The 51,516-nt window shown below is 47.3% G+C and carries 44 protein-coding genes and 2 tRNA genes (1 of these 46 only partly in view); 17 read left to right on the top strand and 29 right to left on the bottom strand.

The features are described from left to right. The 3 genes from BUB73_RS17205 to BUB73_RS05945 all read left to right on the top strand — a co-directional run. On the top strand, nucleotides 1–246 hold a 246-nt coding region (locus BUB73_RS17205; protein WP_175552193.1), incomplete at its 5' end, for a hypothetical protein. A 160-nt stretch (nucleotides 247–406) separates the two neighbouring features. Beyond that, nucleotides 407–1,369 carry a sugar phosphate nucleotidyltransferase gene (locus BUB73_RS05950; RefSeq protein WP_073284353.1) on the top strand — a complete coding sequence of 321 codons (963 nt, stop codon included), beginning with the start codon at nucleotides 407–409 and terminating at the stop codon, nucleotides 1,367–1,369. Between the two features lie 502 nt (nucleotides 1,370–1,871). Then, on the top strand, nucleotides 1,872–2,846 hold the full coding sequence (locus BUB73_RS05945; protein ID WP_170932354.1) for a CotH kinase family protein: 975 nt from the start codon (nucleotides 1,872–1,874) through the stop codon (nucleotides 2,844–2,846). A 30-nt stretch (nucleotides 2,847–2,876) separates the two neighbouring features. Here BUB73_RS05945 and BUB73_RS05940 read toward each other — a convergent pair whose 3' ends face one another. From BUB73_RS05940 to BUB73_RS05870, 15 genes are all read right to left on the bottom strand, one after another. Next, nucleotides 2,877–3,629: a WecB/TagA/CpsF family glycosyltransferase gene (locus BUB73_RS05940; protein ID WP_073237597.1), complete on the bottom strand. Its 753-nt coding sequence runs from the start codon at nucleotides 3,627–3,629 to the stop codon at nucleotides 2,877–2,879. A 7-nt stretch (nucleotides 3,630–3,636) separates the two neighbouring features. Beyond that, on the bottom strand, nucleotides 3,637–4,686 hold the full coding sequence (locus tag BUB73_RS05935; RefSeq protein WP_073284376.1) for a glycosyltransferase family 4 protein: 1,050 nt from the start codon (nucleotides 4,684–4,686) through the stop codon (nucleotides 3,637–3,639). A 5-nt stretch (nucleotides 4,687–4,691) separates the two neighbouring features. Then, on the bottom strand, nucleotides 4,692–5,852 hold the full coding sequence (locus BUB73_RS05930) for a glycoside hydrolase family 26 protein (protein WP_073237594.1): 1,161 nt from the start codon (nucleotides 5,850–5,852) through the stop codon (nucleotides 4,692–4,694). Next, nucleotides 5,849–7,009: a polysaccharide pyruvyl transferase family protein gene (locus BUB73_RS05925; RefSeq protein ID WP_073284347.1), complete on the bottom strand. Its 1,161-nt coding sequence runs from the start codon at nucleotides 7,007–7,009 to the stop codon at nucleotides 5,849–5,851. Before BUB73_RS05925 ends, BUB73_RS05930 begins: the two co-directional genes overlap by 4 nt. Further along, nucleotides 7,009–8,277, bottom strand: coding sequence for a Coenzyme F420 hydrogenase/dehydrogenase, beta subunit C-terminal domain (locus BUB73_RS05920; RefSeq protein WP_073237589.1), 1,269 nt, complete (start codon nucleotides 8,275–8,277; stop codon nucleotides 7,009–7,011). The genes BUB73_RS05925 and BUB73_RS05920 overlap by 1 nt, the downstream gene beginning before the upstream one ends. Then, complete coding sequence (locus BUB73_RS05915) at nucleotides 8,278–9,180, bottom strand: beta-1,6-N-acetylglucosaminyltransferase (RefSeq protein WP_073284345.1); 903 nt, start codon at nucleotides 9,178–9,180, stop codon at nucleotides 8,278–8,280. It abuts the gene before it with no gap. After that, nucleotides 9,177–10,064 (bottom strand): glycosyltransferase family 2 protein, encoded by an 888-nt coding sequence (locus tag BUB73_RS05910; RefSeq protein ID WP_073237584.1) that lies wholly within the window; start codon nucleotides 10,062–10,064, stop codon nucleotides 9,177–9,179. The genes BUB73_RS05915 and BUB73_RS05910 overlap by 4 nt, the downstream gene beginning before the upstream one ends. Nucleotide 10,065: 1 nt before the next feature. Then, nucleotides 10,066–11,154 carry an EpsG family protein gene (locus BUB73_RS05905; protein ID WP_073237582.1) on the bottom strand — a complete coding sequence of 363 codons (1,089 nt, stop codon included), beginning with the start codon at nucleotides 11,152–11,154 and terminating at the stop codon, nucleotides 10,066–10,068. Next, nucleotides 11,155–12,420, bottom strand: coding sequence for a CDP-glycerol glycerophosphotransferase family protein (locus BUB73_RS05900; protein ID WP_073237580.1), 1,266 nt, complete (start codon nucleotides 12,418–12,420; stop codon nucleotides 11,155–11,157). It abuts the gene before it with no gap. After that, a complete protein-coding gene (locus BUB73_RS05895) occupies nucleotides 12,413–13,867 on the bottom strand; it encodes a lipopolysaccharide biosynthesis protein (RefSeq protein ID WP_073237577.1) in 1,455 nt (484 codons plus the stop codon). The genes BUB73_RS05900 and BUB73_RS05895 overlap by 8 nt, the downstream gene beginning before the upstream one ends. Nucleotides 13,868–13,870: 3 nt before the next feature. Next, on the bottom strand, nucleotides 13,871–14,647 hold the full coding sequence (locus BUB73_RS05890; RefSeq protein WP_170932356.1) for an acyltransferase: 777 nt from the start codon (nucleotides 14,645–14,647) through the stop codon (nucleotides 13,871–13,873). A gap of 35 nt (nucleotides 14,648–14,682) precedes the next feature. Continuing rightward, nucleotides 14,683–15,756 (bottom strand): pyridoxal-phosphate-dependent aminotransferase family protein, encoded by a 1,074-nt coding sequence (locus BUB73_RS05885; RefSeq protein WP_073237571.1) that lies wholly within the window; start codon nucleotides 15,754–15,756, stop codon nucleotides 14,683–14,685. Nucleotides 15,757–15,770: 14 nt separating this feature from the next. Continuing rightward, a complete protein-coding gene (locus BUB73_RS05880) occupies nucleotides 15,771–17,114 on the bottom strand; it encodes a Gfo/Idh/MocA family oxidoreductase (protein WP_073237568.1) in 1,344 nt (447 codons plus the stop codon). A gap of 10 nt (nucleotides 17,115–17,124) precedes the next feature. Beyond that, on the bottom strand, nucleotides 17,125–18,486 hold the full coding sequence (locus tag BUB73_RS05875) for a UDP-glucose dehydrogenase family protein (RefSeq protein WP_073284342.1): 1,362 nt from the start codon (nucleotides 18,484–18,486) through the stop codon (nucleotides 17,125–17,127). Between the two features lie 662 nt (nucleotides 18,487–19,148). Beyond that, nucleotides 19,149–19,742: a ribonuclease H1 domain-containing protein gene (locus BUB73_RS05870; RefSeq protein ID WP_073159227.1), complete on the bottom strand. Its 594-nt coding sequence runs from the start codon at nucleotides 19,740–19,742 to the stop codon at nucleotides 19,149–19,151. A gap of 46 nt (nucleotides 19,743–19,788) precedes the next feature. Between BUB73_RS05870 and BUB73_RS05865 the strand changes: the two genes are divergently transcribed. The 10 genes from BUB73_RS05865 to BUB73_RS05820 all read left to right on the top strand — a co-directional run bounded on the left by BUB73_RS05865 (nucleotide 19,789) and on the right by BUB73_RS05820 (nucleotide 30,586). Next, entirely contained in the window at nucleotides 19,789–20,337 is a 549-nt protein-coding gene (locus tag BUB73_RS05865) for a hypothetical protein (protein ID WP_073284340.1), read from the top strand. After that, nucleotides 20,337–21,209, top strand: coding sequence for a PHP domain-containing protein (locus tag BUB73_RS05860; RefSeq protein ID WP_073159231.1), 873 nt, complete (start codon nucleotides 20,337–20,339; stop codon nucleotides 21,207–21,209). The genes BUB73_RS05865 and BUB73_RS05860 overlap by 1 nt, the downstream gene beginning before the upstream one ends. Continuing rightward, nucleotides 21,200–23,233, top strand: coding sequence for a hypothetical protein (locus tag BUB73_RS05855; RefSeq protein ID WP_249269465.1), 2,034 nt, complete (start codon nucleotides 21,200–21,202; stop codon nucleotides 23,231–23,233). Before BUB73_RS05860 ends, BUB73_RS05855 begins: the two co-directional genes overlap by 10 nt. 12 nt (nucleotides 23,234–23,245) lie before the next feature. Then, a complete protein-coding gene (locus BUB73_RS05850) occupies nucleotides 23,246–24,010 on the top strand; it encodes a glutaminyl-peptide cyclotransferase (RefSeq protein ID WP_083538276.1) in 765 nt (254 codons plus the stop codon). An 18-nt stretch (nucleotides 24,011–24,028) separates the two neighbouring features. After that, on the top strand, nucleotides 24,029–24,616 hold the full coding sequence (locus BUB73_RS05845; RefSeq protein WP_073284338.1) for a DUF4416 family protein: 588 nt from the start codon (nucleotides 24,029–24,031) through the stop codon (nucleotides 24,614–24,616). A 23-nt stretch (nucleotides 24,617–24,639) separates the two neighbouring features. Further along, the gene (locus tag BUB73_RS05840) at nucleotides 24,640–25,011 is read left to right on the top strand and encodes a DMT family protein (RefSeq protein ID WP_073159235.1); all 372 of its coding nucleotides are present in this window, start codon (nucleotides 24,640–24,642) and stop codon (nucleotides 25,009–25,011) included. Between the two features lie 10 nt (nucleotides 25,012–25,021). Then, the gene (locus BUB73_RS05835) at nucleotides 25,022–26,113 is read left to right on the top strand and encodes a peptidoglycan DD-metalloendopeptidase family protein (protein WP_073284335.1); all 1,092 of its coding nucleotides are present in this window, start codon (nucleotides 25,022–25,024) and stop codon (nucleotides 26,111–26,113) included. Nucleotides 26,114–26,387: 274 nt separating this feature from the next. After that, nucleotides 26,388–29,957, top strand: coding sequence for a pyruvate:ferredoxin (flavodoxin) oxidoreductase (gene nifJ / locus BUB73_RS05830; protein ID WP_073284333.1), 3,570 nt, complete (start codon nucleotides 26,388–26,390; stop codon nucleotides 29,955–29,957). 288 nt (nucleotides 29,958–30,245) lie between these two features. Then, nucleotides 30,246–30,321, top strand: a tRNA-Asp gene (locus BUB73_RS05825). A 189-nt stretch (nucleotides 30,322–30,510) separates the two neighbouring features. Beyond that, nucleotides 30,511–30,586: transfer RNA gene (locus tag BUB73_RS05820), tRNA-Asp, on the top strand. A 91-nt stretch (nucleotides 30,587–30,677) separates the two neighbouring features. Here BUB73_RS05820 and BUB73_RS05815 read toward each other — a convergent pair. The 4 genes from BUB73_RS05815 to BUB73_RS05795 all read right to left on the bottom strand — a co-directional run bounded on the left by BUB73_RS05815 (nucleotide 30,678) and on the right by BUB73_RS05795 (nucleotide 34,806). Next, nucleotides 30,678–32,186: a sensor domain-containing diguanylate cyclase gene (locus BUB73_RS05815; protein ID WP_073284330.1), complete on the bottom strand. Its 1,509-nt coding sequence runs from the start codon at nucleotides 32,184–32,186 to the stop codon at nucleotides 30,678–30,680. A 146-nt stretch (nucleotides 32,187–32,332) separates the two neighbouring features. Further along, nucleotides 32,333–32,707, bottom strand: coding sequence for a PAS domain-containing protein (locus BUB73_RS05810; protein ID WP_073159242.1), 375 nt, complete (start codon nucleotides 32,705–32,707; stop codon nucleotides 32,333–32,335). Then, complete coding sequence (locus tag BUB73_RS05805; protein ID WP_073284327.1) at nucleotides 32,704–32,982, bottom strand: hypothetical protein; 279 nt, start codon at nucleotides 32,980–32,982, stop codon at nucleotides 32,704–32,706. The genes BUB73_RS05810 and BUB73_RS05805 overlap by 4 nt, the downstream gene beginning before the upstream one ends. Nucleotides 32,983–33,393: 411 nt before the next feature. Then, nucleotides 33,394–34,806: a glycine--tRNA ligase gene (locus tag BUB73_RS05795; protein ID WP_073284325.1), complete on the bottom strand. Its 1,413-nt coding sequence runs from the start codon at nucleotides 34,804–34,806 to the stop codon at nucleotides 33,394–33,396. A 258-nt stretch (nucleotides 34,807–35,064) separates the two neighbouring features. On the opposite strand from BUB73_RS05795, the gene BUB73_RS05790 reads away from it, so the two are divergent. The 3 genes from BUB73_RS05790 to BUB73_RS16860 all read left to right on the top strand — a co-directional run bounded on the left by BUB73_RS05790 (nucleotide 35,065) and on the right by BUB73_RS16860 (nucleotide 37,776). Further along, on the top strand, nucleotides 35,065–36,150 hold the full coding sequence (locus BUB73_RS05790; protein WP_073284322.1) for a peptidoglycan DD-metalloendopeptidase family protein: 1,086 nt from the start codon (nucleotides 35,065–35,067) through the stop codon (nucleotides 36,148–36,150). Between the two features lie 34 nt (nucleotides 36,151–36,184). Next, nucleotides 36,185–37,309: a tRNA-dihydrouridine synthase family protein gene (locus tag BUB73_RS05785; protein WP_175552192.1), complete on the top strand. Its 1,125-nt coding sequence runs from the start codon at nucleotides 36,185–36,187 to the stop codon at nucleotides 37,307–37,309. A gap of 290 nt (nucleotides 37,310–37,599) precedes the next feature. Then, nucleotides 37,600–37,776 carry a hypothetical protein gene (locus BUB73_RS16860; protein WP_175552191.1) on the top strand — a complete coding sequence of 59 codons (177 nt, stop codon included), beginning with the start codon at nucleotides 37,600–37,602 and terminating at the stop codon, nucleotides 37,774–37,776. 48 nt (nucleotides 37,777–37,824) lie between these two features. Here the strand turns inward: BUB73_RS16860 and BUB73_RS05780 are convergent, their stop codons facing one another. From BUB73_RS05780 to BUB73_RS05740, 9 genes are all read right to left on the bottom strand, one after another. Continuing rightward, the gene (locus tag BUB73_RS05780; RefSeq protein WP_083538274.1) at nucleotides 37,825–39,621 is read right to left on the bottom strand and encodes a chloride channel protein; all 1,797 of its coding nucleotides are present in this window, start codon (nucleotides 39,619–39,621) and stop codon (nucleotides 37,825–37,827) included. Nucleotides 39,622–39,845: 224 nt separating this feature from the next. Further along, complete coding sequence (locus BUB73_RS05775) at nucleotides 39,846–40,304, bottom strand: V-type ATP synthase subunit K (protein ID WP_073159250.1); 459 nt, start codon at nucleotides 40,302–40,304, stop codon at nucleotides 39,846–39,848. Nucleotides 40,305–40,440: 136 nt separating this feature from the next. After that, nucleotides 40,441–40,902: a V-type ATP synthase subunit K gene (locus BUB73_RS05770; protein ID WP_233488164.1), complete on the bottom strand. Its 462-nt coding sequence runs from the start codon at nucleotides 40,900–40,902 to the stop codon at nucleotides 40,441–40,443. Nucleotides 40,903–40,926: 24 nt separating this feature from the next. After that, nucleotides 40,927–42,771, bottom strand: coding sequence for a V-type ATP synthase subunit I (locus tag BUB73_RS05765; protein ID WP_254795008.1), 1,845 nt, complete (start codon nucleotides 42,769–42,771; stop codon nucleotides 40,927–40,929). 8 nt (nucleotides 42,772–42,779) lie between these two features. Further along, entirely contained in the window at nucleotides 42,780–43,421 is a 642-nt protein-coding gene (locus BUB73_RS05760) for a V-type ATP synthase subunit D (RefSeq protein ID WP_073284316.1), read from the bottom strand. A gap of 3 nt (nucleotides 43,422–43,424) precedes the next feature. Next, nucleotides 43,425–44,726, bottom strand: coding sequence for a V-type ATP synthase subunit B (locus tag BUB73_RS05755; protein WP_073284313.1), 1,302 nt, complete (start codon nucleotides 44,724–44,726; stop codon nucleotides 43,425–43,427). Further along, nucleotides 44,719–46,476: a V-type ATP synthase subunit A gene (locus BUB73_RS05750; protein ID WP_073284310.1), complete on the bottom strand. Its 1,758-nt coding sequence runs from the start codon at nucleotides 46,474–46,476 to the stop codon at nucleotides 44,719–44,721. The genes BUB73_RS05755 and BUB73_RS05750 overlap by 8 nt, the downstream gene beginning before the upstream one ends. Before the next feature lie 17 nt (nucleotides 46,477–46,493). Beyond that, a complete protein-coding gene (locus tag BUB73_RS05745) occupies nucleotides 46,494–47,030 on the bottom strand; it encodes a DUF2764 family protein (protein ID WP_073159258.1) in 537 nt (178 codons plus the stop codon). Nucleotides 47,031–47,043: 13 nt separating this feature from the next. Further along, nucleotides 47,044–47,646 carry an ATPase gene (locus tag BUB73_RS05740; RefSeq protein ID WP_073159260.1) on the bottom strand — a complete coding sequence of 201 codons (603 nt, stop codon included), beginning with the start codon at nucleotides 47,644–47,646 and terminating at the stop codon, nucleotides 47,044–47,046. Between the two features lie 400 nt (nucleotides 47,647–48,046). Here BUB73_RS05740 and aspS point away from each other — a divergent pair, with 400 nt between their 5' ends. Further along, nucleotides 48,047–49,831 (top strand): aspartate--tRNA ligase, encoded by a 1,785-nt coding sequence (gene aspS / locus BUB73_RS05735; protein ID WP_073159262.1) that lies wholly within the window; start codon nucleotides 48,047–48,049, stop codon nucleotides 49,829–49,831. Between the two features lie 90 nt (nucleotides 49,832–49,921). Here the strand turns inward: aspS and BUB73_RS05730 are convergent, their stop codons facing one another. Further along, nucleotides 49,922–51,516, bottom strand: partial view of an OmpA family protein gene (locus BUB73_RS05730; protein WP_073284308.1) — the 3' portion only. The gene runs 523 nt beyond the window's last position; the window shows 1,595 of its 2,118 coding nt (coding positions 524–2,118); its start codon lies beyond the right edge, outside the window; its stop codon occupies nucleotides 49,922–49,924.

Raw genomic sequence — 51,516 nt, 5'->3', positions numbered from 1 at the left:
TCTCAACTCAGTGAAAAGAAAAGACAAGATGAATACAATACCCGCCTTGCCAGCGCAGTACTTAAAGCGGAAGCTGCTGCAAAAGAAGCAGCAAAAGAAGCTGCAAAAGAGGCTACTAAGAATAAAACTCTTGAAATTGCAATGACTATGCTAAAACGGAAATACGGCATTAATGAAATCATTTCGATTTGCAGTCTCTCATCCAAGGAAGTCCTTAAACTGAAAGCCTCCTTAGAAAAGGGTTAAAGCAGAACAACAAGCGCGAACTATATGAAAAACTGATGGTCTAAAACCATCAGTTTTTTATCATTGAATTTAAGGGGGAGGATGTTGAATTGTTATCTTTACCCCACAAATTTCTTAAAATCTAGTTGGGTTAAAGATACTTGAATCTAAAGGAGAAAACGTGAAAGTCATTTTGCCAGTTGCCGGAAAGGGGGAACGCATGCGACCGTACACAAACGAGTTGCCAAAGTGTTTGCTTCCCGTAGGCGGAAAAACTATTATTGACTGGATCGTAGAAGACGCTTTAAAGCTCAATCCCTCCGAAACAATCTTCATTACCGGCTATAAAGCCGAGAAAATGGATCAGTATCTGGAAAGCAAACCAAACTGGGGCAAAACACGCGCCATTCTCCAGAGCGACCCCCAGGGGCTAGGTCAAGCCATCAGCTTAGCCCTCCCCTATGTCAACGATGAGCCCCTACTCATCATCCTAGGCGACACCCTCTTTGACGCCGACCTTAGCATACTCAATCCTGTACGTCATTCTGAGCGAAGCGAAGAATCCAGTAACATTCTATTCACCTACAAAGTCGCCGACCCCCGCCGATTTGGCGTAGCAGTCACCGACACCAACGGTAACATCCAACGTCTTGTAGAGAAACCCCAAGAATTCGTAAGTAACGAAGCCATAGTCGGCATCTACTACATCAAAGATGTAAAGGCGCTAAAAACAGCCTTGCAACACCTCATGGATAATGATATCCGAACCAAAGGCGAACTGCAACTGACAGATGCATTGCAGATGATGATTGAAGAGGGCTGCAAATTCCGTACGGCCCCTGTAAAAGAATGGCTAGACTGCGGTTTACCGGAAACCCTGATTGAAACGAACACTTGGTTACTGAACAATCGTCTATCAGGTACTATTGATCAAAACACTGCGGAATTGAATAATCACAACGCAATCATACCTCCCTGCCATATTGGCAAGAATTGCCGTATCGAAAATTCTACTATAGGTCCCAATGTAACCATCGGAGACAATTGCATTCTTAAGGATGCAATAATAAAAGATTGCGTGGTGTGGAACAATGTAGAACGTAACAGCATTAACTGTGAAAACCAGATTATAGCGAACGTATAAAATGAGGTTTTCCTATCTACTGATTGCTTTCTTTTTCTTGATTTTAAACGGGTGTTCAGACTTTTCATCCGACTCAAATGAATTTGAGCTCAGCGGGAAATTTTACGCTTGCGATGGCGATCGCTACGGCGAAATCATTGATGATTCAAAACTCGGCAAGAAACAATACTGTAATGGGTATCGATGGATAGACCTAGTTCCAGAAGATTCTATCGTCACAATTCGCCCAGAATCAAAAGATTCCACCGTCGGAGATTTGTCAGAATCGAAAGATTCTTCACAAATCATGTATGAATGTAACAATGGATCCATTGTTATAAACAAAAATCTCTGTTCTAAAAATCCAAAAGAATATCTCCCCCTAGATGACTCTGAATATCCATACGCAGGAATTCCTAGGATTGTCATTGAAACTGAAAATTTCCGAGCAATCAAAGATCGCGAAACAGAGATTCCAGCAAAGTTTCAAATCTGGGGCGAAAACGCACCAGAAAGTGAAATCATGGAACTGACGATTAAAGGCCGCGGCAACACAACCTGGACCTACGTCAAGAAGCCCTACGCCATAAAATTCAACGAAAAAACGTCACTGTTCGGCATGCCCAAGGCAAAAAAGTGGGTACTGCTGGCAAACTATCGCGACCGCACCCTCATCAGAAACGCACTGGCCTTAGAAATCGCCAGATTCACAGAAATCGGATGGACGCCATCAGGCCGTTTCGTTGAAGTCTACCTCAACAGGAAATTCCTGGGCAACTACTACCTCTGTGAAAAAATCGAACTTTCGAAAAATCGACTCGGTCTAAGAAATAACGCCTACCTGCTGGAATTCGACAAGAACAACAAGGAAAACATCTTCAAAACAAAATACCGAAATATTCCCGCAACGATCAAAGATCCCGATCTCGAAGACCTCTCCGCAGAACAACAGGAGTACATACAAAATTACGTAAACACCCTCGAGACCGCCCTTTACGATAACGAATCCCTGCTGAATCCGGAAGACTACATCGACCTAAAAAGCATGGCGCTGTATTGGATTATCTACGAAGTCGCGACAAACACAGAGCCCAAGCACCCCAAAAGCTTCTACATGCACAAGGACGCAACGACCAAGCTAACCGCTGGCCCCGTCTGGGACTTCGACTGGGAAACATTCTCCTCCACCATCAGCGGAATAAAGCTCGAAAAGGCCATGTGGAACAAAGCCCTGCTCAAGAAGACCCGCTACAAGGAAGTAGTCATCGAGCAGTGGAACAAGTACAAGGAAAAGTTCGGCCAGATGGACAGCTTTATCGATTCGCTTCATACATACATCAGCAAATCGAACGAACGCAACAACAAAATGTGGCCCATAAAAATCAACGACGGCATTATCGGAGACGAAAGCAAATCATTCGACGAAGCCATACTCATGCTAAAGCAAAGCTACAGGAACAGAATCCAGGAACTGGACGAACTGTTTAATAAGCTGTAGCAACTTTTTGTCAAAGGGTACGAAAAATCCTTACGTTTTGAACGGATTTTTGTACACACCCAAAATTTGTTTCAAGAAAAGCCAAAAAAATTTCAAATCATCCAAAAAATATCTACGAAACATTCTTTTGGGTTCTTTAAAGAATCTATAAAGCCATTCCATTGCGCATTTCTGCATAAAAATAGGAGCTCTAGAAATATTCCCCGCTTCAAAGTCAATGGTAGCTCCAAGAGCCATCCAAATATCAACCCCAGGCATGCGATCCTTGTACTTCATTATAAACTTTTCCTGTTTCGGAGCGCCCACTCCAACAAGAACTACATTAGCTCCACTTTCATTAACAATCTGTATGATATTTTCAATCTCATCAAGTTTTCTTTCAAAGCCAAAACTTGGGGAGTGTGCTCCTACAATAATTTCACGTCCAACGGCAGCATTGATTTTTGCTTTCGCTTTTTCAGCAACACCATCCATCGCACCAAGTAAGAAAATTTTGCAATTTTCATCGGCAGCATGATATCTGTAAAATTCTGTGAAAAAACTTGAACCAGGAACAACATCTGGCAACTTGTTTTTCAAGAATTTTGAACAAAAATAGAGAACCATGCTATCACAAACAATCCATTCTGCTTGTTGATACGCCTCATAAAAATCACGATCTTTTTGAAGTTTTACTAAATGATCCAAATTTGGAGTAAAAAGTACACCTTTCTTCAAATCCCGAAGAAGGTCCTCTTGAGTTATCGCCAAAATATCGGTATTTAAAAAACGAATAAACTTCACATTGCTCCTAAAGATTTCTGAAAATCTCTTTTAATTTAATAATATTTGAATCAATAGAAAAGTTATTTTTTATCAAATTATAAGATTTTTCACTGAAATCACTACGTAGCTTTTCATCAACTATCAAATGAAGCAATTTTTCCGTTAGAGCATCAACATCCCCCGGTTCAATAAGAAAGCCATTTTCCCCATCCATTATAACTTCGGGAATCGAAGCAATGTTCGTGGAAATATTCGGAATGCCAGCAGCCATGGTTTCCAGAATAGTCATTGGAAGACCTTCATTATAAGAAGGCAAACAGTTAATCATAGATTTACTAATGAAATCTTTTTTTTGAGCACCATCAATCCAGCCAACATGAGCAATCCTGTGTTCAACGCCAAGTTCTTTGACTTTAGCCCTCACCTCATTTTCACCCATGTCTCCACACAGATAGAACTTGACATCTTCAGGAATCTTGTCATCAAGCCGTTTGATAGCCTCAATCAAGTCAAATGTACCTTTGCGCACACCAAGACGACCCATAAATAGCACATTACGAGCTTCTAACGAATATGGATTTTTTTCATAGGAAGGAACTGCATTATAAAGAACTTCAACTCTAGCGGAAGGTTCTTTATCCTTTATCATGGAAATCAATCGTTCACTAAGAACAATATTCAAATCCGCTTCAGCAAGAGTTTTCCTTATTTTCTCTTTTTGCAGTTCAGAGCACTTTGCATAAAAATCTTCAAATTCAGCGGCATGATGATGCAAAATTACTTTTATTCCATGACGATGAAAAAATTTCATCAACATGGACTTTCTCCAAAAGCTACCACGTTCCGCAGTGTGCAGATGAGCGATATTGTACTTGCGTGTTTTTACTGCAAACAAAATTTTTGCAAATTGAATGGCAAAAAAAATCAAGAGCACCCACTTTTTTGTGTCAAAATGGGTTGGAATAAAATCAATCCTATAATCACCCCAATTTGAATAACTGAGGTAATTTTTCGTCACACTGACCATCCCACCCTTGGTGTTCAATGTGGAGCAGCACATGATAACATTCTGCATAAAAATCATTCACCCTTTCTTTTTATAATGATAGCATTATTACTCAGAAATTCAAGTCGGTCTACTCTCTGCGCCTCGTTTGAAATTTTACTTGTAGACCATAACTGAACCAAGCTCAACCGCACCCCATTCGTTTGCAACAATCTTTTCAATCGATACCTAAAAAATATATTCGTTGTAGAGGAATCTTTATTGTCTGTTTCAAAAAGAGCTGCAACTTTACCTTTTTTTTCAGCCTCACGCGACACAAACTGAGCTCTTTTAATCACATTCTGAAAATCAGTTTCATCCCTCCCGATAGAATAGTCATCAAAACCAATTATATCAACATATTCGTCACCAGGATACCATTTAAAGAAATCAGATTCTTTCCAATGTCGGTCTGGCCCATATCCCCAAAGAATCTGAGCCCGCTGAGCATACTGTTTTATACTTTTCTCTGTTAAAACAAAAAAAGCCTTATAATCCTTTGGAGATACACTGCTTCGGCCCCACCACATCCAATCATCCTCCATCTCATGCCATAGACGAATTATCATCGGTATTGGTTTGCCATCATCATCGACCAATTCATTTAGTATTGAAGCAACCTCTTTTATTCTTGCATCAAACCACTTCGCTGGAGTTTCGTAAACATTAGCGAAGTCATCCTTTGAGCGAAATCTGCCATAGCCACATGTATCACCAGTTCCTTCCAAAATTTCTCGAATCACATATCTATGTTTTGCAGGATAATCGGGAACCTGAGAACTTTTCCTGTATCGACATCCCATATAATTATCAAAATCAGACGGTACATACGGGTTTTCCAAATGCCACGAAAAAGAAGGAATCGCACCATTATCCTTCCACATTTTTCTTACGATTTCAATAATTCTCTTTCGATTATCGGCTTTATAGGTTGAATCAAAGTACGTGCCAGTGGCGTAATAGAAATCCAAACCATAAACAAAAAGGTCCTCGCCAGTAGCCTCTTTATATCCCGAAGAAAAATGGTTCCGCTCACTTCTTGCATCATAAACATGAAACTGACTAAAGTAAGTTTTCCCTTCTTTCGCAGCCTTCAATAAATTTTTACGAACCGTTGAAGCATCACTCCAACTATTCCATTGCGCAAAAGTACAATGGAATAAAATCAGGAATAAAGCCAAGGTTCTCATAATCATGACAAAGATTCTCGCAGGAAACGAATACTTTCTTCCCTCAACGATCTTAACTTTTCATCAACGACATTCCAGTCAACAGCTTCATCAATTTTAAAGACATCCCCTTGATAAAGGCGATTACGATTGATTCCCAAAACGCTAAACAGCGAATCGATTCGAGAATTACGTCCCGTTGCTGCACCTTGAGCAAAACGATAGAACGTCATGAATTGCTTATGGAACTGAATGCTGAATACTGAACAATGAAATGAATCCGTGCAAACATAGGAGGCATTATGAATTAACCGTAGGAATCCATCGGGATCCACATCATAAGGAGCTTCATCACCAAAAGATTCATCTTCGGGAACATATTCGTCCATATGACGCAACGTTACAATCTTGAAACCGGTTTTTGCCTTCAATTCATTTGCAGCCTTGCGAGCCTCTTGATTGTTGCCCAGGAAATAGCAGAAAATATATGGTTCGCCAACTTGTTGAGGCTCAGCAAAAATTTCTTCGCGCCATTCTTCTGCATTCAAAAGCATTGTTGGATCGGCAACGACTTGAGCGACCTGATGGCTCAAAGAATCTACGATTTCCTTCCCCTTTTGCTCACGAACACCAATTTTATAGAAGCGATCGAGGTATTTGCCTGTGGCCTCTTTCTGGAAATTCGGAATTACACTAACTCCAAAACTAGAGGCATAAGCGACCTTGCGAACAGAATCGCTCACAAACAACAAGTTAAAGAATTTATTAGGCAAAGACATAGGAGTCCAAACCTGATCGCTGCCAACGACAACGGCATCATATTGTTTCGAGCCTTCGTGTAAAGCTGAATATCCTACAAAATCCCTAAAAAGAGGAATCAACTTTTTTTCTTTGTATGCCTCAACAATTGCAGTTCGTTCTTTAATTCCTGCTGCATAACGGGGATATTTTTTCATCACCCGTTTCGAAGTCAAGCGCTCTACAATGCACTTAAGCTCACCGCACAAAATCGCATTCAAAACAAAAGCAACTTTCTGTTTTACAGATAATCTCTTTACATAATTTATCACTTCTACCTGAAAACCAAGCTGCAGGATTTTCTTCAAAAGAGCATAGCCAACCAAGGCGGTACCGTAATTGGTATGCCCCTTGCGATAAGCGATTACACAGCCAATTTTTTTCATTAGTAAATCTTAACCTTAGCCTTTAAGAAGGGAATTAGAAACCAAAGCCTTTTATGACGACCGATAAACTGTTGAAGACGAATTTGAGCATAATTTAAAATAGTTTTCAAACCCACTCGGGCATCATACGCCGCCCCAAAATCAGGAGCAGTCTTTCCAAGTTTTTTTAGAAGCATTCCAAAAGAAACATTACGATTTTTTTTTACCTTAGACATAATTTGAGACTCAATCAATTTTGCAGAATCCAAATTTTCTAAAGTTAGTGCACCAGATTTTTTTGCATTTTCAAGCAATTCTCCCCATTTCGTAGTTCTGACAACAACAGAGTTAACACCAATTTTGTCTTCAGAATATGGAGCTATGTGAATGTCACCAAAAGAAACATCGCTCAATTCGCCAAAATGGTCAGCGCATAAAACACAACGTCTTGGGAAAAACATTGATCGTAATGGATGGCTATAGCTTTGATAATCCTCATAAAAGTCTATGTTTTCACCTTTTGCTACCAAGCCACCCAAACAACCATTATCTCGATAAGCAAGATAATTCAATTTATCCAAGTCAATATTTCGTTCCTTCAGCACATATTCTGTAAAATTAAAGGTTCGTGACCCAGAGCAATATACAGAAATCAAACCGCATACTTTTTCTTGCAGTTTTTTGTCAACCGTAAGCAATTTACGCATACCTTCAATTTGACAGGGTACACCAACAACAACAAAACGTTTTTTTTGTTCAGCCTTTAATTCAGCAACAATCCCATACAATGAGGTCGGTGCATATTTGGAGCTTTTAGCAGAAAGAATTTCCGCCTTAGTCTTTGCAATAAACGTTTTAACTTTTAAAAGGGACTCCTTTTCAAACCTTGTGACAACAGCACCATCAATTTTGTCATTTTCTAGTAACCAGATTAAAAATTGACTTAAAGTTCCCCCACTTGCGGCATGGTATCTCAAATCCTGATCATTACTGTGTCCCACATAACAATTCAAGAATCTGCCAATGTATTTATTTTCCTGAACACCATCATCAGTAAATATTTTACCAGCCTGCTCCTGCAAATTAATCCCAACACCAGGACATACATCAAAGCAACGATGGCATCCCTTTGTGTTATTGCATTTACTCAAATCTACTGATGGTCTAAATTCTCCATTGATTACAATCATGGAAATTGCACCAGAGAGACAGGCCCCCTGGCAAACACCACAACCCGTACAAATATTATTTTTGACCGTATATTCAATATTAGGAGTTTTATTTTCCATCTAGCCTTTCACTTTCTCTTCAAAATACTTTATCAACAACTCTGATTTTTTTGGATCAGTTTTTCTAGCAAACCAAAAACACCCTTTTTCAATTTCAGGAATTGCATCCTCGGTGAGTATTCGAGGAGGTTTGTCTTTTTTCGATAGCTTTCTCCAGTCTATATAGCGATGATTATTTTTTTCAATCACGCTAGCAAACGGACTGTTGAATACAATTGTATGAAAAAAGATTTCATCAATGCAAGACGTCCACTGGAATCTTTTTATGTATTTCGGATGATCCTTTAAGAAATCATCTACGTAGCAAATAACATCACGACTTAAAGACCACCACTGAGAGCCCTTATATACAGGCATTTTTAAATCACATCTTGGATAAACACCGATCTTTGAAAAAACTTTTTCCGCCATTTCAATGGAACGGCAAAGGATTGTTTTCAAATTATGGTTTCTTCGGTCAGCAAAGTCGTTAAAATGGAACAGTCTATATCTACTCGACAACTTCCGCAGTCCGCTCCAGTCCATCTCAACCAGGCCCACATAGCCTTTAATTGAATCATTTTCAACCATTCTATCCATTTCGGTTGCAGAAACCAAGGGAAGGTCGCATCCCGAAATCAAGTGGAAATAATCGTAATGGTCTTCAGAGTTCAAAGCCTTTCTAACCAAAGCCAATGTCGCAAGAACCTGAGTGAGTCCCCCCCAATTTACGGAAACCTCACTAAACACAGTGCAGTTTTTCTTTTCTTTTAAAAGGGTGATTGCAGAGTGCTCCAAAAGCAATTCGTTTTTTTTATCAATATGGACGATAAAAAAATGATTGGGAGCATCAAGCATCGAAACCATACGATTTAAATACTCAGGATTATTATGAGCCAAAATCATAAAAACGTGTTTCTTCATTTTCGCAGCTCCATTTTCTTTCGTTCAAGCCACACTCTAAACCAAGGAACTTCTGAAAAGAAATTCAGGCAAAGCCATTTTACAGAAAAGAAAATTCCACAATCTGATTTCACTTTTCCAAAGCCCTTATAAAAAGGGGGAATCGTATTCCAGGCACCCGCTTCAGCTCTCATATTTAGCAATTTTGCATTATGAGGAATCTCAGAAAGATAAGCATCCTTAGACCTTTTTTTCCCCGTTATCCCCCCTTCATTCCATAGCCAATAGTAGATTTTATTTTCAACAATTTCAAAACGATTCGTATTCATCGCAACGTAATGATGGAAGTACGCGTCGTTTCCCTTAGGGACTTCCTCAAATCGCGCGTTTATTCCAAGGACGTATTCTCTTCGGATCATGAAATTCCATGGTCCCTGGATAACATGCTTGACCATTTTTTGCCAATAAACGCTACTTCTATCTTTCAAATAATTAGCTATAGCCACGCTATATTTCTGAGGCCAGCGTTCCTTTTTCTGAACAGGATCCCACGCATAAAAAACATCGTAATATAGGATGTCTATTTCTGAATTGACGTAATTATCCAAAACATTCAAAAAGCCCTCTTCATAACAGTCATCACAATCAGCAAACAGCAACCACCTTCCATTCGCATGATCCAATCCGACATTGCGTGCTTTTCCAGCCCCCATCGAATCAGAAGACGAAAGTTTCAAAAATCTACAATCACTTCTTAATTCTACAGGCTTTTTCGCTTCATCACTATTATCATCGACAACGATGATTTCTACATCATCACGCAAAGGAATCGACGCAATCAATCGATTCAGCAATTCAGGGTTATTATGATGAGGAACAATGAAGGAATACTCAATACCAGACATATCACTCCTCAAACCTTGATTCAAAATAATATGGATTCACAAGACCATCATTCTTGACTCCATACCTATAGAAAAACAAAACAAGAGATACAACAACAATTACAATTCTAATCCATTTCAAACGTTTGTTGGTCTTGTCCAACATCAGCATAGGAAATAACACTGTGTTAAATATCAGGAAACTCTCTGCAACACGGGTCGCTACAACCGATATCGCGCTTAATACGTTGAATATAACAATTCCCGTAATATAGACAATAAATTCAAATTTATTGCGTTCATTATTATTATACAAAAAAATCAAGGCCAGCACAAATAGAGACTGACAACCCATGAACAAATAGCCTGTTTCCACCCCGGTTCCAATCGATCCCAGTAAATATTGTTCATATCGACTATAGAACAAGCCTGCCATTGAAGCCAACATTCCCATCGATGTCTGATCGGCCGTGAAAAAGAACAAGAACGACAAAATTACAGCAATGTACATATTCTTCTTTGAGAAGAATTTTGGACATTTATGATAATAATGATGAATAACACATAAAAAAGCAAATATTATAGAGCTTTTATGGAAAAGCATACTAACAATGATAACATACAAACAAAACTTGACATATTTTTTTTCATAAAGCCAAGAAATAACAGATACAATTAATCCCAAGGCCATCATCTGTCGCATAATATTGTATGCATAAAAATAATGAGATTGGGTTAACAGAAAGAATAAAGCCAAGCTTAGTGGAATATTGTAATATTTGATGAATTTTAAAAATCCAAACCAAAATACACAGAAAAGCACCGAAACAAATGGCAAATACAAACTAGTCACATACTGTTTAAACAGGGCTATTAATCCGACAAAGCCGATTTCAAAAGAATGAAATATTTTATTTCCGTCAAAAACGCTTTTTATGATATAATAATCTTTTTGATAGCCCAGACAATCCGTACCAACTTCAACCCCACGAAAAACAGCAAGGACGAACATGAAAACACACAGCGCCCAGGCCAGCATTTTATTCTTATAAAAAAATGCAAACACCGATGCTAACGTCAATAACAATAGGTATATAGGCGACAACTGCATTTAATTATCTCGAAAAAAATATTCTTTGATGCGAGTACAGGCTTTATTATCCAAATACTTAATGAACATTTTTTGAAGAACAAGCCTTTTTTCCCTTTCAGGGTCTTTTCCTAAACATATGTCTTGAATTGCAAGAATCAATTCTTGCATATTATAAGTTATATGGCCAGCACAAATCGGTTCAATAGGATCAACAAAAAAACCTCTTGTTGAGCGATATTGTTCATAATCATAGAAATAATAAATAATAGGACGATTTAGGTATAGAAAATCATATACGGTTGTGGTGTAATCTGTAATGATACTATCCGATATAGCAAGGAGAGGATTTAAACTTGTTTTAACATTCTCAACTAAATCACTATAAAAAAGCACATGTCTACTTGATTTCTTTACAATCACAGATGTTTGCGCTTGTTGCACAGGATGAACTTTGGCAACAACAAGAGTTTCTGTTTCCTCAAGCATTTTTTCAAGCAATACCAAATCACTTTCGCACACATGTCCCCATATTGATCGTGGAGATTCGTTTTTTTCGTTATAAAAAGATCGTTTACTATTTTCATAATCTCGATGCGTTGGAACATAAGTAATTATTTTTTTGAACTTAAAACCAACAATTTTTTCAATTTCACTTTTCAGATTCAAGTGGTCCTTAAACAAGACATCATTGCGAGGAAAACCTAACGACAAGAAATTACCATAATAATGGCAGTTGTCTAAGGCAATAAATTTTGAACAAATGTCTGAAATAGACAAATGGTAATCAAAAAGATAATGCATCTTATTTTGTTCACGTATCATACTTTTATAACCGCCCATTTCTTCTATTCGGAAAAACTCATTTTTTATCAATCCTCCAAAATAATTAAGGCACACAACACGTTGAGTCGACACTCGATAACAAATGCGAGTGAAATCTGTATCTGTAAAAATCGTATAACATTTAAAAACAGCTTTCATAACAGAAATTTTTTCGGAAGCTAGCACAAAATGAATTCGATCTAAATGAAACGCTTCACAATATTTTTGATATGATTTTAAACGATCTTTATGATAATAAACCACAAAAAAATGGAAGTCCTTAAATCGGCTATCCTGAAGCATGTCATTCAACAAGCACAAGACATTATCAGACTCACCATTCAATATATCGTATCCATCAAAACGACAGTTCCCATGTGGGTAAAAAAGTATAGCGTTTTTTTGTTTTTTACAAAGTCTGTTTGCGCATCGTGCTACAATATTTTTCAGAAAATCAAACATTATTATACCTTTTACGTCTAAATTTGTCTTTTGCCAAACCAATGATTTCTATCATGTCAGCATTATTACGGAGTAAGAACCAATACAGACCTAAAGCAACCATGGACCCTACAGAAATCATTATCAAATATGGAATATTTAAGAGCGTGAGCAAATAAGCTGGGGTACAAGCAAAGATACAACAAAGTAGATACGGCAAATAATCTTTAAATTGCTGGAAGCACGTTAACTTAAAAAATTTTCCTGTGTAATAACTATTAATATACACAGCAATAAAATTATATACAACTGCAGACAAGCAAATAGCCAAAACACCATTGGGTATTGCTAAAAACAGAATTGTCACCGAAATCAGCTTTTTTATAACTTCCAACTTCAAATATAAATCCGAACGACCCTTCACTTTTAACAACGTCAAATTAATTGTACTTAAGTGATCAAACATACTCGAAAAAGCAAATGCCTGCAAAAAAATAATTGCGTTAAACCATTTGTCCGTCAAACAGAGGAGAATTATTGGTTTTGCAAGAGCAACGAGAAGTCCTGAAAAAATGAATATTGATAAGGAGGTTATGCGGATATATTTGCGATAAACATTAATCAGGCGTGCTTCATCATCTTGTATTTTGGCCATAATGGGATACATAATGGAATGAAGTACACCATTTATCGTTTTATTCGGCAATTGAGCAAACTGCGAGCCTCGAGTGTAAAAACCTAAATCTTTGGGAGAATAAAATTTACCTATTGCAAAAGACGTCATGTTCAGATACAAAGTATGAAGTAATCCTGAAACTAGTAACTTAAACCCAAAGGAACCGAGTTCCCTAAATGAACGCCAAGAAAAACCGGTTTTGGGGAACCACCTACAAACGCAACAAATAAAAATCAAATTAAATGCAGCGGCAATTATCTGTTGGTAAACCAGCGACCAAATACCATATCCCAAATAAGCAAAAGCAACACCACAAAAACCTGATACGAGTGTAGCTAAAACATTTCGTAGGGCTAAAGACCTAAAATCTAATTTAATTTGCAACATTGCAACTTGAACCGCCATAAACGCATTTATAACCAGAACAACAGCCTGTACTCTCAAAACAGAGCACAAAATTGGCAAATTAAAAAAGGAGCCAACCCATGGAGCTATTGCAAATAAAATTCCATAGGCGACTAGGGAAATAACAATGTTGAAGTAAAATACAGTACTGAAATCTCTATCACTTTGATTTTTTTTTCGAATCAAAGCAGAACTAAAACCACTATCTATAAAAGATTGAGACACTGCAAAAAAAACAGCTAACATTCCAACAGCCCCATAATCAGAAGGAACCAACATTCGAGCCATTACAACGCCAAGAATAAACTGAATACCCTGAACAGCTATTCTTTCAAGAAAGTTCCATTTTGCGCTATTTATCGTCTGATTTTTTACAGTTTGATCCATAAATCAATTCTCAAACCAACTATTTTCCTTTTTCTCTAGAAAATATTCATTCTCATTTTCATGTTCATCAAAATATTTCAACAAAAAATGTTCAAATTTCAAATTTTTTATCATTGTTTTTCCCGTAGCAACAACCTTTGCAGGTACTCCAGCAAAAACATTTCCAAATGACTCAATACTTGAAAAGTTCTTATTCACCAAACTTCCATTTGCCACAACAGAAAATGGAGGAATCACAGCATTTTTTGAAACGACACAACTATTCGCAATCCACACATTATTTCCAATAACAACATTCCCGTGACACTTGGAAATTGAATGTTTCGATTCATCATACATAAAATGGAAATTGGAATCGTAAATTTGGCAATTCCACCCAAAACTGCAATTATCCCCTATTAACACACTACTTTTTGAATATATTGATGTATTTGAATTACAATAAAAATTTTTCCCAATTTCTAGAACAGCTTTCTTATAAACGCAAATAACACACCCATTTTTTATTACAACTTCTGATCCCAAAAGTAGTTTCCCTTTAGTTTCAAAGCGCAATAAAGTATATGTTTTTTTGGAAGGTGTAACTGGATATTTGTTATATCCTATAGAAATCATTCCTCCATAAATATTCTTTTCATCTACAAACCTAATACATCCTCGATAAATGCCAACAAGTTCAACCCGAGGATAAAGATATATAGGAACATGAACCGCTTGTCTAAATGGTAATACCCTAAAATTAAAGTATAACGTTTTAAGAAAAGATGTTTCAAAAAACATACGAACGCATCTTTTTAGTTTAAACATAAGATGCATTAGATAAAGCCCTTCCTTTGCAAATCCTTAAAAGCCTCAATTAAGTCATCATAGTCCGCAGTGGTAAGAGCACCAATGTGACCGACGCGGAAAATGGTGTCCTTCATATCTCCGCCGTTGGGGCAAATCCACATCCCGTATTCGTCCTTAATTTTCAGGAAGATGTCGTAAGCAGATGCTGTGGTGGGATGAAGTGGGGTCACTGCATTGGAAAGAGATTCGGAAACGATTTCGAAGGGCAAATCCTTGATCTGGTCACGGAAGTAATTGGCCAGCGCTGCGGTACGAGCGATTTCCGCTTCCACTCCGCCGTTTGCCTCGATTTCCTTTAGACGGGTGTGGATCTGACGCAGAATGCCTACTGCAGGGGTCCAGGGTGTCTGGCCACGTTCGGCATTCTTCAGTGCAAGTTTCAGGTCCAGGTACTGGCACTTGCACTTGACTTCTTCGACGCGCTTCAGTGCTTTGGGGGAAAGTGCCATGACGGAAATGCCCGGAGGACAGGCCAAGGCCTTCTGGGAACCTGTAATCATGATGTCTACGCCAAGGCCGGCCATATCGAAAGGATCTGCCAGGAAGGTGCTGATGCAATCCACGATCAGGAACAGGTTGTTGCGTTTGCAGAAGTCGCTGATCAGGTTCATGTCGTAGTGGACACCAGTGGATGTTTCGTGCTTATTCACGATGAAGGTGGTATAGCCCTTGCCTTTGAATTCGGCCAGGTGTTCCGCCTTAATGGCCTTGCCCGCGTTCAGCTTGATTTCGGTAAAGGGAATTTCATGGAGCTCGCAAAGTTCCACAAAACGGTGGCCGAAGCTACCGCCGTTCACCACGATGGCCTTGTCCTTTGGGGTCAAGGTGTTCATGATGGCGGTTTCCATGCCGGCAGAGCCTGATCCGGTAATGAAGACAACCTTGGAATCATCGGTTGCCTTGGCGAACTTTTTCACCAGGGTTTCGTTCTCGAACATCAGCTGAGAAAATTCTGCAGTACGAAAGTACGGGACCTGTTCCGCACCGACGGTTCGAACAGCATCGCTGGATTGGACTGGACCTACGGTAAAGTTGATCATAGAAATACCTTCTTTTAAATCTCAAAAAAGTTTTTACGCTGGCTGAACTGCTCCATAATTTCTGCCATGCAGATGCTTTCCCTACGGCGGAGTCGGGCGGAGGAGAACCTATGGTTGTAGATGCAACTGATGAATTCCTGGATTTCGTAACGAAGGCCAAAGCCATCCCACTTATAGAAGAATTTCTTATTGTTGTTGCTGTCTTCGTAGCGAAGTTCAAAATAGTCCGTCTTCCACCAAGGAGCAGGAACATAGGCGTATCCCTTAGTTCCCGAAATTACCAGGTTGCCTTCGGTTTTAACACCCAGCCCGACCTTGAAAGAACAAACGGCCTTGGGATATTTGATAAGTCCCTTGGTATGAACATCCACGCCGTTTTCCATACGTGAGAATAACTGGATGCTTTCGTAGTTGATTCCCATCAGTTTTAGAATGGGAAGAAGGGGATAAGAGCCTTGTTCGAACATGGCACCACCTGCCTGGGCTGGATCAAATTCGCGCCCCTTCTTGTCTAGCAGCTGGGATAAGGATGCTTCAATGTCCACCACCTCGCCTATGAGGCCTGACTTGATCATCACCATTAGGTGGTTGAATGCGGGACAGTGGGCTGTCTTGTTGGCTTCCATCAGGATGACACCCTGATTTTCCGCTAACTTGTATAGTTCCTTGGCCTGATCCTTGTTCAAGACCATGGGAGTTTCGCACAGAACGTGCTTGCCAGCCTGGAGGGAGGTTTTGATATTGTCGTAATGGCTCAGGTGAGGTGTTGCGATATAGACTGCGTCTACATTCTTGTAGAATTCGTCCAAATTTGCATACGGTGTAACGCCTTCAAATTTCTTTGCGTAATTTTGGCTGGCGCTCGGATCAATATCGTAGGCAGCGGAGATGGATACTCCATTCACCACTCCTGTTTCGGATGGGAAACGGTTCGCGACTCTGCCGCAGCCGATGATGCCTACCTTCACCACGTCCTGGCTTTCTGCTCGGAGCATGGTGGAGGAAATGCCTTCGGTTCGGGGCAGATATACCACTTCGCAGAATTCGTTCAGATAATCAAATTTCCCTTCCCAGTCGGATCCGATTGCAAAAATGTCTACGTCATACTTCTGGACGTCGTCAATTTTTTGGCCGACATAGTCTTCAATGATGATTTGATCAGCAAGGCCTGTAGCCTTCACGGCTTCGACTCTTTCCAGGACATTGTTACGCACGTTCAGTTTGCCGCGATCGCGGTCAAAGTTGTCATTGGTAACACCTACGATCAGATAGTCTCCCAATGCCTTGGCTCGCTTGAGAAGATTGATATGCCCTTGATGTAGCAGGTCGTAAGTCCCGTAAGTGATTACTTTTTTCATACGATATTTATCAGCACCCAATTGCATCATAAACAAACCCAGCCTCTGCGACTTCCTTGGCGTCGTAAATGTTACGACCATCGATGATGAGGGGGTTCTTCATTGACTTCTTCATCACCGCAAAGCTAGGCATGCGGAACTGCTTCCATTCTGTAACCAGGAGAAGGGCTTCTGCATCCAGGAGGGCTTCGTACATGTCATTGCAGTAGGTGATGGCTGGTACGTCACTGGATTCTTCGCTTCGCTCAGAATGACGAGCGACGGACATTCTTCTCTTGCATTCGTTCATGGCAACAGGGTCGTATACGCGGATGTTGGCGCCGGCCTTAAGAAGCAGGTCAATAAGGACCAGGGCGGTGGCTTCTCGCATGTCATCGGTTTCAGGCTTAAAGGCAAGGCCCCACATGGCGATAGTCTTTCCCTTAATGTTTTCGACTCCACCCATGTGCTTGCAAAGCTTATTGAAGAGCACGGTCTTCTGGTATTCGTTAACTTCTTCCACAGCCTTAAGAACGCCCATTTTATAGCCATTCTTTTCGGCGGTCTTGATCAAAGCCTTAACATCCTTGGGGAAGCAACTTCCACCGTAACCGCAACCGGGATAAAGGAATTTACTACCGATACGGGAGTCACTACCGATTCCCTTACGAACCATATTCACGTCGGCACCAACCAATTCACAGAGGTTGGCGATATCGTTCATGAAACTAATGCGGGTAGCCAGCATGGAGTTGGCTGCATACTTGATCATTTCTGCAGAAGGAATATCTGTAAAGATGACACGGAAATTGTTCAGCATCATGGGGCGATACAGGCGGGTCATGATTTCCTTGGCCTGTTCGGTTTCTACACCCACCACCACGCGATCCGGCTTCATAAAGTCTGCAATTGCCGAGCCTTCTTTCAGGAATTCGGGGTTGCTGGCCACGTCAAAGGGAATCTGAACACCACGCTTATCCAGTTCTTCCTGGATGGCAGCCTTTACCTTCTGGGCAGTACCAACCGGGACTGTGGATTTGGTTACCAGCACGGTATATTTCTTGATATTCTGGCCAAAAGTACGGGCAACAGCCAAAACGTACTGCAAATCGGCACTTCCATCTTCATCGGGAGGGGTACCTACTGCGCTAAAAACCATTTCCACATCGTCCAGGACACTGGCTAAATCCGTTGTAAAGTGAAGACGTCCTTCACGCTGGTTACGGAGCACCATTTCGTCAAGGCCCGGCTCATAAATAGGGATTTGACCCTTCTGAAGGGATTCAATTTTTGCCTGATTGACGTCAACACAGGTGACATTCACACCCATTTCGGCGAAGCATGTACCGCTTACAAGGCCCACATAGCCTGTACCGACGATTGCGATATTCATGGTTCAATTCCTTAAATTCAATTTCCTACGCTCTACCCCCAAAGGGTATAGCCACTCCACCTTGGAGCTATTGTCGCCCCATTATAGAAAAACTACAGAAAGATATCACAAAGGTTACAGAAAAATCACATCATTGCATAGTGTTTTACACAACACTAGGGGCGTTAGTCCTACCATTTAGGTCTAGCGGAATGTATTGCGGTTTTCAATGACGGTGGACGGGAACTGATGCAAGACAGGCCTCTTTCCCACAAATGGGATTCGTCTCCGTCAAAAAACATTGCTCTTTCCGTTCTGCGGAATTCCGCTCTGACAGAAAATTTTGCGTTTTTTCCTCCAGGGAATTGCGCTCCGACGGAAGAATTTGCGCGTTCCCCTCCAGGGAATTGTGCTCTGACAGGAAAATTTGCGCTTTCCGCAACACGGGATTGTGCTCTGACAGGAAAATTTGCGCGTTCCGCAACACGGGATTGAGCTCCGACGGAAAATTTTGCACTTTCCGCAACGCGGGATTGTGCTCCGACAGAAAAAATTTGCGTTTACCCCTCCACGGGATTCAGCTCTAACAGAAAAATTTTCACCAAGGAAGTCAGGGGAAACGGTTCTGACAAACAAATTAATTAGCATTTTTGAGCGAAAAACGCAAAAAACGCCCCGCCGTCCTACTTTTTCTGGGCGGTTTTTCCAGCCTGGATAGCTTCCTTGGCCAGCTTGTCCACCAGTTCGTTCCACTTGACGCCAGTGTGGGCGGCAACTTTTTCGAACTTTACGCGGTGCAGGAAGGGCTGGGCGGCGGTCACGTAGCGTTTGGCGATATTGCTCTTGGCGGCCCACTCGCCTTTGGCCCAGCGGGCGATGCCTTCGTAGTCGTGGCAGATGACGCCGTTCATGTTGTGGGCGTCCAGCCAGCGCATGGCCTGATAGCTGGCCATGACTTCCCCATCGATGTTTCGACTTTCGGCCTCGAAAGCCGTCAGACCGTTCCCTCTGGCGATTTCCTTGTCATCTTCTGTCACAACAAAGGCCCATCCGGAATAGGGAAACCCGGGAGAAAAGGATCCATCCACGAATACGCGGACTCCTCCGGGAACAGGGGCTTCCATGCCGGAGATCCAGGCTTCGGCTTCAGCCATGGAACCGAAGGATTTAAATAGCACCCCCTTGACTCCATGGGTCAATTTTAGACATTCGTCCCAGGTGGTTACGATTTTGCTTTCGCTAGGGGTCTTAATTGCGTAGAACTTCGGTTTTGCCATAGGCCAAATTTAATATATTTCAGCCCACTAACGCTCCGAGGACAAATTGAAACCTTCACCGTACTTTACCAATCGTTTCCGCTATTTTTTTAAGCGTTTCAGCAGCCAGGATTCCCTGTTCCGCTGGTTTTTGAAGAAGGCAGGTGAAGATTCCGGAGCTTTTAACTTCCCCGAGGCTTTGAAGAACAACCCCAAGACTTTGGTTTTTCTCCATCGCGACATGGAGCGTGTAGCCCCCTTTATGCACCAGATGCCCCAGGCATTTTTCAAGAATGTGTTGCTGGTGGCCCACGAATCCCTCCACGCCCTGGTTTCGGCCAAGCGCGCCCAGGCTATCTACTTTAGCGACCTGGAATGCCGTTTCGAGGAACCCGTTTTTATGGAAATGGAACAGAAGATCAAGGAATTTGCCCCCACGGTGGTCATCTACCTGGGCGACGCCTTCCTCCCCCGCCTCTACCTGGCCAAGGTTAGCGGAGCCGACTGCCGCATCGGTTTCTGTTCCGAAAAGGTCTACCCCTTCCTGAACTTGAGCCTGCAGCCCAGCACTTCCAGCGAGGCCGCCCTCATCGCCCAGTATTACGGGGTCAAGTAATGCAAAAAGGCTTTTCTACCATCATTACCGAAAACGGCGGTTACGCAGATCTCCATCTGCATACCAAGCTTTCTGATGGTACCCTGGACGTCGAAGAAGTTCTGACCTTAAGCAAGCGCAAGGGGCTCCGTTGTATTTCTATTACCGACCACGACAACCTGGATAGCTATAACCTGGCTGCGGAACCGGCCAAGGCCATCGGCCTGGAGATTATCCCCGGTATCGAGATTTCTTCTGTCTGGCAGGGCAAGGACATCCACATTCTGGGTTATTACTGCGACCCCACCAACCTGGCCCTGAACATGGAGCTCCAGGATTTTGCCAAGCAGCGTGTTACCCGAGCCAAGGCCATTATCAAGAAGTTGAACGCCCTGGGTATCGACATCACTTTCGAGAAGGTGCTGAGCTACTGCAAGGGCAAGGTCATCGGTCGCCCCCACATCGCCATGTCCCTGGTGGCCGAAGAATATATCGGCAGTTTTTCCGAAGCCTTCACCAAGTACCTGGGTGACGGCTGCATCGCCTTTGTAGAAAAGAAAGGCCTTAACCCCCAGCAGACCATCCGCCTTATCGAAAATGCAGGCGGCATTGCGGTTCTTGCCCACCCCTACAAGTCCGGGCTCAGCGACGAGTTCATCGAACAGATGGTGGAATGGGGCGTACAGGGCATGGAAGTCTACTGCCCCGCCCAGAAGGGTGCCGTAGGCCGCAAGTATAAGGAAATGGCCCTGCGTTTCGGCCTGGTGGGTACGGGCGGAAGCGATTTCCACACCGAAGGCAGTACTTATGCCCCCAACTGCATGAAGATGCCTTACACTGTAGTCCAGGCCCTTCGTGAACGCCGCGAAAAGCTTCGCGCCGAATGGTACTAAAAGTGGGTCCCGCTTACATGTTCCGCGCCATCTTTTTCTTGTTGCTGATTGCCGTCGCTGTCTTTGCAGAACCGGTCCGTTCCCTAGGCTACACTCTTCCCACCCCCCAGGACTCCGTCTACCAGTCCCCCAACGGAATTGACCCCGCCCCCCGCGAAACCGATGCGGGCCGCTGGGTATTGCCCCTGACCGAAGTCATGCAGCGCACTTACGATATTTCTGGCCAGAAGTCCTACTGGATGTTGGGAACCTCGATCCTGGGTAGGCCCGAACTGGACCCGGACGCCATGGGCATGGGTTCTATCAGTCAGCGTTACCCCAGCATGTTGGCAGGCCTGTACACCACCCGTCTCATGTACGATGGAAGTACCCTGGGTCTCAATGGCGAGAACGGCATACTGGTAGAGGAACGTAAGGGGATCGCCGTCGACACCCCCATTACCGACTTGAACTGGGAACGCCCCGCCTTTAGCGGAAACGCCCTGCGTCTGGAATTCAAGCGCCTGGTCACCGACTCCGTCACTTTCGAGTTGGGTATCGCCAGCCACTCCGACATAGATTCCAAGGAATACAGCTATACCAACGTGACCCACTCCCCCTATTTCTCCCTGGGTCGCGACTCCAGCCAGATTCCCTTTGCAGGCCGTAACATCGCCATGAACAGCATGCATCTGCAGCCAGTGGTTACCGCCCGTTTTGGCGTGGGTAAGATTTACACCCGAATGAATTTCCTCTACCTGGAAAACGCCGACAATCCCAACCACAAGGTTCTGCTGGACTCCCTGGACAAATCCATCAGGACATTCCAGCAAAATCCTTACACTATCGATATCGAGGCCTCCACCTATGGAGCGGGTATCGAACTTTACCCCTTAAAAAATCTGACGTTCAGTGCCGACATCAATTATGGCAATCACGAAATCGAAGAGGATTCCCTGCCCCACTTTGTCAGCGGCACCAAGAAGTACCTGGATACCCTGGGTGTAGAACAGGAAGACACTCTCTATTACGATACCACCAAGTATATCAACTATGAATCGATCCAGGGCAACTTCGGTATCGCCTACCACACCTTGCTGAACCCGGCCATCAAGTTCAAGTACGAGTTCCTGAACACCGATTACCATAACGCCAACGACGACCACTACACCTATCTGCAGGACCGCGAAATGGGTTATCTGGAACTGTCGGACACCCTGTGGCACCGTTTCTACTTCAGGACCCAGACCGGCATGCAGCGCAACAGTTCCGTAAACGACGAACAGGAATTCGCCAAGGCCTATTCCTTTGACGCTACCGCCCTGTTGCCTTTCCATTTGAAGTTGAACGCAGCCTTCCGTCACGACAACAAGTTCCCCGACGTGGGCCAGATCAAGATTAACGAAACAGGACGTCTCGCCTTCCATCGTAACGACTTGAAGTACGAAGAAAGGAACCGCACCACGGTGAACCTGGCTTACCAGAAGCGCGAAGTCTTTTACGGGCTGGGTCTGCGCAAGGAACATGTAGACGACCTGATCAAGCCCCGTTGGGTCAAGTGGGGCCATGTAGACTCCACCAACACCATCGAAGAAGCCTATACCTACACAAACATCGATCACGTTTCCAGTCTGGATTGGCTGTTGCAATTTGGCTTCCGCCTGGGCAACTGGAAGTTCTACATAGAACGAGGCCAGACTCTGGACCGTAGCACCAAGCTTATGGACACCCAGGAACTTTACTACAAGGGTAGCATCCACTGGCAGAACCGATTCGTGTTCGACCGCCTGGGTGTAAGTGTCCGTGTTGACTGGCAGTGGTTCGGCGACCATTACGACTGCACCATCGGCGAAAACGGCAACCTGGAACTGGAACCCATGAAGAAGTATCTGGCCCTGGATTTCGAGGCCCGCATGCAGATTCTGCAGTTCGAGATTTACAGCCGAATCGAAAACTTCAACCACAGTATCTACATGCCGGAATCGGGTTACACTCCCGAAGGGCTCCGCTTCGCCTACGGTATCGTGTGGACATTTAGGAACTAACCGGATACCACCATGAAAAGATTTGCCGCCATCGTTCTTGCATGTGTCGCCATTCTTGCTACGGCCAGTTTTGCCGAAGCCCCCCGCGTGGTCCCCACCATCATCGATTCGATTCCCCACGAACAGACTCATTTTACCCAGGGTCTCTTCTTTGACGGAAACGAGCTGATCGAAACTACAGGACAATATGGGCAGTCGGGATTGTACCGTCGAACCTTGGAAGGTAAGGTACTTGATTCCACCATGCTCCAGGAACGTTACTTTGGCGAAGGTTCCATTGCCGTGGGTGACGACATCTTCTACCTGACCTGGAAATCCAAGAAGGCCTTCATCTACAACCGCAAACCTTTTTCCAAGAAAGGCGAATTTCGCATTCCCACAGAAGGATGGGGACTGACCTACTGGAAAGACGCCCTGCTCATGAGCAACGGATCCAGCCAGCTTCTGCAGTTGGCGCTGGGCGGTTTCTATGTGGTTGGAGTCATCGACGTTACCGATAACGGACACCCAATCAAGTTGCTGAACGAACTGGAAGTTGTGGGCAACACCCTCTACGCCAACATCTGGCAAACCGCGGCCATCGCCATCATTGAATTGCCCACCGGTCACGTCAAGAAGTATTTTGACTTGTCCCGCAAGGTGTACGAACTGCAAAACAAGTACCCCCATATGGACGTGCTGAACGGAATCGCCTACGACGGAAAGTACCTGTGGATTACCGGCAAGAACTGGCCTTACATCTACAAGCTTTCCGAAGAAGATTCCAAGGGTTTATAAGAGGTCGAGGAGTTAACAATGGGCGCAATCAAGGAACCGGCAAAGGTCAAGATCATCGTTGGCATCCTGGCTCAGGACGCAGCCGCCGTTGAAGCGGTCCGCGAGCCCCTCCGTCAGAAATTCGGCGAAGAAGACCTGAACCTCCCTCCCTTCCCCTTCACCTTTACCAACTATTATAAAGATGAAATCGGAACCGCCCCTGTCCGCGCCTTCTTCAGTTACGAGACTCTGGTTGACCGTACTGAAATCGTAGATATCAAGCTCTGGACCAACGAAATCGAGCTGGAAATCGCCGAAAAGAACGGCACACCGGGCCTGCGTCCCGTAAATCTGGATCCGGGCTATATGACTCTCGGGCAGTTTTTCTTGGCCACCACCAAGGACCAGCGCCAGCGCGTGTACATGCAGCGGGGCATTTTCGTGGAACCTACCCTCTATTTCCAGGACGGACACTTCCACAGTTTTGACTGGACTTACCGCGACTATCAAAGTGAGACCTATATAAAGTACCTGGAACAAGTTCGGGCTCGCCTGGCCTATCAGCACTCCACTGGACGCCCCTACCGCCTTCGTGGTGAAGTCCAACGGGCAAACAAAAAAGTTTAACCATTCAATACATTGGCAAAAAAATGCGCGCAGGAATTTTTACAATACTTCTTCTTTGTTGTTCTAATATCTTTATGACCTTTGCCTGGTACGGCAACCTGAAGCTCAAGGAAATGCATATCAGCACCGACTGGCCCCTGATTCTCGTAATCCTTGCCAGCTGGGGTGTCGCCCTCCTGGAATACAGCTTCATGATTCCCGCCAACTCCATCGGCAGCCGCATTAACGGCGGTCCCTTCAGCCTGATGCAGCTGAAGATTATCCAGGAAGCCATTTCCCTTACCATTTTTACCGTCATTGCGGTTACCGTATTCCACACAGAAACTTTGCAGTGGAACCACATCGTGGCGTTCCTGTGTATCATCGCTGCGGTATTTTTCGCATTCTTGAAGTAGGAGCATCAGGGTGAACAAGGCAGTCTTAATAGTCCTTCTCATTGCGGCGCTCCTCAGCCCCGCATTGGCAAAGACTGCCCCCAAAGAATCCTCCCATAAATCCACCACCCAGGTAGAATCCAAGACATCGAAGGACACCCAGAAAGAAAAGTCCAAGGAAAAGCAAAAAGACAAGCAGAAGGAAAAACAGACGGAAAAACAGACGGACAAGCAGAAAAAATCCAAGGCTTCGAAGTCTACGAAGTCCTCAAAAAAATCCAGCAAGAAATCCTCGGGCAAAATCGCAAAGGACGACGAATCCCCCAGCGATTCCACAAAGAAAGTCTCTATAAAGTCAGACGATCCCAAGGCTTTCACCAAGGCTCTCCTCTACGAAAAGCAGGGCGTTGAAGTCGAATTCGTGGACGCCACCAAAAAGAGCAGGAAATCCAGGAAGAAAGGCGAAAAGAAGCCCACCAAGACCGAAACCGTCGGCGAGTATTTCGACTTTTCTACCATGCTCATCCCCATTACACACGAGGCCCGTCTCGGCTCCCCCTACGGAATCCGCGACCACCGACTCCACCGCGGCGTAGACATCCAGGTAGAAAAAGGAGAGCCCATGGTTGCCGCCTACCCCGGCGAAGTGATCGTCTCTAAATACAATCAGGGCGGCTACGGCCACTACGTCCTGGTACAGCACGAAAACGGTCTGCAGACCCTTTATGGCCACCTGGCCGAACGCACCGTCAAGGTTGGCGACCAGGTTTACCCCGGCGATATCGTTGGCCTCGCTGGCAACACCGGAAAATCTTCCGGAGCCCACCTCCACTTCGAGATCCGCTACGGCGACGTGAACATCGACCCCACTACCGTTGTAGACTTCCCCCATTGGCAACTGAAACCCGGAGTCGAGAAATACTCCAAGAAGAAGGCTATTCAAGCCCATCGTAAAATCCAGTCCAAGCTAAAAGTTGAAAATGTCTATATCGTCAAAAAAGGCGATACCGTAGCCGATGTGGCGGCGTTCTTCTACATTTCCGAAGATGCGGTTCGACGAATCAACAAGCTTGGCAAGGATCAGCCCCTAAAGGTGGGTATGAAACTTAAGGGCTGCATGTAGTCAAAGCATACTTTTTGAAGTACGTTTTTGAAGTTATCAGATGAAAAACCGCCCTTTCGAACACAAATAATCTTTTTGTAAGTTTTTAGAAAGGTCGTTTACCCCTCAGAACGGTCATTTTCCGGCAGACCTTTACACGGAGTGTTCAAAAAAGTGGATTTTTTAGTGAATTTTTGAAAAATATTTCACTTTTTGACATTAAAAATGGGTAAATTTACGTTGGATTTTTTTAAATCGCAAGTTTATTGAATTAACACAATAATTGGAGACACACATGGCAAAGAAGATGATTGCGTGTGACGGTAATGAAGCTACCGCTAACGTTGCTTTTGCAGTTAGTGAAGTTGCAGCTATCTACCCGATTACACCGTCTAGTCCTATGGCTGAACACGCCGACAACTGGAGCGCAGCTGGTAAGAAGAATATTTGGGGCCAGGTTCCCCGCGTTTTTGAAATGCAGTCCGAAGGTGGCGCTGCCGGTACCGTTCACGGTGCACTGCAGGCCGGTGCTTTGACCACCACCTTTACCGCATCCCAGGGTCTTCTGTTGATGATCCCCAACATGTACAAGATCGCCGGCGAACTGACCCCCACGGTCTTCCATGTGACTGCCCGTGCTCTCGCTATGCAGGGCCTTTCTATTTTCGGTGACCACTCCGACATCATGGCTTGCCGCCAGACCGGTTTCGCTATGCTCGGCTCTTCCTCCGTTCAGGAATGCCAGGACATGGCTCTCGTGGCTCACGCTTCTACTCTCGAATCCCGCGTCCCGTTCGTCCACTTCTTCGACGGTTTCCGTACTTCTCACGAAGTCATGAAGATCGAAGCCCTCGAAGACGGCGTTATCCGTAGCGTCATCGACGAAAAGTACGTGAAGGCTTGCCGCGAACGCTGCCTCACTCCGGATCGCCCCACCATGCGCGGTACCGCTCAGAACCCGGACGTCTACTTCCAGGGCCGCGAAACCGTGAACCCCTTCTACAAGAAGGTTCCGGAAATCGTCCAGAAGTACATGGACAAGGTCGCTTCCTTCACCGGTCGTCAGTACCACATTGTGGACTACGTGGGTGCACCCGATGCAGAACGCGTCATCATCTCCATGGGCTCTTCTACCTGCACCATCGGTGACACCGTTAAGTATCTCAACTCCAAGGGCGAAAAGGTCGGTCTCGTAAACGTTCGTCTGTACCGTCCGTTCCCCATGGAAGCAGTTGTTGCTGCTCTCCCCAAGACCGTCAAGAAGATCGCTGTTCTCGACCGCTGCAAGGAACCGGGTTCCGCAGGCGAACCGCTCTTCCAGGACGCTCTTACCGCAGTTTCTGAAGCCGTCATGGCTGGCCAGATGGCTATGCCCAAGATGATCGGTGGCCGCTACGGTCTTTCCTCCAAGGAATTCACCCCGGCTATGGTCAAGGCTATCTTCGACGAACTGAAGCTGGACGCACCCCGCGCACGTTTCACCGTTGGTATCAACGACGATGTCTGCAACACCAGCCTCCCCATCGATCCTGACTTCAAGCTGGATTCCGACTTCTTCCAGGCCATGTTCTTCGGTCTGGGCTCCGACGGTACCGTTGGCGCAAACAAGAACTCCATCAAGATTATCGGTAACGAAACCGAAAACAACGCTCAGGGTTACTTCGTATACGACTCCAAGAAGTCTGGTTCCATGACCACTTCTCACCTCCGTTTCGGTAAGAGCATCATCGACGCTCCGTACCTGATCGGTGAAAACGAAGCTGACTTCGTTGCTTGCCACCATACTCCGCACCTCGAATCCGTGGACATGCTGAAGTATGCAAAGCAGGGCGCAACCTTCCTGGTCAACACCCCGCACTCCGCAGAAACCGTCTGGGATACTTTCCCTCGTCCGGTTCAGGAAGTCATCATCAAGAAGCAGCTCAAGGTGTACGTCATCGACGCATACGCCGTTGCCGCAAAGACTGGCATGGGCCGTCGCATCAACACTGTGATGCAGACCTGCTTCTTCTCCAAGCTGGGTAACGTTCTTGATTCCGATACCGCTATCAAGTACATCAAGAAGTACGCAGAAAAGACTTACGCCAAGAAGGGTATGGAAGTGGTCCAGAAGAACTGGGACGCTATCGATGCTTCTCTGGCTAACCTCTTCGAAGTCAAGGTTCCGGCCGCTGTTACCAGCACCAAGGAATTCCGCGCTCCGATCCACGGTAACGCTCCTGCATTCGTCAACGAAGTTACTGCAGAAATCATCAAGGGCAACGGCGAAAAGCTCCCCGTTTCCAAGATGCCTGTTGACGGTGTATTCCCCACCGGCACTACCAAGTACGAAAAGCGCGACCTCGCCCTGAACATCCCGTCCTGGAATCCGGACGCTTGCGTACAGTGCGGCAAGTGCGCTATGGTCTGCCCCCACGCTGCTATCCGCGTGAAGGTTGTAGACGAATCCGCTGTTGCTAACGCACCGGAAGGCTTCAAGTTCACCGCTGCCAAGGGCTTCAAGCTCGAAGGCTCCGAAAAGCCCGTATTCGCAATCTCCGTCTCCAGCTACGACTGTACTGGTTGCGGCGTCTGTACTCAGGCTTGTATCGGTAAGGACAAGAATGAAGAAGGCAAGAAGGCCATCAACATGGTGCCGCAGGAACCCATCAAGGTTCAGGAAGGCAAGTGCTGGGACTTCTTCGTTGACCTCCCCGAATTTGACCGCACCAAGGTTAACAAGAACCTTGTCAAGCAGGCTATGCTCCTGGAACCCCTGTTCGAATTCTCCGGCTCCTGCGCAGGCTGCGGCGAAACCGCTTATGTCCGTCTCGTTTCTCAGCTCTTCGGCGACCGCATGGTTGTAGCAAACGCAACTGGTTGCTCTTCCATCTACGGTGGTAACCTCCCCACTACTCCGTGGGCAAAGAACAAGGAAGGCCGCGGTCCGGCTTGGGCTAACAGCTTGTTCGAAGACAACGCTGAATTCGGTCTCGGTATGCGTCTTGCAATCACCAAGCATGCAAACCAGGCTGTAAGCCTCCTGGAAGCAGTGAACGTTCCTGCCGAACTCAAGGCTAAGCTCACTTCTCAGGATCAGTCCGACGAAGCCGGCATCCAGGCTCAGCGCGCTAACGTTGCTGAACTGAAGGCTGCTCTCGCTGGTGCTACCGACGAAGCTTCTGTAAGCCTCCGCGACGAATTCGCCGACTACCTGGTCAAGAAGTCCGTATGGATCTTCGGTGGTGACGGTTGGGCATACGACATCGGTTACGGTGGTCTCGACCACGTCATGGCAACCGGTGAAAATGTGAACATCTGCGTCCTCGACACTGAAGTTTACTCCAACACTGGTGGACAGGCTTCCAAGTCCACCAACCGTGGCGCCGTCGCCCTCTTCGCAGCCGCTGGTAAGCGCGCTGGCAAGAAGGACCTCGGTCTTATCGCCATGAGCTACAAGAATGTGTACGTTGGCCGTATCGCCATCGGCGCAAACGACGCTCAGGCTCTGAAGGTTCTCCAGGAAGCAGAAGCTCACAATGGTCCGTCTCTGATCATCTGCTACTGCCCATGCATCAACCACGGCTTCGATCTCAACAGCCAGCTGGAACACCAGAAGATGGCTGTGGATTCCGGTTACTGGACTCTGCTCCGCTACAACCCGGCTCTCGCTGCCGAAGGCAAGGCTCCCCTTGTTCTCGACTCCAAGGCCCCGACTATCCCGGTTGCAGAATACATCTACACCGAAAACCGCTACAAGCAGCTCACCCGTAACAACCCGGAAGTTGCTAAGAAGCTGGCCGAAGACCTCCAGAAGGAAGTGGATGCCCGCTTTGCATTCTACACCGCAATGTCCCAGGACACTGAAGGTCTGATCAGCCTGTAATCGGTTAACGTCGTCATCCTGAGCGCGGTAAGGCGCGAAGGATCCAGACCCGACGAAGCATTAGATGAGAGTCAAGAGAAATCTTGGCTCTCGTCTTTTTTATATATAAAGAAAGGGGGAAACTTCCCCCAGTATGAATTATGATTTATGAGACTTTCTCGTAATTAGTAATTCATAACTCATAACTAAAAACGGTTCCCGTTCATTTGAACGGGACCGTTTTTTATTTTAATTTGGTCTGAATGGCTTGACAAAATTTATGGATATTTATATCTTTGGTTCACCACTGGGGTGGTAGCTCAATTTTGGTTAGAGCACCGGCCTGTCACGCCGGAGGTTGCGAGTTCAAGCCTCGTCTATCCCGCTTAAAAGAACACTTTTCGAAAGAAAGGTGTTCTTTTTTTATCATCAGCCGATGCTGTTTTATTGTTGGACGGCACGTTTTTTTTTGCATTTTCACGCATTTTTTTGCATTTTCAGCCGCAATTCCCTTGACAACAAAGAAACATATTAGTACATTTGGTGCGTCGGTTGAAAGACCAGACAAACCACTGGGGTGGTAGCTCAATTTTGGTTAGAGCACCGGCCTGTCACGCCGGAGGTTGCGAGTTCAAGCCTCGTCTATCCCGCTTAAAAAGCTTCTCGAGAGAGAAGCTTTTTTTGTTTTTGAAAAAGAACCATTTATTTTACGCTTGCGACATTCAACAACTTCTATCCAAGCTAATCTCTAAAGAACGTAAAGGACTTGCCTTCGATTTTCTTGCTCTGGTAGGTGCAAGTATCCGCCTGCTTGTACAGGTCGTTAAAGTCAAGGCTAGAGTCCTTCCTGAAGAAGGCGGCACCTAGACTGACCGACACCCTATAATCCGGGATTTCATCGATTTCGATCTTGTCGATTTCATCAAAAAGTCGGCGGATCGCAAGCGTCCCCTGATCTTCCGTAGCCACGCCATTCAGGTAGACTACGAATTCATCGCCGCCAAGCCTAAGCAAGATATCCTCATCGCGGAAAGCGGACTTCATGGCTTCGGCAACGGCAATAATAACCTGGTCTCCCGCCTGGTGTCCGTGGGTATCGTTGACGTACTTGAAATTATCGATATCGAACAGGCAGAGCATGCCGACCTTGTTTTCTAGCAAGGAAAGCTTTACCTTGTTGACGCCACCGGTACGGTTATACAATCCGGTCATCAAATCGGTTTGCGCCTGGGTAATCAGCTTATTCTCTTTATTCTTTTCTTCGTTGATGTTTTCGATAGCGAAAATAATCTGCTCGGGAACAAGATCATCTGACATAGAACCCACGGCCACATAACGGCCGCGACACCAACCAAGACGCTTACCAAAGAATTCGTGAGTAATGGTTCGCTTGCCCTTCATGCTCTGGGCAACGGCGGCAATATTGGCGTAGGGAACAAGAGCTTCAAGGCCATTTTCATCAATGGCGTCCCTCATGGCAATCAGAAGTTGCTTGCCAAAGTTCTCATGACCGTCAAACTCCACCATGTTAGTCTTGTTGATCACGGCGCGGAAGGTTTCGGTCTTTACGTCGATCTGCACAACAGTCTCGTAAATGTCGGCCATAGACTTGATGTAATGAGTCAACCCCTGTTCATCGTTCAGCTCGCCCACCTTACGTTCAAGAACAAAACGTTCGAACTTCATACGGGACATGAAGGAGCCAACAACCAGACCGATGATACCGTAAATCAGCACGTCCACAATATCCAGCACCAGAATTTCGGAAGGCTTATACATAATTGCCAGGGGTACAAAAACCACGTCCAGCAACAACGTACTGATCAGGAACCTGTAAGGGCGATCCGTAAAAATCAGGGCGGTAAGCATCTGCATTACCAAAAGCGAAACCGTAATACGCTCCGGCGAGGTCACAAACGTCAGGTAGAGTCCAAAGGAAAGCAAGAGCCAGTTGAATGCATACATGAGAAAGATGACCATCCGGGGATTCTTCTTGGTTAAATACCGGTTGGCCATAAAAATGAAGAAACAGAGCAACGTGGCCGAAGAATAGGCAACCACATTGTGATTAAGGGAAGCAATTTCAGAAAGCGCAGACAGGGTAAACATGACGCCGAAAAAGAACATCCCCATCAGGGAATACGCGCCAAGAGACTTCTGGTTACTCCGCGAAACGGAATCCGCGACCTTCGTCAGTTCGTCGGGATCCACTGTCGCATAAAGCAGATAATTTTTCAGCCACTTCAACATACAATAAGAATAGGTTGTAAAACTATGCTAACAATCTATTCTATAATATGGGAGCTGTAGCAAAAAAAGCTTCAAATAAGTTTTTTTGAAGCATTTTCCCATTCCAAATTGTAACATAAATCACAAAAAGCGGCTGATTTTAACCATCAAAAGGCGTAAAAGGGAGTTTCGTCCTTGGTGCGGTATTCGTGCTTTTCGTAGTAGCCGATCAGTTCGCCGTTCTCATCGCGAAGGGCGATCATGTAGCCGTCCTTCACCTGCTTCTCGTTAAAGAAGGAATGGACACGGTTGTGGGACTTGTCAGCCTTGAACCAATCCATCACCTTCTGGATCTTTTCCCTGGAATCGGGGCTGTGGCAATCCATGAGGCAACGACCAATAAGGGCGGCTCCCCCACGCTTGGCCTGGGCCACGCAGGCAAAAGGATTCATGTACACAATGGTATGGTTCAGGTCGCACACCACAATGGCGGTGTTGTCCTGATCGATGATAGATTTGAAGAAAGGATTGAGATTAGTCATTTTTCATCCGGGTCTGTAGATTTTCCACAATGGGGGCAGACATCAATATTATACAGTTTCAAGTGCAAAAGCTTGTTGCAATGAGGGCAGCGAACCTTCTTGATCATCCACACAGTGGAACCCACAAGGAAACCGGCGGCCAAAGCAAGCAAAACAAAATCCGCATCAGCAATATTGTCCGACACCCCCACAGGCTTTACACCCTTGTAAAAAAGGAAAAAGCCAATAAACAAAACAATGTAGCCAATCAGGCGGTTAATTTTCGGGTTGTTCATGGAGCTTAATATACTATCAAGTGGCGGAAATTATATAAAATGGGCTCCAAATTTTTCTTTTTTGCAACATTGGAGTCCAGAAAAATACTTTATACAGAATTTACAGTCCATTATTATTGGCATTATGGACTCCAGAACAGCAAATTAGCCTCATTTGGAATCCATAGATTTCAATCAAAGCAAAAATTAAAGCCGCAAACAGTTAATTTATTTATAAAAATAGACTCCAAACAGAGGATTCAACTCTTTTTGGAGCCCACTTTCGCCAAAAAAGGCGAAAATAAAAAAAGCCACCCCGAAAAAACATCGGGAGTGACCTTTTTAGATTCTAGAGCGAAGCTCTGACTATAACCTCAGAGCGACAAAGTCGCGACCTCGCACCTCAGAGGGCGAAGCCCGACCTCATACCTCTTAACAACCGAGCTTTGCAGCCAGGTATGCTTCCAGTTCGTCGATCTTTACCAGTTCCTGCTGCATGGAGTCACGTTCACGGACGGTGACGTAGCCCAGCTTTGCCGGATCGGATTCGCCTTCGCCAACGGTGTCGAAGTCGACGGTGACGCAGAACGGAGTACCCAGTTCGTCCTGACGGCGGTAACGCTTACCGATGGACTGAGTTTCATCGTATTCCACGTTCCAGCGCTGGAGCAGCTGTTCGTAAAGTTCTTCAGCCTTAGCCTTGACCTGACCCTTCTTGACCAGCGGGAGGACAGCAACCTTAACCGGAGCAACCTTCGGGTCGAAGTGGAGAACGGTACGTTCGTCGTTTTCAAGCTTCTGGACTTCGTAAGCGTCGCAGAGGAGAACGAGGAGCAAGCGTTCCACACCCAGGGACGGTTCAACAACGTACGGAACGTAACGCTTATTGTTCACCTGGTCGTTGTATTCCTGCTTGACCTTGGATTCGTTCTGGTGAGCAGTCAAGTCGAAGTTGGTACGGCTTGCGATACCCCACAGTTCGCCCCAACCGAACGGGAATTCGTATTCAACGTCGGTGGTACCGTTGGAGTAGTGGGAAAGTTCTTCCTTGGCATGTTCGCGGAGGCGGAGCTTGGATTCGTTCACGCCCAGGTCCTTGATGAGCCAGTTGAAGCAATACTTGCGCCAGAAGTTGTACCAGTCAAGTTCGGTGCCCGGTTCGCAGAAGAATTCCAGTTCCATCTGTTCGAATTCGCGGGTACGGAAAATGAAGTTACCCGGGGTAATTTCGTTACGGAAAGACTTACCGATCTGACCCACGCCAAACGGAATGCGGGGGCGAACGTTGTCGACGATGTTCTTGAAGTCGACGAAGATACCCTGAGCGGTTTCCGGACGGAGGTAAACCTTGTTGCCTTCGCCTTCGATAACGCCGATTTCGGTCTGGAACATGAGGTTAAATGCGCGGGGCTTGGTGAATTCGGTCTTGCCGCAGCTCGGGCATTCGATCTTGTTTTCCACCATCATTTCGGCAATCTGGTCGAAGTTCTTGCCAGCGCAGCAGCCGTCACCCAGCTTTTCTTCCAGCAGGTGGTCTGCACGGAAACGTTCGTGGCAAGCGAGGCAGTCAACCAGGGGGTCAGAGAAGTTACCCACGTGGCCAGAAGCCTTCCAAACGCGGGGGTTCAAGAGAATGGAGCTATCAAGACCCAGCACATCCTTGCGGCTGGTAACGAACTTCTTCCACCAGAGGTTCTTGATGTTGCGCTTCAGTTCAACACCATACGGACCGTAGTCCCAAGTGTTGGCCAGGCCATCATAAATTTCGGAGCCCGGGAAAATGAAACCGCGGCGCTTGCAGAGGGAGATGATATCTTTGAGGGCGTCTTGAACTTTCTTTGCCATTTTATATATCCTTTTTCGGCCGAACCTGAACTTTGCAGGCATATCCTTTGGCCGGACTAGGAACCTACCTGGATGATAGGCCCTGACGGGGCGAAATATAGTAAATTATGAATTACGAATTATGAGATATGAATTGTTATAATCGCACCAAAGGCGCCTAACTTATTAATCCATATCTCATACCTCATATCTCATACCTCATCCCCCTCTCCCTCCGTGACAATTGACCGTAAAAAAGGTATCTTTACCCCCACTATTATGAAGTTTGGTTCAATTGTCACACTGTTTGCATTGCCTGTCGCCCTATTTGCAGAAAATGGGACTGTAGAGCTTACCGAAGTTGTAGACGACAAGGCTATCCTGGAATCCGAAATCACAGAAGTCACCGAAGCGACAAATCCCTCTTCCGTGGCCTCAACCGAAAAAAAAGTTACCGCAACCATTACCGAAAGTGAATTTTCCGGCAACCCAGCCATTGATTCTACCGATGCAGGTAACGTAGACGCTCCAGCAGCAGCAATTGAAGAAAAGCTTGCCACAACCGAGGCTGTGGAAGCCGCCGACAAGGCAAATACCGACGTAGCCGTAACCGATTCCGAAGCAGAATCCGACAGCTCCGAAACTGACGACGGCAAGGAAATGTCCCAGGAAGAAGCGGACGCCGAACTGGCCGCCGCCATGGGAGATTCAGCAACGGTGGATAGTGTCCGCAAGCTGGTGCTGGACATGACCACAGCCATGATTCCCACCGAAAGCCGCCGCATCGCAAGCCCCTATGGCATCCGCACCTACCGTATGCATCGTGGCGTTGACTTGGGCCTCTGCCATGGCGAAGACCGCACCATCGTGGCCGCATTCCCCGGCAAGGTCAAGCTGGTCCGCAACCAGGGTCGCCGTAAAGGTTACGGCAAGTACGTGATTATCGATCATGGCAACGGTCTTACTACCCTTTACGCCCATCTGGCCAGCTGGAAAGTGAAAATCGGCGATGAACTTCAGGCTGGGGACACCGTAGGCATCGGAGGCAACACAGGCCGTTCCTTTGGAGCCCATCTACATTTCGAAATGAAGTATAACGGCGTCTACATCGACCCCACCACCGTATTCAATTTCCAAGAAGGCACCTACCTAGCCGCCACCACCGAAATTGACCAGGCCCAGATTCAGGGTGTCGAAGACGAATACCAGAAGGAACTGGCCAAGCACCGCTATTACAAGGTCCGCCGCGGAGACTGTCTGGGTAAAATCGCCCGCCGCTACGGAATTTCTGTGGGTAAGCTGAAGCGCCTAAATGGCCTCAAGAGCAACAACATCCGCCCCGGCCAAGTCCTCCGCTGCTCGTAATATAGACGAGAGAACGCTTCGCTACAGACGAGAGATGAGAGAAGCCGAAATGTTGCCGGTTTATTTCGCACCGCTACAAGGTTTTACTGAGTCCGCCTACAGACGGGCTCATTTTTTGCATGCCGGGCCCAAGGCCGGTGAGTCAGGAATCGCCGCCTATTACACCCCATTTTTGCGCGTCGAGAAAGGTGCCGCCCGAGAAAAAGATCTGCGGGATTTGCAACAGGACCTGGAATTCATCAAAAGCCAGCAGTCAAACATCTGCCATTGCGAAAACGCAGATTACAGTTCAAGCGATGACGAAGCCCCGCATTTTTACAACGTGGTTCCACAAGTCATTTGCAAGGACGCCGCCGAATTCCGCATACTAGTTGATGACATTCAAAAGCTAAAAAAGGATTGCGGATTCGCCCCCGACGAAGTCTTCCCTCAGATTGATATCAATATGGGATGTCCCTTCCCCATGCAGGCGAAATCGGGCCGCGGTTCAGGCATCCTCCCGCGAGTGGATGCTGTCAGGGAAATCCTTCAGGAGGTCGCCCGCCGTTCTGGACAGCAGACCGATGCAGCTCTCACGTTCAGCATCAAGATGCGTCTGGGCTACACCTCCCCCGACGAATGTCTAGCCCTGCTGCCGCTGTTGAACGAGGCTCCCCTTGCCCACATCACCATGCATCCCCGCACAGGCATCCAGCAGTACAAGGGTGCGCTGGACTTCGCAGCATTCGAAGCCTTCTATTCCCAGTGCCGCCACCCTGTCATATTCAACGGCGATGTCACCAGCCTCTCAGACATTCAGGCTATTGAACGCCGATTCCCAAACCTCAAGGGAATCATGATCGGTCGCGGGCTCCTGGCCAACCCAGCACTCGCCGTGCAATTTCAAGCGCAGTCCCCTGCGCAGTCCCAAACGAGCCCTCTTTCTGCGCTCCTAAAAATCCACGATTCCATTCTGGATAACTACCGCAAGCGCCTCCAGGGCGACGCCCAAATCCTGGACAAACTTCGCCCCTTCTGGACCTACCCCGCCGAAGCAGCCCAAACCCAGCCGCAGAACTCCGAATCCATTCTCCCCAAGCGCATCATAAAGAAAATCGCCAAGGCCCGAAACCTCAGCGAATATCTAGACGCAGTGGACGATTTGCGCGGTACTATCTAAGAACTTGCGAGGAACCTAAGGCAGATTGTACAGTACGTTCAATCCCCAGCCACCACCACTCGCGTATTAAAAGAAACTCCATAAAGATAATTAGAATAGTCATTGACAAACAGCAACACACCTGCCGGAGCAATTTCAGCCATCGCGTTGAACAAGGTCAAGGACTAATTCCTCCGGGATGGTAAACTTCAATAAAATTGTTCCAGGGGATTATATGTAGTTGAAGCACGAACACCCAAGAATCGTTCTTGACCATTTTCCCCATAATGGTAATACTCAATACCCGTGCTATGCAGCAGATACATATTGTACACATAGATACCAAGAGAATTCATCTCAGTCGTCACTCTTACAAGTCCAACATTAGAACGTTCATCAACCGTGTAAGTCCCATCAGCACTTATTCTGTAGGTTTTGACCACACGTTGAAACAAGCTATCCTGAATGTGTACAGCGTAACAGTCTAGATGTCCGACCACATCACATCACCAGGCATATACTCATTCACTTCTTCTCTATAATTCATCAGTTTTCTGCGAATCCCTTACAATCTTATCGTAAGCCTTAAAGATGGCTGCGTGACTCAACACGCCTATTACATCACCATTCTTATTCTTGACACACAGCTCATTCATAGACGTTCGTACAAAAATCTTCAATGCCGAATGCAAGTCCATGGATTCATTCAGCATCGGTGCTTTTACTGTACAGTCAGAAATCAGCAAGTGCTGAATCAAGTCCGGCGAACTGATATAGGCGTTCTTCACGATGGACATGTCCAACAATCCTATGTACGTTCCCGAATGATCATGAGGCTTGGACAATCCTGTCGGAGTCTTGGAAGTTCCTTCGTAGACAGGATAGACGTAATCCACCTCGATGTCCTTCAAAACATCAAACAGGGAATCCTCTGCACGGAGGGTCTTCATTTCGCAATGTTCAATCACATCACCAACGGTGGTAATTCGTAAAACATCCTGATCCATGTCGCCACGATGAGCCGGCGAGGCAAACTTGTTCACCACCTGACTTTTATAAATGCTCCAACCGCGAGAGAACGAGATGTGCATAACAGCCGCAATCAAAAGCCCAGGCAGCAAACTATAACTACCAGTCATTTCGCAGACCATAACCACTCCGGCAATGGGCGCCTTGGCGGCCCCCGCAAAAAAGGCAGCCATACCTACCAGAATAAACATCTCAGGTTCGCGGATTGCACCCGGAGCCACCAGTTCCAAGATGCCCGCAAACATGGCACCCAGAACTCCACCAATAAACAGCGAAGGGCCGAACACGCCGCCGGATCCGCCAGAACCCACCGTAAGCCCCGTAGCCAAGATTTTTGCCAGCACAATGCCCAGCAACAGCATCACACCCCATACGGTATGGGGCAACATAGCTCCCATGACCTCGCCAATAAATTCAAATCCGCCACCGGCTACTTCGGGGTAAGCCAGCACCAGCAGCGAAATCATGAGGCCGCCAATAGCGGGTTTTGTCCAGTTGGGAATCTGCCAGCGTGCAAAACGGGTTTCAGACTCGTTGTAGCAACGAACATACAAATAAGAAAAGGGGAAACAGAGAATGCCCAACAGGGCACAAGCTAAAAGTTCAACGCCGTTGGTAAAGGGGAAAATCGGAACACCAGCAATAGCCGGGGCAGTTCCTACAAAGGCAATGTAGATTGTAAAAGCCACCACCGACGAAACGATGGATGTGGCAAAGGCGTTGGATTCAAAATCTTCTCGATAAAGCACTTCTACCGAAGTTAAAGCGCCTGCCAGCGGAGCCTTAAAAATTGCACCGAGACCTGCAGCCGTTCCCGCCAAGGTGAACTGACGACGCAATGTCTGGGGCATGTTAAAACCATGACAAACGGTGGAGGCGATTCCAGAACCGATTTGTGAAATAGGGCCTTCATAACCAGCGCTGCCACCCGTCGCCAAGGTAATAATGCTGGTCAGGAATTTTATCGGAGCCACACGCTTGCGGATCTTGCCCCCCTCGTGATGGAAGGACTTGATCATGTTATCGGTACCCTGGCCGGCCGTTTCGGGAGCCTTGGCGATTGCGTAAATAATGACACCCACAATGAGGCCGCCAACCGCAGGCATTACGGCAAAAGTCCACCAGGGCAAGGCATTCTCACCGGTCCAAGGTTTACGCACCAGTGCGCTGGCAAACTCAAGGCCAAAATGAAAGGCAACAGCCACCACACCAGTCACAAAGCCAATAAACGCAGCCAAGAAAATCTTTGGCATGTAGCCATTGATTACCAGGAACTTGTTAAAGCGTTTTAGGAATTGAGACATTTGCCGCCAAATCTAGAATTTTCTGACTTCTATGAAAAAGATCAACATAATTCATATCTCGTAATTCATAACTAAAAAAAACTCTTCCGCAGTAATCTCTTTTTTTTGCAATTCATAAAAAAAGAACCCCATGCAGAATCTGCACGAGGTTCTTAATAAAGCCTCAAAGGCCAAGGGCCGACCTCATACCTCAAGCGAGTGTACGAGCGTACCTCATACCTTTTTTAGCTCACCAGCATCATCGAGAACACCATGATGAACAGGGCCACGGTTTCACCCACGCCAAGCACCATCAAGCTGTTCACTAGACCCTTGCCGGTTTCACCCAAGCCGTTACAGGCATTGGAGGCAGCCTTGCCTACATACCAGCCGGAGAACATAATGCCAAGCCCACCGAAGATGCCCACGCCCAGGCAAGCTGCCCAGTTATGGAAATCCGGCTTGTTGGCAGCATTCAGGATGGTATTCATCAGAAGCATGCCATAAATCGTCTGCGCAATAGGTGCGCCCACGAACACAAGCAAGGTGAACATAGCGTTCTTCCCCTTAAGGTAGGCTTTTTTCCACGAACCGATCGCCGCCATGCCGGCAGTACTGCAACCCATTGCAGAGCCGACAGCGGAAAGACCGAGAGCCGCGGCGGCGCCCATCTTGCCGAGAGTCACTATTGTTTCTTGATCCATATTCAATTCCTTATAGGAGTGAGGACGCGAACTATGTTCGCTTTGAGGTCGGCGCAAAGCGCCTAGAGGAATGAGGTCTTTCAAAACAAAGCCTCATACCTCAACGCCTTACAAAAGTAAGGCGTCCTCATACCTACTAAGCGAAGGTCTGGGTTGCGAACACCATGACGAACAGAGCAACGGTTTCGACCACACCGAGAACCATCAGGTAGTTCACCATGCCCTTGCCGGTTTCGCCCAAAGCGTCACAAGCAACAGCACCAGCCTTACCCTGGAACCATGCGGAAGCCATCATGCCGAGGCCGCCGAAGATACCGGCACCGAGGCAAGCTGCCCAGTTGTTGAAGTTTTCAGCATTTGCAGCACCCAGGATGAAGTTCATCAGGAGCATGCCGTAAATGGTCTGGGAAATGGGAGCACCCACGAACACAAGGAGAGTGAAGAGAGCACTCTTGCCCTGAGCGTAAGCCTTCTTCCATACGGTGATTGCAGACATACCAGCGGTACCGCAACCAAGAGCAGAACCGAGAGCACCGAGGCCGAGAGCTGCTGCTGCACCCATCTTGCCGAGAGTTACCATGGTTTCGTGATCTAACATATTTTTATCCTCTACTTGTTGTTATTAAACGTTTTTCCGTTTCTTGAACGGGTTAAAGCCAAAACCGCTCCACTGCAGGTCAAGGCCGTTAGAAAATTCTAGGGTGTTCAAACGCACTGCGTGAACCGCCACACCCATGACGGCAAGTGCAATGTTCAGGGCATGAACAAAGAGTAGCACAATGGCTGCACCAAGGAGACCGCCAACAGAACCGAACATAGGCGAAAGCATTTCGCTGAAGGATTCTGCAATGGCAGCACCGGAAAGGCCCACTGCGAACAGACGGATGTAGCTAATCACATCCACGAAGTTGTTCACGATGTTCAAGGCAAGCATGGGGATAGAAATCCATTCTTCCTTGAGCTTGGAAGGAGGCACAGAGAACAGCACCAGCAGCACTACGCCAGCGATGAGCACATAGATCATCGGAGCGGAAGTAGGACCGCTGAAGAAGTTTCTGAATACTTCCGGGACCTTGTCGCCCAGCACCATGTTTCCCGCGAGGAAGAACATGTACCAGGTGGAGAATAGCCAGCCAACTTGAGCCAGAGCTGTAGTACTCTTACGCTGGATCTGGACAATCACATTCCAAACGTGCGCAATAGTCAGATGGACCACTGCAATGCAGAAGCAGAAGAACTGCATGTTGGAAGACTGACGGATCCAATGCATGGCATTCTTCAGGCCCTCGGGGCAGAAGGATGCATTTGCAAGGTCAAGGTTTGCAACCCAGGGAGCAATTTCCGGAGTCAAACCAAGATAGCTTGCATTCATGATACCCCATACGATGGTAGCACCACTCATCAAGTACATAAAGCTGAAGCCTGCACTCTTGGATTTCGGAGCCTTCTTGCGGGCAACGATAGTGAGTGCCAGGAACAGAGCTCCGTAGAAGGCATCACCAACGATGATGGCAAAGAACAGGCTGAAGAAAGCCAGGAACACTGCGGAAACATCGATTTCCTTGTAGCCCGGAACGATACCGATAATATCGTACAGGAACTGCATGGGTTTCGCAATGGGCTTGTGGGTCAAAAGCGTGGGAACCATGTCGTCGTCAGAAGGATCTTCTTCGCGGACGCCCCAGCCATTAGCCTTTGCGGCTTCCTGGATTTCAGACATGCGATTGGCAGGGGCAAAACCCTGAATCATCGCGATGCTTGCACCAGCCAGCATTCCGCTTGCAGCTTCCTGCAGGTCGTATTCTTCATCGGCGTCAACCAATGCGGAATCGATTTCGGAGCGCTTGGCGGCCAGGCCTTCCAGAGTCTTGTCGGCCTTTGCAAGTTCTGCATTGGCTGCGGAGAGCTTCTGGCGCATTTCGGCCAAGGACATAGACGGCAGAGGAAGTTCAACGGCATCCTTTACGGCTGCGGGAGCTTCACCCTTGCTAATGACTGCATAAAGATTTCCAGTAAGGTTCTGTCCGAAGGGGAGCACAACGGCACCGTCATCAGCAGAAATAGTCCTGCTGGGATCAACTTCATAGAGTTTTACGAAAACACCGCTCTCTTCCAGAGACTTAACAGTCTGCGGGTCCAGATTGCCGAAGTTGTCAAGGCGGTTCAGGTCGTTATGGAGCTTGGAGATTTCGTCCGTAGCGTCCTTCTTGACCTGCACCATCTGATGCACGGCTTCGACTGCGGGCTGAGAAGCGATAGATGCGTCCAGAGAAACAGCATCCTTCCCTGCCTTGGCAGGGATTGCCTCGAGAGCCTTGCGGATTCGCATGACCTTGGACTTGGCGGCATTCAGCTTTACGCCCGTGGGATTTACCAGCGGGGTTACATGAAGGATGCCCATCTCGCGGAGCTTTTCAAGAGAAGCCTCGCGTTCCTTGTCCAGGCAGAGAATGGTTACTTTCTTCATAGGAGTAATCATGCGGCTACCCCCTTGTCCTGAGCGGCTGCGGCATCCTGTGCTGCGGCACGAGCGGTAGACTTGCCCTTGGCAAGCTTACTACGGGCCACACCGGAGGTCTGCTGGTCACCCAAGAAGATGTTAATCTTGCGAATGTTGTCCTTGGCTTCGGGAATCTTGACCTTTTCGAAAAGATTCACGCGCTGGCTCGTGGTACGAAGTTCCTGAGAAAGAAGTTCGTACTGCTTTTCGAGAACGCGGCGTTCCAGGCGCAGGGAAATAAGGCCCTGCAGACTGCGGATACCGTCGTCCAGCCAAACCGGCGTAGTAAAGAAGTCAGGGATGGTCACATTGAAGTCTACCCCATCGTATGTAGGAATGCGGACACCGGCGATATTACCTTCGCCCTGGCGCACTTCCTTCACCGACAGGTACTTCGACCAATCGATAGGTTCGGCATACAGCGAAATCCAGGAGGACATGCTCTTGCGGAGCTTGTCTTCCTCCTCGCGCTTTGCCATCACCCTCTCCTGGAGCGTACGCATTTCCATCTGCAGCTGCTGCTTTTTCAACAGCAACGTGGGCAGATAGCGCTGGAAGCGCTTCAATGCGTCGCGTTCCGCCTTGAGGGCGTTCTTTGTTAACTTGACTTTAGCCATTAATTACCCCTTCTTGGGCCAATACTGACTAATCATCTTGGAAGGAATACCGGTTTCTTCGGGCTGGAAGCAGTCGGCAAGAATGGTCCAGCCAAGATCCAGAGCCTGTTCCAGAGGAATGTTCACGGACAGGTCCATCATTTCCTTTTCGAAACGCTGGCCGTACTTCAACAGCTTCTGGTCCCAAGTACTCATGTTAAAGCCCATGGACTGCTTTTCAAGGGTTTCCTTGTAAGAAGCATAGAGCTGGATCATGGTATTCATAATGGTACGGTGGTCGCTACGGGTCTTACCGTTCACCTGCTGCTTCAGACGAGACAGAGAACCGAACGGTTCAATACGGCCCTTACGCAGATAGAACTGACCTTCGGTAATGTAACCGGTGTTATCCGGAACCGGGTGGGTCACGTCATCGCCAGGCATGGTGGTAACAGCGAGGATGGTAATGGAACCGGAACCTTCGAAGTCCACAGCCTTTTCGTAACGGCTAGCGAGAGAAGAGTAGAGATCGCCAGGATAACCACGATTAGACGGAATCTGTTCCATGGTAATTGCAATTTCCTTCATGGCGTCGGCGAAGTTGGTCATATCGGTGAGAAGCACCAGAACATTCTTACCTTCGGTTGCGAACTTTTCGGCAACGGCGAGGGATGCATCAGGCACCAGCAAGCATTCCACAATGGGGTCAGATGCAGTGTGCATGAACATCACGGTACGGCTAAGAGCACCGTTCTTTTCAAGGAAGTCCTTGAGGTACAGGTAGTCGTCGTGCTTCAGGCCCATACCGCCAAGAACGATCACGTCCACTTCTGCCTGCAGAGCAATACGGGCAAGAAGTTCGTTATACGGTTCACCAGCGATAGAGAAAATCGGGAGCTTCTGAGACACCACCAGGGTATTGAACACGTCGATCATGGGAATACCAGTACGGACCATGGTCTTCGGGATAATACGCTTTGCGGGGTTCACGGAAGGGCCGCCAATTGCGATACGTTCGCCATCCACTTCCGGACCGTTATCACGGGGCTGACCAGCACCGTTAAACACGCGGCCAAGGAGAGCTTCGGAATAAGGAACCTTCATGGGTTCGCCCAGGAAGCGGACTTCGGAATCGGTAGAAACGCCACGGGCGCCTGCGAAAACCTGCAGGTCAACCATGTCACCGTCAATACGGATCACACGGGCGAGAGAAGTACCGAAAGAGCTAGTAACCTGAGCCAGTTCCTGGTTGGCAACGCCTTCTGCCTTCAGAGAGATCACAGAACCGGCGATGCGTTCAATACGATGGTAAGCAACATTATGCATTGACAGTTACCTCCTTCACGGAAGCAGTAATATTGGATTCAATTTCCTTGAATTCTGCGGAATCCATTGCAACGCGGTTCCAGTCCTTGGTAGCCTGAGTGAGCTTCAGGAAGAAGGTACGTGCAATATCCTTTTCGGCAAAAGACATAGGAGTCTTGAGAATTTCATAAACCTTGCCGAACACATACTTCTGACGGTCGCCAGTGCAGGCGGCGTCAATTTCGTGGTAGGCGTCCTGCTGCAGGTAAACTGCGTCAAGGTATTCGGACTTGAGGTAAGTAATGAAGTCATCGATAGAGGTACCTTCTTCACCCACCACCTTCATCATGTTGTTGACGTCAACGCCAGCAGCAAGAATCTTGCGGGCATCGGCAACCTTCTTGGAATCGATGATGCCTTCATACTTGGACCAGGAATCCAGCGGGTGGATTGCCGGGAAGCGGCGCTGGTCGGAACGTTCACGAGACAGACCGAGGAATGCGCCCACCACCTTAAGGGTAGCCTGGGTCACGGGTTCTTCGAAGTTACCACCTGCCGGAGAAACGGAACCGCCGATGGTCACGGAACCAGTGGAACCGTCCTTCAGGCGGACAACGCCGCCGCGTTCGTAGAAGGCTGCGATCACAGATTCCAGGTAAGCCGGGAAGGCTTCTTCACCGGGGATTTCTTCCAGACGGCCGGACATTTCACGGAGAGCCTGTGCCCAACGGGAAGTAGAGTCAGCCAGGAGCAACACGTTCAGGCCCATCTGGCGATAGTATTCAGCCAGGGTCACGCCGGTGTAAACGGAAGCTTCACGAGCAGCCACCGGCATGGAAGAAGTGTTACAAATAATCAAAGTACGTTCCATGAGGGACTTACCGGTACGGGGGTCGATCAACTCAGGGAATTCGCGAAGGGTTTCTACCACTTCACCAGCACGTTCACCGCAAGCGGCCAGGATCACGATGTCCACGTCTGCGTAACGGCTCATGAGCTGCTGCAGCACAGTCTTACCGGCACCGAAGGGGCCCGGAGTACAGAAGGTACCGCCCTGCATCACAGGGAAGAAGGTATCCACAATGCGCTGCTGCATGGTCAGCGGCTTGGTGGGGCGAAGACGTTCTTCGAAAGCCTTAATCGGCATCTTCACCGGCCAAGTCTGGACCATCTTGATTTCAATCTTTTCGCCCTTTTCGTTCTTGACTACTGCGACGACGTCTTCAACGACATGTTCGCCAGCAGGAACGACGGATTCCACGGTCACCTTGCCGAGAACCTTGAAAGGCACCATGATGCGGTGGGTGAACACGCCTTCGGGTACGGTACCGATGGTGTCACCAGCAACCAAGACATCACCCGGCTTTGCAACCGGAGTAAAGGCCCACTTCTTATCACGAGGGAGGGCCGGCAGGTACTTACCGCGCTGCAGGAAGAAGCCGCACTGTTCGGCAAGTTCGGGCAGGGGGTTCTGAAGACCGTCGAACACCTGAGTCAGAAGACCAGGTCCAAGTTCCACAGAAAGCAGTTCGCCAGTGAATTCGACTTCGTCGCCAGCCTTAAGGCCAGTGGTATCTTCGAACACCTGAAGTTCTGCGTAGTCGCCACGGATACGAATCACTTCGCTCTTCAGCGGGATAATTTCGGACTTGCCATCCTTATTCTTGGAGGGCAACTTGGCATAAGCCACTTCGTTCTGAGACACGGCGCTTTCGAACTTGACGCGAATCAAGTTACCGTTCACACCGATGATTTTTCCGATACTAGCCATTGAAAATGGACCTCCGGTCATTCCTGAACAAAGTCAGGATCGTTTGCATTAATAACGTTGAGTACAGCAGCGTCGCCGGCCTTTTCAGAAAGGCGGGCCCAACGTGCACAAATTTGGAGCTTAATTGCGTATGCATATACGTGCTTGACCGTTTCCTCCCCTACACCGGCGAGGCAATCAACCAGCCAAAAACGGGCCTTGTCCAGATCCTGCTCTTTTTCCATAGGATTGGACTTGGCAAATGCATCCTGAATCATCTTGGCGAAATAGACGTCGTAGCCGGCAAAGCTCTTTTCGCTAAAGCGAACATCGGGGCCCCATGCCTGGGCGCGGAGCCTGCCGGAAACGTTCTTCATCTGAATTTCGTGAGCCTGATAGGACTGTACGAATTCATCGTCAGACGGTTCATTGTTAAGCAAGGCGTTCAAAGCTTCAAGTTCAGCCTGGTCCAGAGCACCTTCGCAGCGGCTACGGAAATCATCCATAGTCACAGGAGGAACATCTCCCAGGTTGATCATGGGCAAAGAAGCCATTAAATAAGAAGGAGAACTCATTGATTCGCCTTAATTACTTTGCCTGTGCTGCAGCGTTAACGACCTTGGCCAGCTGCGGGCGGAGCAATGCAGAAAGAGCGTCTGCCATTGCCTTTTCGGTAAATTCGTGGGTGACCTTGCCACCGTCCAGCTTGACGCGGAAGCCATACTTGACACCCTTATCGCTGGAAACTTCAACACCGTTAGAAAGCTGCTTTGCAAATTCGCCTGTGACGAAGGAAGCGAGCTTCTTGGCATCGGCTTCGCTGAAGTCCACTTCAACGTGGGCGCTGTAGCCCTTGGCGAGGGAAAGGAGCATTTCCTTGACGGTAGATTCGTCCAGGGACTTTTCGACCTGGAGGGAGAGCAGGTTAAGAATCATATCCTGAAGATTCTTGCCTACAGAAAGAAGAAGATCGCGTGCAGACTGTTCCAGAGTGCGTTCGCTACGTTCGGTAAATGCTTCAGCATCCTTATCGGCCTTGGCAAGTTTTGCCTGGGCTTCGGCTTCGGCGGCCTTGACAATTTCGGCTGCCTTTTCCTTTGCCTTAGCAATAATTGCTGCTGCATCGTTTTCTGCCTTGTCAACAGCATCCTTCTGGATGCGTTCCATAAGGTATTGCAAATCTTCTGCCATATTTTATCTCCAATAACAATAAGAAGCCCTTTTTAGGGACTTTTTGAAAAATTTCGGTAAGAATATACAAGGTTTTTTATCAAAAAGTCGCAGTTTTCATAAAATTTTTCCGATTTTTTCATTTTTTTTCTAAAAAAAGGTCCGATTTCGTGAATGTTAAATTTTATTATACAAAGTTTACGAAAAACTATAACTTTTGCTTATACATTAGAGAATTTCTAATTATGGATTTTAAAGCTTATCTATAAAAGTTAGACCTTTTTTATCAGACGTCCATCCATATCAGGAAAAAGAACTTCAAGGCCCGAATTTATCCCAAAAATCGGAGTAGCCTTTTGTCACACCACGCTCCTGTTTCTATATTTACGCCCGTAAATTTTTTATACCAAAGGGTAATACAATGAAACGTACTCATAACTGTGGCCAGCTCCGTAAGGAAGATGTTGGCCAGACCGTAACTCTCTGTGGTTGGGTGGATCGTCGCCGTGACCACGGTGGTGTGATTTTTGTGGACCTCCGCGACAAGTATGGCAAGACCCAGATTGTGTTCAATCCGGATTACAATGCCGACGTTATCAAGAACGCAGAAACTCTCCGTAACGAATACGTGATTTGCGTTACCGGTAAGGTCTATGCCCGTGAAGAAGGCAACACCAACGAAAAGCTGGCTACCGGCGAAATCGAAGTGAAGATCAGCGAACTCACCATCCTGAACGCAGCCCTCACTTCTCCCCTGGCCATCAATGACCCCAACGAAGAATGTAAGGAAAACGACGACCTCCGCCTCCAGTACCGTTACCTGGACCTCCGTCGCCCGTGGATCCAGAAGAAGCTCATGCTCAAGAGCAAGTTCCTGAAGGAAGTCTACCACTTCTTCTATGAAAACGGTTTCGAAAACATCGAAACTCCGGTTCTCTGTAAGTCTACTCCGGAAGGCGCACGTGACTACCTGGTTCCCTCTCGTGTGAACGCTGGTAAGTTCTACGCTCTCCCCCAGTCTCCGCAGCAGTACAAGCAGCTCCTCATGATCGCTGGCATGGACCGCTACTTCCAGATCGCCAAGTGCTTCCGTGACGAAGACCTCCGCGCCGACCGTCAGCCGGAATTCACCCAGATCGACGTCGAAATGTCCTTCGTAGACCAGGACGACGTGATGGGCATGTTCGACAAGTTCGTTACCGAAGTTCTCGGTAAGGTCTGGAACTTCGAACCTCCCAAGAAGATCCGCCGCATGAAGTGGGCAGAAGCTATGCTCAAGTACGGTTCCGATAAGCCGGACCTGCGCTTCGATCTCGAAATCCACGACGTTTCCGAAATCGGTGCCAAGAGCGAATTCGGCGTGTTCAAGAACTGCGTTGCCGCTGGTGGCAAGATCCGCGGTATCGCAGCCAAGGGTTGCGTGGACTTCACCCGTAAGCAGATTGACGAACTCACCGCTTACGTTGCTAAGTACGGTTCCAAGGGTCTCGTATGGATGCGCGTCAAGGAAAATGACGAAGTTGAAACTCAGGTCGGCAAGTTCTTCACTACCGAACAGCTCAACGAACTGCGTGACGCAGTCGGCGCTAAGTGCGGCGACATGATGTTCTTCATCGCTGGTCCCGAAAAGATTGCAGCTACCGCTATGGGTCAGCTCCGCCTCGAAGTGGCTCGCATCAAGGGTCTCCGTGACCCGAAGAAGCGCGAATTTGTCTGGATCACTGAATTCCCCATGTTCGAATACAGCGATACCGAAGGCCGCTACATGGCTATGCATCACCCGTTCACCAACCCGCTGCCCGAACATCTGGACATGATGCTCTCCGGCAACCTGAAGGATTGCAACGCCGAAGCTTATGACCTTGTTCTTAACGGTGTTGAAATCGGTGGCGGTTCTGTCCGTATCCACAACCCTGAAGTTCAGGAAAAGGTTTTCCGCCTGCTCGGTCTTACCGAAGAACAGGTTAAGGAAAAGTTCGGCTTCTTCGTGGACGCCTTCAAGTTCGGTGCTCCTCCCCACGGTGGTCTCGCCTTCGGTCTGGATCGCGTTGTTGCAACTATGGAAGGTGAAGAATCCATCCGTGACTACATCGCATTCCCGAAGAACACCAGCGCATCCAGTCCCATGGACCAGTGCCCCAGCGAAGTGGATCTGCAACAGCTGCAGGACATCCATATCGCCGTGCAGATGCCGAAAAAGGACTAAAGAACTTTTTTCGCTTTATACTTTACAGCTTTACGCAAAAAGAAGCCTCGCCCAGAGCGAGGCTTCTTTTTCAATGTCGATATAAAAGAATTACTTTTCGAACGGAACCAGTTCCACTCGGCGGTTCTGGGCTCGGCCATCTTCATTTACATTGTCTGCCAAAGGCATGGTGCGGCCATAGCCAACAGCACGGAGGCGATCCTTTTCAACACCACGCTTGATCAGGTAATCCACCACAGCCTGGGCGCGATCCTGAGAAAGCTTCATGTTCTTTTCGTCGGAGCCCTTGTCGTCGGTGTGACCCTGAACTTCTAGGTTGGCGTTGGGAATCTTGCGCATGAGGGCGGCAACGTCATCCAAGGTACCGAAGCTGCTCTTGGTAAGGGTTGCAGAACCGGTCTTGAACTGAATGCCCTTCTTCAACTGGTCAAGGTCTTCCTTTTTGTCAAGGGGGCAGCCATTTTCATCGACGCGGATACCGGGCAAGGTATTGGGGCACTTGTCCTTCATGTCAGGCACGCCGTCGTGGTCAAAGTCCAGAGAGCAGCCGATAGAGTCAACAGGCATGCCTTCGGGAGTACCGGGGCACTTGTCCTGAGTATCGGGGATGCCATCCTTATCGGAGTCCATCTTACAACCGTTAATGTCCACTTCGATGCCTACCGGAGTATTGGGGCACTTGTCCAGGTGATCGGGCACGCCGTCGTGGTCAAAGTCCATGGGGCAGCCTACAGAATCTACAGGAGTACCAGCCGGAGTATTGGGGCACTTGTCCTGGGCGTCGTTCACGCCGTCGTGGTCAAAGTCCATGGGGCAACCGGTAGAATCAACAGGAACGCCAGCCGGAGTATTGGGACACTTGTCCTTGTCGTCCAGAATGCCATCGCCATCCAAATCCAAGATCAGGGCACGAGCGTTGGCGCTAACTGCGGAATCAGCCTTAGCCTTGTTACGGGCATCTTCTTCAGCCTTCAGACGGGTACCGGTAGTATCGATACAGCCATCATAGAACACAACGCTACCAGCCGGAGTGTTGGGGCACTTGTCCAGATCATCGATCACGCCATCCTTGTCGCTATCCAGGGGGCAGCCATCGGAACCGACCTTAATCCCCTTGGCAGTGCTGGGACACTTATCTTGTTCGTCAGGAACACCATCCTTGTCGGTGTCCTTGGGGCCAAACGGATCGAAACGAACGCTAAGCACAGCGGCACCAGAAATAAGGGGAGTAGGAGCGTAGCAATAAGTAGCCGTATGGCCATTTTCACCGATGTAGGAAAGGATAACATCGTCGCAACCTTCTATTTCCTTATCGTGATCGAAGCCCAGGTTCTTGAAGGTACGAACAGCCACTTCAAGTCCAACAGCAAAATCAACATTATAAGGCAAGTGGAAACGGAAACCCGGGGTAATGAGCATGGGATCATTCATGGGACTGAACTTCAGGTTACCCTTGCTCTGCAAACGCATTTCGCCGGAATATTCCAAGAACACATCCACCCATTTCTTGGGAATCCAGTTTACGCCAGCGGCATACACAAGAGCATTGGTTTCGGCCAGGTCAACCGGGTAGACATAGCTGGCAGCTGCGTTCACGCGGAAGGGATAACCAACTTTGGTAAAGTCAAAAGTTGTTACAAGACCGGCCGCAAAGGTCCAGTCACCAGCAGTGAACGGGCTGGTAT

Source organism: Fibrobacter sp. UWH6 (assembly GCF_900142465.1).
Lineage (GTDB): Bacteria > Fibrobacterota > Fibrobacteria > Fibrobacterales > Fibrobacteraceae > Fibrobacter.
This window is presented reverse-complemented; position numbering and strand designations above follow the sequence as displayed.

What these genes read in the sequence shown, in the direction of transcription:
- BUB73_RS05810 (WP_073159242.1), bottom strand. Translation starts at nt 32,707, where the DNA reads ATGACTAATCTCAATCCTTTCTTCAAATCTATCATCGATCAGGACAAC.
- BUB73_RS05790 (WP_073284322.1), top strand. Translation starts at nt 35,065, where the DNA reads ATGAAGTTTGGTTCAATTGTCACACTGTTTGCATTGCCTGTCGCCCTA.
- BUB73_RS05795 (WP_073284325.1), bottom strand. Translation starts at nt 34,806, where the DNA reads ATGGCAAAGAAAGTTCAAGACGCCCTCAAAGATATCATCTCCCTCTGC.
- BUB73_RS05935 (WP_073284376.1), bottom strand. Translation starts at nt 4,686, where the DNA reads ATGCAGAATGTTATCATGTGCTGCTCCACATTGAACACCAAGGGTGGG.
- BUB73_RS05740 (WP_073159260.1), bottom strand. Translation starts at nt 47,646, where the DNA reads ATGGCAGAAGATTTGCAATACCTTATGGAACGCATCCAGAAGGATGCT.
- BUB73_RS05805 (WP_073284327.1), bottom strand. Translation starts at nt 32,982, where the DNA reads ATGAACAACCCGAAAATTAACCGCCTGATTGGCTACATTGTTTTGTTT.
- BUB73_RS05925 (WP_073284347.1), bottom strand. Translation starts at nt 7,009, where the DNA reads ATGAAAAAAATTGGCTGTGTAATCGCTTATCGCAAGGGGCATACCAAT.
- BUB73_RS05945 (WP_170932354.1), top strand. Translation starts at nt 1,872, where the DNA reads ATGGAACTGACGATTAAAGGCCGCGGCAACACAACCTGGACCTACGTC.
- BUB73_RS05895 (WP_073237577.1), bottom strand. Translation starts at nt 13,867, where the DNA reads ATGGATCAAACTGTAAAAAATCAGACGATAAATAGCGCAAAATGGAAC.
- BUB73_RS05930 (WP_073237594.1), bottom strand. Translation starts at nt 5,852, where the DNA reads ATGATTATGAGAACCTTGGCTTTATTCCTGATTTTATTCCATTGTACT.
- BUB73_RS05775 (WP_073159250.1), bottom strand. Translation starts at nt 40,304, where the DNA reads ATGGATCAAGAAACAATAGTGACTCTCGGCAAGATGGGCGCCGCCGCG.
- BUB73_RS05780 (WP_083538274.1), bottom strand. Translation starts at nt 39,621, where the DNA reads ATGTCTCAATTCCTAAAACGCTTTAACAAGTTCCTGGTAATCAATGGC.
- BUB73_RS05915 (WP_073284345.1), bottom strand. Translation starts at nt 9,180, where the DNA reads ATGAAGAAACACGTTTTTATGATTTTGGCTCATAATAATCCTGAGTAT.
- BUB73_RS05850 (WP_083538276.1), top strand. Translation starts at nt 23,246, where the DNA reads ATGAAAAGATTTGCCGCCATCGTTCTTGCATGTGTCGCCATTCTTGCT.
- BUB73_RS05755 (WP_073284313.1), bottom strand. Translation starts at nt 44,726, where the DNA reads ATGCATAATGTTGCTTACCATCGTATTGAACGCATCGCCGGTTCTGTG.
- BUB73_RS05920 (WP_073237589.1), bottom strand. Translation starts at nt 8,277, where the DNA reads ATGGAAAATAAAACTCCTAATATTGAATATACGGTCAAAAATAATATT.
- nifJ (WP_073284333.1), top strand. Translation starts at nt 26,388, where the DNA reads ATGGCAAAGAAGATGATTGCGTGTGACGGTAATGAAGCTACCGCTAAC.
- BUB73_RS05815 (WP_073284330.1), bottom strand. Translation starts at nt 32,186, where the DNA reads ATGTTGAAGTGGCTGAAAAATTATCTGCTTTATGCGACAGTGGATCCC.
- BUB73_RS05875 (WP_073284342.1), bottom strand. Translation starts at nt 18,486, where the DNA reads ATGAATATCGCAATCGTCGGTACAGGCTATGTGGGCCTTGTAAGCGGT.
- BUB73_RS05880 (WP_073237568.1), bottom strand. Translation starts at nt 17,114, where the DNA reads ATGAAAAAAGTAATCACTTACGGGACTTACGACCTGCTACATCAAGGG.
- BUB73_RS05745 (WP_073159258.1), bottom strand. Translation starts at nt 47,030, where the DNA reads ATGAGTTCTCCTTCTTATTTAATGGCTTCTTTGCCCATGATCAACCTG.
- BUB73_RS05910 (WP_073237584.1), bottom strand. Translation starts at nt 10,064, where the DNA reads ATGTCTGGTATTGAGTATTCCTTCATTGTTCCTCATCATAATAACCCT.
- BUB73_RS05885 (WP_073237571.1), bottom strand. Translation starts at nt 15,756, where the DNA reads ATGATCAACTTTACCGTAGGTCCAGTCCAATCCAGCGATGCTGTTCGA.
- BUB73_RS05870 (WP_073159227.1), bottom strand. Translation starts at nt 19,742, where the DNA reads ATGGCAAAACCGAAGTTCTACGCAATTAAGACCCCTAGCGAAAGCAAA.
- aspS (WP_073159262.1), top strand. Translation starts at nt 48,047, where the DNA reads ATGAAACGTACTCATAACTGTGGCCAGCTCCGTAAGGAAGATGTTGGC.
- BUB73_RS05765 (WP_254795008.1), bottom strand. Translation starts at nt 42,771, where the DNA reads ATGAAGAAAGTAACCATTCTCTGCCTGGACAAGGAACGCGAGGCTTCT.
- BUB73_RS05860 (WP_073159231.1), top strand. Translation starts at nt 20,337, where the DNA reads ATGCAAAAAGGCTTTTCTACCATCATTACCGAAAACGGCGGTTACGCA.
- BUB73_RS16860 (WP_175552191.1), top strand. Translation starts at nt 37,600, where the DNA reads ATGCAGCAGATACATATTGTACACATAGATACCAAGAGAATTCATCTC.
- BUB73_RS05900 (WP_073237580.1), bottom strand. Translation starts at nt 12,420, where the DNA reads ATGTTTGATTTTCTGAAAAATATTGTAGCACGATGCGCAAACAGACTT.
- BUB73_RS05760 (WP_073284316.1), bottom strand. Translation starts at nt 43,421, where the DNA reads ATGGCTAAAGTCAAGTTAACAAAGAACGCCCTCAAGGCGGAACGCGAC.
- BUB73_RS05855 (WP_249269465.1), top strand. Translation starts at nt 21,200, where the DNA reads ATGGTACTAAAAGTGGGTCCCGCTTACATGTTCCGCGCCATCTTTTTC.
- BUB73_RS05750 (WP_073284310.1), bottom strand. Translation starts at nt 46,476, where the DNA reads ATGGCTAGTATCGGAAAAATCATCGGTGTGAACGGTAACTTGATTCGC.
- BUB73_RS05905 (WP_073237582.1), bottom strand. Translation starts at nt 11,154, where the DNA reads ATGCAGTTGTCGCCTATATACCTATTGTTATTGACGTTAGCATCGGTG.
- BUB73_RS05840 (WP_073159235.1), top strand. Translation starts at nt 24,640, where the DNA reads ATGCGCGCAGGAATTTTTACAATACTTCTTCTTTGTTGTTCTAATATC.
- BUB73_RS05770 (WP_233488164.1), bottom strand. Translation starts at nt 40,902, where the DNA reads ATGTTAGATCACGAAACCATGGTAACTCTCGGCAAGATGGGTGCAGCA.
- BUB73_RS05890 (WP_170932356.1), bottom strand. Translation starts at nt 14,647, where the DNA reads ATGTTTTTTGAAACATCTTTTCTTAAAACGTTATACTTTAATTTTAGG.
- BUB73_RS05785 (WP_175552192.1), top strand. Translation starts at nt 36,185, where the DNA reads ATGAGAGAAGCCGAAATGTTGCCGGTTTATTTCGCACCGCTACAAGGT.
- BUB73_RS05845 (WP_073284338.1), top strand. Translation starts at nt 24,029, where the DNA reads ATGGGCGCAATCAAGGAACCGGCAAAGGTCAAGATCATCGTTGGCATC.